The sequence below is a fragment of the Thalassobius sp. Cn5-15 genome, assembly GCF_022347685.1.
Taxonomy (GTDB): Bacteria; Pseudomonadota; Alphaproteobacteria; order Rhodobacterales; family Rhodobacteraceae; genus Thalassobius.
In genome coordinates this window covers 227,164-269,471 of the sequence record NZ_JAKRGF010000005.1, presented here as the reverse complement: position 1 = coordinate 269,471, position 42,308 = coordinate 227,164, and the positions used below count along the sequence as shown (strand labels likewise).

The window sequence follows — 42,308 nt, the reverse complement described above, 5'->3', positions numbered from 1 at the left end:
CACACACATTCTTAGGACTATCGCACACACAATCGCCAACTTTCACGGCGGACTTGATCATTAAGTAGCTGTAATTAAATAAAAAAACAAACCGCGACGACAAGTTTGATATTGTGTGGGGGCACCATTTCACATTTTGATGTGAAATCCGCTAAAAAATCAAAGATTACAGATGGTTGCGGAGTTCGATAACCGTTTTGACGGTCGTATGCCAATGGGGCTTTGAAAGCTGTTTTCAGGATGGTTTTCCTCACTTTCAGCGGCCCCTTTTCGTATATATTACAAGGGCTTGAGAGGAAATATCTCAATAGTTCGATAACTTCGCCGAGTGTGCTCTTGGGCTTGGTGCTTTGGGATAGCTTGTCTGTCAGCAAAAACCTGTCCTCTTCCAGCTTCGCAATCTTGCTTTCGAGCGCCGCTATGACCTTTGGATTCGAGGTTTCGACCATGCGTTCGACAAGCGCATCTTGCTGCTTATCCAACTCTTTGTGCTGGCGTCTGATTGCAGTCTTTGCTTGGTCCTGAGTGTGATTAAAGTTTGGCGGTGACCTACACGTCGTATGATGCTCCAAACTTTATGCTCAATGTAAACCGCATAGATCACGCGGCCCGGCATATCCGTCACCTTCTGTTGGCGGATTTGCCCATTGGGCAAGTCTTTCGGAAACTCTGGTTGCGCTTCCAAGAAACGCTTAATGTCCGCCTGCCCAGAGAAACGGCCAGAAGCATAACCTTCCAGAGCTTCCCTGACGATGGAGGCAATGGGTTCATCTGGCGTGAGCAGTTTCCCATGTCCCTTGGTCTTCTTGTACGTGTACCCCACAGGCGCGAAGAAAACGGAATAGCCATTCATCATCCGCCCCTTCATACGATTTGAGGTTTGCTCAGCGTTTTTCTCGCGTTGGTTTTCTGCGACCGAGGCCAGTATGTGTTCGACAAGGCGGCGACCCTCCGTTTCCAAACTATAGAAGCGGAGCAATTCAATGGGGGGAGGGTCAGGTCATTCAGTCGCCACGTGGCGGGCCAGAACCGTGCCGTCGTGCAGCAATAGATTGGTCCAGCCCTGCCCCAGACCACCTGTGTCATAGGCGCTGACGAACACGGTGTCCCGTTCCAGCATAGCGCGCTTTTCGCCGCAAGGTTCCTTGGCGCGCACGCGGCAGAGGCGTGATTTCAGCGTCTCATAGGCTTTATCTGCGATGGTAAAGGGATGCAGATCCGCAGGCAGGCCGTAGCGCAATTGTTCGTGCATCTCCACGGTGCCGAAAACAACCGCAGTGGCCCGCAGTTGACGCAGGCAACCGTCCTCGAACCCGGTGATATAGAAGGCGCGTGCGCTCTCTTCCTGCGGGGCACTGTCATAGAGGCGGTAGTGCGGCTGGGCCTCTGGGTATTGCGCGGTCAAGACGCCTAAGGCCTGCTTGGAAAAGTCGCAGACCAATCCAACCTCGCCGAAGGCCAGTTTCGATCCTAACGGAATGGCGTCTGGGTTTGGCTCCTGCACTTTCGGCTGGAACATCCCCAATAACCCTCCAGCAGCCTCACGTTCAGGTACGCTGACCTCCGCCGATGTGTCTGGTAACAGGGCCGCGGCAGTATCGCCCTGGGTGGCGTCGGGCGCCACATCCTGCAAACGATCCACCCCATCCAACGGGTCAAGGCAGGCCGACAGGCCAAAGCCCATAGCCAGACACGCCGCAGCCCGCAGGCTGTTTGTAAAACACGATGCCATTGTCCGCTGCCGTCCCACGCCACTATCCCCGGCCGGACGCTACCGTATGGTGCCGTCCGAGGCAACCGTACTCTCCGCAACAGGCCATAGCCAGATCATAGCCGGGCCATAGCCAGATCATCGGCAGGATGCCTATATCTCTTGGACGTCCAGCACGCCGGGCAGTGATTTGATCGCGCTTTTGATCTGTGGGTTCACCGGAAAGTCCTGTTCGGTGTCGATATCAACCTCGCCGGGTAAGTCCGGATTCATCAGGCAAAACTTGATCGGCCCCCGTCCCGCACTGCGCGATTTTTCCCGCGCATCGGCCAGAATTGTCGCTGCAAGCGGGATCGCCGCGGCCTCATCAACAAAGATCTGTAGCCCCATGTTGCCCGCATCAGCAACGAAGTCATCAAGACTGGCGACGCCGCGCCCCATCGGATCAAACTGACCATCGTTAAAACGCGCCTCCAGCGTCATGATCACCTGATTGGTCTGATCAAACACCGCGCGGGTGCGGTCGAAGTCCTCAGGGAACATTACCATGCCCGCCACCTGTCCCGTGGGGTCGGAAATATTCATACGGAAGAACCGCGTGCCGCGTCCTGATTTACGTTCCTGCAGGCCAGACACCAGCACGCCAACCCGTTCAGTGGCCGCGCCGTTTGCCTCTGCTTTCTGTTTCAGACCTTCAAGTGTCAGCAGCTTTTTGCGTTTCAGCGCAGGCAGATAGTCATCCAGCGGGTGACCCGTCAGATAAAAACCAACCGCCTTATGCTCCTCGGCCAGACGATCAGCCGCGGACCAATCTGAGACCTTAGACAAGCGCGGCTCCGGCAGATCCTCGCCTGCCTCACCAAACAGCGAGACCTGAGAGCTTTCGCGCTGTTCATGGATCGCCGCCGAATAACGCACCAGGCTTTCGAGGCTGTCAAAAACGCGGCGGCGGTTTGGGTCCAGATTGTCAAAGGCACCCGCGCGCGCAAGCATTTCCAAGGGGCGTTTGCCGACTCGTTTCAGATCCACACGGCGGGCGAAATCAAACAGCGTGGCGAAGGGTTTCGGTCCTTGATCTGTGTTGAGGCGGGCATCTGAGATCAGCTTCACTGCCTCGATCCCGACGTTTTTCAACGCCCCCATGCCATAGATCAGTTCCCCATCCTCAACATCGAAGGTCGGCAGCGAAGTGTTTACACAGGGCGGCACAATGGTGATGTCGAGGCCACGGCGCACCTCTTCGGCGTAGATCTCCAGCTTGTCGGTCAGATGGATATCGCAGTTCATCACGCCTGCCATAAACTCCGCCGGGTGGTTGGCTTTGAGCCAGCCGGTTTGATAGCTGACCACCGCATAGGCCGCAGCGTGGGATTTGTTGAAGCCGTAGTTCGCAAACTTCTCCAACAGGTCGAAAACCTCGCTGGCCTTTTTTGCCGGCACCCCGTTTTCCGCCGCGCCCTTTTCAAACTTGGGGCGTTCGGCGTCCATCGCCTCTTTGATCTTCTTACCCATCGCGCGACGCAACAGATCCGCACCACCCAGGCTGTAGCCTGCCATGACCTGCGCGATCTGCATCACCTGTTCCTGATAAACAATGATGCCTTGGGTTTCCTCCAGAATATGGTCGATCAGCGGATGTACCGATTCTAGTTCCTGCTGGCCGTTCTTCACCTTGCAGTAGGTGGGGATGTTTTCCATCGGACCCGGACGGTAAAGCGCCACCAGCGCAACGATGTCCTCGATACAGGTGGGTTTCATCTGTTGCAGCGCGCTCATCATGCCGCCGGATTCCACCTGAAATACCGCCACGGTTTTGGCACTGGCGTAGAGTTTATAGGTCGCCTCATCATCCAGCGGGATAGCACCGATATCGTCGACCGCGCCCTCTGGCGGCTCATACAGTTCGGATCCATCTGGCCCGATGTGCAGGTGGCGGCCGTTCTTCTTGATCAGATCGACGGCGTTCTGGATCACCGTCAAGGTTTTCAGACCAAGGAAGTCGAATTTCACCAAACCGGCCTGTTCCACCCATTTCATATTGAACTGGGTGGCAGGCATGTCAGAGCGCGGATCCTGATAGAGCGGCACCAACCGGTCCAGTGGACGATCCCCGATCACCACCCCTGCCGCGTGGGTCGAGGCGTTCCGCAGCAGCCCCTCCACCTGCATGCCGTAGTTCAGCAGGCGGTCTACGACCTCTTCATTGCGGGCCTCTTCGCGCAGGCGCGGCTCTTCTTTCAACGAGTCCGCAATCGACAGCGGTTTGACCCCCTCAACAGGGATCAGCTTCGACAGGCGGTCCACCTGACCGTAAGGCATCTGCAAAACACGACCGATATCGCGCACCGCCGCCTTGGACAAAAGCGCACCAAATGTGATGATCTGCCCCACTTTATCGCGACCATACTTGTCCTGAACGTACCTGATGACCTCTTCACGACGATCCATGCAGAAGTCGATGTCGAAGTCGGGCATCGACACACGTTCCGGATTCAGGAACCGTTCGAACAGCAAGCTGTAGCGCAGCGGATCAAGGTCAGTGACCGTCAACGCATAGGCCACCAATGACCCCGCACCGGACCCCCGCCCCGGCCCCACCGGAATGCCGTTATCCTTGCCCCACTGAATGAAGTCGGCAACGATCAAGAAGTAGCCGGGGAACCCCATGCCTTCGATAATATCCAGCTCAAAATCCAGCCGTTCCTGATATTCTTCCAGCGTCGCGGCATGGGGGATCACCTTCAGGCGGGCCTGCAGGCCCTCATTTGCCTGACGGCGCAGTTCCGCGACCTCGTCATCGGCAAACTTCGGCAGGATCGGGTCACGTCGGTAAGTTGCGAACGCGCAACGGCGAGCGATCTCCACCGTGTTTTCAATCGCCTCTGGCAAATCCGCAAAGAGGGTGATCATCTCCTCTTGGGATTTGAAATAATGCTGCGGCGTCAGGCGGCGCCGCGGCTCTGCCTGATCCACATAGGTGCCCTCAGAAATGCAGATCAGCGCATCATGCGCCTCGTACATATCGGATTTGGGGAAATAAACGTCATTGGTCGCCACCAGTGGCAGACCCATGTCATAGGCCATTTCGACAAAATGACGCTCGCACAGTTTTTCCGCCTGCGGCAGCCCGTCTTCCCCCGGATGGCGCTGCAACTCCACGTACAAACGCTGCGGGTAGATCGCCGCCAACTGGCGCAGCAATGCCTCTGCTTTGTCGCGCGCGCCTTGCTGGATTAACTGGCCCAGCGGTCCGTTCGCAGCGCCAGTCAGACAGATCAGGCCTGCGGAAAACTCCTGCAACTCCTCCATCGAAACCTGCGGCAGCTGACCGCCGTTATCAACGTACAGGCAGGACGACAACCGCATCAGGTTTTCATATCCCGCCTCCGTCTGTGACAACAAAACCACCGGCGCAGGCATTGCCGGTGCCTCGCCCGGGGCGGCGCGCGCGTAGGTCACATCAACCTGACAACCGACGATGGGCTGAATGCCAGCGCCTTGGGCCGACACGGAAAATTCCAGCGCCGCAAATAGCGAATTCGTGTCAGTAACCGCCACTGCTGGCATGCCCATATCGGCACATAACCCTGGCAGTTTCTTCAGGCGCACAGCGCCTTCCAGCAGGGAGTATTCGGTATGGGTGCGCAGGTGGATGAATCGGGGGGCATCAGTCATGATCCTGATAGTAAGTCACCGCCCGGCGCGGGGAAAGCCGTGAATGCGTCGACGATGCCGCGCGGCAATCCAGCCCATGCCGCTGGGTTTCAACATGCCCGATGCCGCGTCGCAGCATGCCCGCCAAACATCTGATCAGTAACGTGGCAAAGTTCAAAAATTGCGCCCAAAATTAAGTCAGTGATACAATCTTAGCCGCGGTGCGGCGTAGATTTTCCTTGAAATCATGTCGCGGCTCGCCTCTGCTAGTTTCAGCAAGCACAAACGCCCGCACGTTTTCTACGCCGCATCGAAGACGCGCCAGAAGGGCCGGACACCTTGGTAAGGCGGCAGGTTTTTCACATGACTGTTCCCTTTCTTCCGACCGGAGAGAGCGAGGAACTGCGCGCGCGGACTGTCACCTTTAGGACGGTCCAGAACCTGCCCATCATTGCCCCCGCCGCGCCTACCCCGCCCAACCGAAAATCAACCGTGCCCATCGCCCAGCGCCGCATCATTCTCGTGCTGCGCGATCGCGCGATGAAAAAAACAGCAAAACAGTCATGTTACCGCACGCTCTGTAGGCGCTCAGCCATTGCCGTTCACGGCGTGCTAGCGTTACTAAGTGCGCAACGCGGCCAGCGGCAAATGTGCCGGTCAGCCAGACAACCGATCCAGCAGGGGGGACATTTCGCGTGACAGGGGCACTCCTTAAACTTAATGGCCTGACCAAGGCCTATCCGGGCGTTGTGGCCAACAACAACGTTTCCTTCGAGATCGGTAAGGGGGAGGTGCATGCCCTCCTTGGCGAAAACGGCGCCGGTAAATCGACGCTGGTGAAAATGATCTACGGCCTGGTGAAACCCGACAATGGCACAATGGTGATGAACGGGCAGGAGTACGTCCCGGTCAAACCCTCCGCCGCACGTCAGGCTGGCGTGGCAATGGTGTTTCAACATTTTTCCCTGTTTGACGCGCTGAATGTGGCGGAAAACATCGCGCTGGGGATGGAAAACCCGCCTAAAATGCGCGATCTGGCGGCGCGGATCAAAGAGGTGTCGGAAACCTATGGTTTACCGCTAGACCCCTACCGCACGGTCGGCGATCTCTCCGCCGGTGAGCGTCAGCGGGTGGAGATTATCCGCTGCCTTTTGCAGGATCCGAGCCTGTTGATCATGGACGAGCCCACCAGCGTGCTGACGCCGCAGGAGGTAGACATTCTGTTTGAAACCCTGCGCAAACTGTCCGCCGAAGGCACCGCGATTCTTTACATCAGCCACAAGCTGGAAGAGATCCGCACGCTCTGTGACAACGCCACCATCTTACGTCTGGGCGAAGTGGTTGGGGATTGTATCCCCCGCGAAACCACCGCGCGGGATATGGCAGAAATGATGGTAGGATCAAAACTGCATGTACCCGAACGCACCGGCGGCGACATCGGGCCCGTTCTGCTGGAACTGAATGACCTTTCGGTTCCCTCCCCCGCTGAGTTTGGCACTGCTTTGAAAGGCATCCGCATGGAGGTCCGCTCTGGCGAAATCCTCGGCATCGGTGGTGTTGCGGGTAACGGTCAAGACGAACTCTTGGGCGCGTTGTCGGGTGAATTGCTGACCAAAGCAGGCACTATTGTTCTGGAAGGCGATGATGTCAGTCAGATGGGGCCAGTGGGGCGCCGCAAGCTGGGGCTGCTCACCGCGCCGGAGGAACGACTGGGCCACGCCGCCGCGCCGGATATGAGTCTGATCGAAAACGCTGTTCTCACCGGATCAGTGCGTGAAGATCTGGAAAAGAACGGTTTCCTCAAGTGGGGCAAGGCGCGTACCTTCGCGGAAACGATCATTGAGAAGTTTGATGTCCGCACCCCCGGCCCAGGCAATGCCGCGCGTTCGCTGTCTGGCGGGAACCTGCAAAAATTTGTCATCGGCCGCGAGGTCTTGCAGCGCCCTGACGTGCTGGTGGTGAACCAGCCCACATGGGGCGTCGACGCAGCCGCTGCCGCTGACATTCGCCAGTCGCTGCTGGATCTGGCTGCTGCAGGCGCTGCGATCATCTGCATCAGTCAGGATCTGGATGAGCTGATGGAAATCTCTGACCACTTTGCGGCGCTGAACGAAGGCCGCCTGTCCGAAATCCGCCCCGCCAAAGGGCTGACGGTGGATGAGATCGGCCTGATGATGGGCGGCGCTCATGGGATGGAGGTGGCCCATGTTTGAGCTCCCCTACCGCGAGTATTTGAAGAACATTGAAAAGGAGGGGCTGTCGTGATCAAGCTGGAAAAACGTCCCCAGCCGTCCAAAGCATGGACCTATCTGACGCCGCTCTTGGCGGTGGCACTGACCATGATCGTCGGCGGCGCCTTGTTTGCCAGCCTTGGCAAAGATCCCGTGGTGGCGATCAAAACCATTTTCTGGGAACCGCTGTTCTCAGAGTTTGCATTCTACTATCGCCCGCAGCTTTTGGTGAAAGGCGCGCCACTTGTGTTGATCGCCATTGGTCTGTCGCTGGGGTTCCGCGCAGGCATCTGGAACATCGGCGCCGAAGGGCAATACATCATGGGTGCCATAGTGGGCGCAGGCGTCGGTCTGGCGTTTTACCCGATGGAGGCCTTTTATATCTTCCCCCTTATGGTCATTGCAGGCGCCCTTGGTGGCTGGATCTGGGCGATGATCCCTGCCTTTCTGAAGGTGCGGTTCGGCACCAATGAAATCCTTGTGTCCTTGATGCTGGTTTATGTGGCCGAGCAACTGTTGGCCTCGGCCTCGCTTGGATTGCTGCGCAACCCCGATGGTCATGGCTTCCCCGGCTCTAGAAACCTGCGCGATTACGCATCGGCCCATAACGGCGACCTGATTGCCAACACCGGTATGCACTGGGGTGTTGTTGCCGCGCTGATCGCGGTGATCTTTGCCTATGTGCTGCTGAACCGTCACATGCTGGGGTTCCACATCCGTCTGACGGGTGAGGCACCGCGCGCGGCGAAGTTTGCTGGTGTGAACCCCAGCCGTCTGATCCTGATCTGTCTGGGCGCATCGGGTGCACTGGCCGGTGTTGCCGGCCTGTTCGAGGTGTCCGGCCCTGCGGGTCAGGTCAGCATTGATTTCAACGTTGGCTATGGGTTTACCGCCATTATCGTGGCCTTCCTTGGTCGTCTGCACCCCGTTGGCATCCTCTTGGCCGGTGCGCTGATGGCGCTGACTTATATTGGGGGGGAGATTGCCCAATCGAAACTGGGTCTGCCTGCGGCCGCGATCCAGCTGTTTCAGGGCATGCTTTTGTTTTTCCTTCTGACGGTGGATGTTCTGACGAACTTCCGCATCCGACTGGCCAAGCGTGAGGTGGCGTGATGGATTTCTCTTCGATTAACCCCGTCCTCCTGCTGGCGTCCTTGATTGTGGCGGCAACGCCGCTGCTGCTGGCCGCGATCGGTGAATTGGTGGTGGAAAAGGCCGGTGTTCTGAACCTAGGTGTTGAGGGCATGATGATCACTGGTGCGATCTGCGGTTTCGCCATTGCCGTGAACACTGGATCGCCCGTTGTCGGCCTGCTGGCGGCGGCCGTGGGCGGTGCGGTCCTCAGCATGCTGTTTGCGCTGCTGACCCAATATGCGCTGGCGAACCAAGTGGCGTCTGGTCTGGCGCTGACACTGTTTGGCCTGGGCCTGTCGTCGCTGATTGGTCAGGGGTATCAGGGAGTCAAACCACCGAGCTTTCCGCGTTTTGACATTCCGGTTCTGTCGGACATCCCTTTCCTCGGACCGGTGCTGTTCACACAGGATTTCATCGTTTATCTGGCATTTTTCCTGACGCTAGGTGTCTGGGCCGTGCTGAAATACAGCCGCGCCGGGCTGATCCTGCGCGCGGTGGGTGAAAGCCATGACGCCGCCCACGCACTGGGATACAAGGTGGTGCGCATCCGCGTGCTGGCGATCCTCTTTGGCGGAGCCTGCGCAGGTATGGGGGGCGCCTACATCAGCCTGATCCGCGTGCCGCAATGGACCGAGGGCATGACCGCCGGTATCGGTTGGATCGCCCTGGCACTGGTGGTCTTTGCCAGTTGGAAACCGTGGCGCGTTCTGCTGGGCGCCTGCCTGTTTGGCGGCATCAACGTATTGCAACTGAACCTGCAGGCCGCAGGCATCGCTATCCCTGTCGAGATCCTCGCCATGTCGCCCTATGTGATCACCATTGTCGTACTGGTCATCATGTCCGCTGATCGCAGCCGCGCTCCTGCCTCGCTGGGCAAAGTGTTCCATGCGGGCAGCTGACCATAGCAATACCGGCAGCGCAGCCCAACGTCGGCTGCGGCAGCTGCTTGACGGTCGCGATGACCGTTTGGGGGCTGCGCCGGTGTTGTTTCTGCATGGGCTTATTCTGGCCTCTGCCATCTCTTATGCGATGCTGACCGTACCCGGCTTGCCGGACTGGTCCTACCGCATCCTTCTCGCCTTTGAGCGCTTTGCGGCGCTGATCTTTGCCTTTGAATATGGGCTGCGCCTTTACGCGGCGCGTCAGCGCATGGGCTACGTGCTGTCAATCTGGGGGATCATCGACCTGCTGGCCTGGCTGCCACTGGTTATTCTGGAACTGAGCGGCGCCGGTGCCCTGCGTCTGCTGCGTCTACTGCTGCTGGCGCGGATGCTGAAACTGCTGGGCCATTCAAAGGCAGTGGACCGTCTGGCGCGCGCTGTACATTCCGTTCGCCATGAGCTGATCCTGTTCTTCGTTGTCGCCGCGCTGATGCTTTATGTCGCCTCCGTCGGGATCTACCTCTTTGAACATGACGCACAGCCAGAGGTGTTCAGTTCCGTGCCCGCCGCCCTGTGGTGGTCGGTGATTACACTGACCACGGTGGGCTACGGCGACGTCACACCGGTCACATTGGGCGGTCGGATTTTCACCGGCAGCATCATCCTGTTGAGCGTCGGTGTCTTTGCCGTACCGGCAGGGGTCATCACTTCGGCACTGATCAGCCCAGACATCGAAGACATTGAAGAAACTCTGGAAAAAATAGAAACGAGCGAGCAAAAGACTCGTAACCAGAGGCGTGCCGTTGCAAAAAGCAACAAACCTCACACAAACTAAGTCCTCAACAAGGAGAGTGGAAATGAAAAGAAGAACCCTGCTTGCAAGCGCAGCCATGACCGCCGGTCTGGCCCTGGGCATGGCAACCACTGGCTTCGCCATGGACAAGACCAAGGTGGGCTTCGTCTACGTTGGCCCCGTCGGCGATGGCGGCTGGACCTATGAACACAACAAAGGCCGTCTGGCCGTCGAAGAGCACTTCGGTGACGCGGTTGAAACCGTGTTTGTTGAATCCGTACCCGAAGGCCCGGATGCAGAACGTGTGATGACCCAGATGGCACTGGAAGGCGCGGATCTGATTTTCACCACCTCGTTTGGCTACATGGACCAGACCATCAACGTGGCGAAGAAATTTCCCAACGTGAAGTTCGAACACGCCACCGGCTACAAACAGGCCGACAACGTATCGGTCTATTCGGCTCGTTTCTACGAGGGTCGCGCCATTCAGGGCCACATCGCGGGCAACATGACTGAATCGAACGTGATCGGTTACATCGCCTCCTTCCCGATCCCCGAGGTTATTCGCGGCATCAACTCCGCCTATATCCATGCCAAGAAGGTAAACCCCGATGTGGAGTTCAAGATCATCTGGGCCTACACTTGGTTTGATCCGGCCAAAGAAGCAGACGCAGCCAAAGCGCTGATCGAACAGGGCGCGGACGTGATCCTGCAGCATACCGACTCCACTGCGCCGCTGGCGGCTGCGGCAGAAGCTGGCAATGTGATCGGCTTTGGTCAGGCATCCGACATGTCTGAATACAAAGACGGCCCGCGCGTATCCTCGATCATCGACGACTGGGCGCCCTACTACATCGCCCGTACCCAAGCGGTCATTGACGGCTCCTGGGAATCGGTATCGACCTGGGATGGCATCGGCGCTGGCATGGTTGGCATCGGTGACATCACCGACAAAGTGCCCGCATCTGTCGCCGCCGAAGCGATGGAGATGAAGGCGAAACTGGCCTCTGGCGAATATCACGCCTTCACCGGTCCGCTGAACAAGCAAGACGGTTCCGTCTGGCTGAAAGAAGGCGAAACCGCTGCGGACTACGGTGACAACGGTCTGGCCGGCATGAACTTCTACGTAGAAGGCATCACAGCCGAGATCCCGAACTAAACCACGGGTTTAGATAAGGTAACGAAGCCCCGACCTTTTGGTCGGGGCTTTTGTTTTGAGTGGGATCAGAGCGAAGCAAAATGTCTTTTACCTCACAATCAGTTTTTCGCGCCGCTCCCGGCGCAAGGCAAACGCATAGCGTCTGACAATCGGGCCTCAGTCAAGCGCCCCCTCGTGCAGCCTTTGCAACGCGGCTTCGCACATGCCGTAGTCCAGCCAACGGCAGCTACCGCAGAGCTTTGACAGATCACCGGGCATGACGTTTTCGCGGATCCGCTCCAGCGCGTCGCCCCATGTCAACTCTTCATGCGGCTCAAACTTCAGCGCCAATGCATGGGCGCGGTCCAGTTGGGAAATACCCTGTTGGTTCGTACACAGCCGTCCGCGCCGTTTGGGACAGGGGGCGCAGATGTCATCGGTCTGCCCGACAACCCGCATCGGCGTTGCCTCACCGCCGTCTGAGCGCAGACGATCCAGCACGATGGCGGTCATGTTTTCGGTGAACTCACCCGAATACCCCTTCCCCTCGAACCCAATCGCACAGAGGAAATGATGCGGGCGGAAGCGGACGACGTCCGGTTTATCGGCTGGCGCGTGGTCAGGCATGAGGTCTGACAACAGGTCTGGCAGGTGCGAGGTCATGGGCCGCACCATAACGCCCCTGCGCCGCGCTGACGATCCCTGAATGCGACGCCTCAGATCACAAAAGGCCGCCCCGCGATGGGACGGCCGTTCTTTGTCTTAACAAACTGGATCAAAAGTCCCAGTCGTCATCCTCTGTCGCGACGGCCTTGCCGATCACATAGGACGAGCCGGAGCCGGAGAAGAAGTCGTGGTTCTCACTGTCAGGGCTGAGCGCTGCGAGGATCGCAGGGTTCACCTCGGACACCTCCGGCGGGAACAGCGCCTCAAACCCGAGGTTTTGCAGCGCCTTGTTGGCGTTGTAGTGCAGGAAGACCTTCACATCTTCAGTCAGGCCAATCTCGTCATACAGCTCTTCGGTGTATTGGTTTTCAATACCGTAGAGTTCGAACATCAGGCCAAAGGCGTAGTCTTTCAACTCCTGCTGGCGCGCCTCGTCCAACTGCTCGTAGCCGCGCTGGAACTTGTAGCCGACGTAGTACCCATGCACGGCCTCATCGCGGATGATCAGACGGATCAGATCGGCGGTGTTGGTCAGCTTGGCGCGCGAGGACCAGTACATCGGCAGATAGAACCCCGAGTAAAACAGGAAGCTTTCCAGGAACACCGACGCGATTTTGCGTTTCAGTGGGTCGTTGCCCGGTGCATAGGTGTCAAGGATCGCCTTCGCCTTGGCTTGCAGATGCGGGTTTTCTTCAGACCAGCGGAAGGCCTCGTCGATTTCCTTGGTCGAACACAGAGTCGAGAAGATCGACGAATAGCTGCGTGCATGCACCGCCTCCATAAAGGCGATGTTGGTCAGCACGGCTTCTTCATGGGGAGTGATCGCATCAGGCATCAAAGCCGGTGCGCCAACAGTGTTCTGGATGGTGTCCAACAGGGTCAGACCGGTGAAGACACGGATGGTCAGCTGTTTTTCGTGATCCGTCAGGGTCGCCCAGCTGGGAATGTCATTGCTGAGCGGCACCTTTTCCGGCAGCCAGAAGTTGACGGTCAGGCGGTTCCAGACCTCCAGGTCCTTTTCGTCATCCAGACGGTTCCAGTTGATCGCGCGGGGGATCACGGTGGGTGCGGTATCTTTCATCACATTACTCTCCGATCACAGGCTACAGGACACACAGCCCTGAACCTCGGTGCCTTCCAGTGCCTCTTGGCGCAGGCGTATGTAGTAGATGGTTTTGATGCCCTTCTTCCACGCGTAGATCTGCGCGCGGTTGATGTCACGGGTCGTTGCCTCAGCCGGGAAGAACAGGGTCAGCGACAGGCCCTGATCCACATGTTCGGTCGCGGCGGCATAGGTGTCAATCAGCGCTTCTGGGCCGATTTCATAGGCATCGCGGTAATATTCCAGATTGTCGTTATCCATGAAGGCGGCAGGGTAATAGACGCGGCCGATTTTGCCTTCTTTGCGGATCTCGATCTTGGACACGATCGGGTGGATCGACGAGGTGGAATTGTTGATGTAGCTGATCGACCCGGTCGGCGGCACCGCCTGCAGGTTGCGGTTATACAAACCGTGCTGCATCACATCTGCCTTCAACGCGGCCCAGTCGTCGCGGGTCGGCAGATTAATGTCAGCAAACAGCGCCTGAACGGCTTCGCTTTCAGGCAGCCAGTCGCGATCAGTATATTTGTCGAAGAAGGTGCCCGACGCGTAATCCGACGCCTCAAAGCCTTTGAACGCTTCACCGCGTTCCTGCGCCAGATCGCAGGAGGTGCGGATCGCATGATAAGCCACAGCGGCAAAGTAGACCGAGGTGAATTCCACCCCATCCTCACTGCCATAGTGGATGCGTTCACGCGCAAGGAAACCGTGCAGGTTCATCTGACCCAGACCAATCGCGCGGCTTTCGTCATTGCCTTTGCGCACCGACGGAACCGAGTCGATGGCAGACATTTCCGCCACGGCTGTCAGAGCACGGATCGCCGCGCCAACGGTCGCCCCCAGATCCTTGCCGTCCATGGTCTTGGCGATATTCAGCGAGCCGAGGTTGCACGAAATATCTGTGCCCATATGGTCATAGCTGAGGTCATCGTTGAAGCTGGACGCGGTGTTCACCTGCAGGATCTCGGAACACAGGTTCGACATGTTGATCCGGCCCTCGATCGGGTTCATCCGGTTCACCGTGTCCTCGAACATCACATAGGGGTAGCCCGATTCAAACTGGATCTCTGCGATGGTCTGGAAGAATTCGCGCGCGTTCACTTTGGATTTGCGAATGCGCTTATCCTCGACCATTTCGTCGTATTTCTCGGTGACCGAGATTTCCGAGAACGGCACGCCATAGACCTTTTCCACGTCATGCGGCGAGAACAGGTACATATCCGCGTTCTTCTTGGCCAGCTCAAAGGTGATGTCAGGGATCACCACGCCAAGCGAGAGGGTTTTGATGCGAATTTTCTCATCCGCGTTTTCCCGTTTGGTGTCAAGGAAACGCATGATGTCGGGGTGGTGGGCGTTCAGATAGACCGCGCCTGCGCCCTGACGTGCGCCGAGCTGGTTGGCGTAAGAGAAGCTGTCCTCCAGCAGTTTCATCACCGGGATGACGCCGGACGACTGGTTCTCAATCCCTTTGATCGGCGCGCCGTGTTCGCGGATGTTGGTCAACAGCAGTGCAACACCGCCACCGCGCTTGGACAGCTGCAAGGCCGAGTTGATGCCACGACCAATGCTTTCCATGTTGTCTTCCAGACGTAGCAGGAAGCAGGAAATCAGCTCGCCCCGCGACGCCTTACCAGCGTTGAGGAAAGTCGGCGTTGCGGGCTGGAAACGGCCGCCCAGAATTTCGTCCATAAAGGACATCGCCAGCTCTTCATCGCCCCGCGCCAGACACAGCGCAGTCATTACCACGCGATCCTCATAGCGTTCCAGATAGCGCTGACCGTCACGGGTCTTCAGCGTGTAGGAGGTATAGTATTTGAATGCACCAAGAAAGGTCGGAAAACGGAATTTACGCGCATAGGCCGCATCCCAGATCTCGCGCATGAAGTTCTTGGAGTATTGGTCCAGAACTGCTTCTTCGTAGTAGCCCTGCTCGACCAGATAGCGCAGCTTTTCGTCGAGCGAGTGAAAGAACACGGTGTTCTGGTTCACATGCTGCAGGAAATACTGGCGTGCTGCCATACGGTCCGCGTCAAAGCGAATATTGCCGTCGCTGTCATACAGATTCAGCATCGCGTTGAGCGCGTGATAATCCAGCGTCGTCAGGTCGCTGTCGAGCATAGTGTTCCCCCCAGGGTGATGAGCCCCGCGCGCACGCGGGAAATGTCGGTTTCCGTACCAGCCAGCTCAAATGAATAGAGCAGCGGCACGTTACATTTGTCAGCGATAATGCGACCTGACAAAGCGTAGGTCGCACCGAAGTTACGATTGCCGGTTGCAATCACCCCCTTGATCAGGGCGCGACGGTCCGGGTCATTCAAGAAGCGGATCACCTGCTTTGGCACCGCGCCGCGACCTTCACCATCGGCATAAGTCGGGCAAATCAGTACATAGGGCCGGATGATCTCTGGCAAGGGGTCCGACGGAGAAATGGGGATACGCAGTGCCTCCCCACCCAGTCGTTCCACAAAGCGCTGCGTGTTCCCGGACGCTGACGAATAATAGATCAGCGTCAGAGGCTGCGCTGCCATCCGATCAGGACAGGCGCGCGATCATGTCGGGACGAAACCCCGACCAGTGATCGCTGCCAGCCACGACAACGGGGACCTGACGGTAGCCAAGGTCAGTGACGCGCGACATGGCGGCATCATCCTGGGTCAGGTCGATGACATCGTAAGAAATACCTTTTGCATCCAGCGCACGGGTGGTGGCGGTGCATTGAACGCATGCGGGTTTGGAATACACGATGATGCTGCTCATCTGTCCTCTTTCTTTGTCTCAATTCAGGGCCTCGACACAGCGGCAGCTGTCTGTCTGAAACACCCCGAACCCTTGGTTCGCGATCTTTAAAACAGGGTTTCTCCCTGTTTTGCTGCAGATGTCGTCACGAGGGTTTCAAACTAACATAGCCGTGAGCGAAAACACTTATGGGTGTGATAACACCCTAAAAACACCACTTAAAACCGCAAAATCACCACGCCGGATGACCCAAGAAATTGTCTGACACCACTCGGATTCGAAACACCCGAAGCAACATCATATTGGGTCCGAACCTCTCTTTCTGTCAACATACAGAGTTTGCTTGCATCACAGACCCAGACGTGGCAGCTGCGACCGAAGCAGTGATTTGCCCTATGACGTGCGCCTCACGTCTCCCCAAGGAAATGTGATGAAAAATCAAAACGGCAAGAAAAATACCCACCTTTTTTCCACAGATTCGACCACAAGCCACTGCGCCAAGACTCCCATGGCGCACGCGTCTGCATAGCTGCCCCCGCTAAAATGCAGGGCACAAAATGTGGTAGTGCCTAATTTTGCATCATGCGCCTACCAGCAACGCGCGAGCAGGCGCAGCACCTCTGCCATTAAAACACGTTCTTGGTCCCGTGCACGCAACACAAAACTCAGCTGTGCTGGCACGGCAACATCGGAGCACAGGGCAATGCCACCAGTTTCCGACTGCCGCAGCGCGATGGCCTCGCGGCACAGGCTAAGACCAAGACCGGAGCGCACCATTTCCAGCATCGACGCCTCCTGATCCACCTGTGCCACAATTTCTGGCTGGCAATCGTGTTCGGCAAAGACCCCCGCCAAGAGCCGATGGTGCACCGACATCTCCGGCGTGCCGATCCACGGCAGTTGCGCCAGATCAGCCCATCCTGCCCCGTTCACCCGCCCCTGCCAACCAGGAGGCGCAATCACCGCATAGCGAAACCCCGCCAACGACACCGATTGCAGCGCCACCTCCCCATCAGGGGTCTGCTGCGGCAGATCGTCCGGCGCACTGAGGTAATAGCCCGCGTCAATCTGCCCGCGCTTGAGCCACTGCAGAACATCACCGCTGACCCCGTGTTTCAGCCGCGTCTCTACCCGTGGGTGATCCTGCCGCAGCGCCGCCAACAAAGGCCCAAGGCGGATGAATTCGGGATCCACAATCGTGCCAAGGGTCAGCTGCCCTGCGATCTGTCCCGCCTGCTGACGGGCGCTGCGCCGAAATTCGCCCAGTGCCTCCAGCACACGTTCTGCCTTGGACAGGATCGCCGCGCCGTCTGCGGTGATCTGCACGCCTGTTGGAATGCGTTCAAACAGGATCAAGCCCGTCTCTTCGGACAGGCGTTTGATCTGATGGCTGATCGCTGGCTGTGTCAGATGCAGCACCTCCGCCGCGCGGGAAACGCTGCCCTCGCGGGCAACAGTGACAAAGGCCAGAAGGGCATTGGGGTTGGACAGTCTCTCCATATAAAAATCTCTAATACAGAACCGAGAGATTTGTCATTAGCAGAACAGTGTTTTCCCCCCTACCCTGCGTGCAACAGAGGGAGGCAAGCTATGGCAACGCAGGAACACACATTCGACTATATCGTTGTCGGCGCCGGATCAGCGGGCTGCCTTCTGGCCAATCGCCTCAGCGCGGATCCCAAAAACCGCGTTCTACTCTTGGAGGCGGGCAAAGCCGACACCTATCCATGGATCCATATTCCAGTGGGCTACCTCTATTGCATCGGCAACCCGCGTGCGGACTGGATGTATAAAACCCAGCCGGACAAGGGGCTGAACGGCCGCAGCCTGCTGTATCCGCGCGGCAAAACGCTGGGCGGCTGTTCATCGATTAACGGCATGATCTACATGCGCGGCCAGGCCCGTGACTATGACAACTGGGCCGCATTGACCGGCGAAGCTGCGTGGGCGTGGGAAAACGCGCTACCTGATTTCATGGCGCATGAAGATCATTACCGGCTGGACAATGGTGCCGATCCCACAACCGGCGACAACAGCCGCTTTTCCGACCTGCATGGGTCGGGCGGTGAGTGGAGGATCGAAAAACAGCGCCTCAACTGGGAAGTGCTGGACAGTTTTGCCAATGCGGCAGTGGAAACCGGCGTCGAGCGGACCGATGATTTCAACAGCGGTGACAACGCAGGGGTTGGCTATTTCGATGTGAACCAACGATCCGGCTGGCGCTGGAATACCTCCAAGGCGTTCCTGCGCCCGGCGAAATCGCGCCCAAACCTGACCATATGGACAGAGGCACAGGCGGAGAAGCTTCTGTTTGACAAAGCATTGATGGGGGAGCTGCGCTGCAGCGGCGTGCGCGTGCACCGCCAAGGCCGCTCTATCGAGGTTGGAGCAAAGAAAGAGGTGGTGCTGTCGGCAGGCGCAATCAATTCGCCGCAGATCCTACAGCTGTCGGGCATCGGTCCGGCAGCCCTGCTGAAACAGCATGGGATCGACGTGGTACTGGATCAGCCCTATGTGGGCGAAAATCTACAGGACCATCTGCAAATCCGCGCCGTGTTCAAAGTGAACGGGACCCGAACCCTGAACACGCTGGCCAATTCGCTGCTGGGCAAGACAAAGATCGGGTTGGAATATCTGTTCAAACGTTCCGGCCCCATGAGCATGTCGCCCAGTCAGCTGGGCGCCTTCACCCGATCCGATCCCGGCCGCAATCACGCCAATCTGGAATATCACGTACAGCCCCTCAGCCTTGAGGCGTTTGGCGAGGATCTGCATGATTTCCCCGCGATGACGGTGAGTGTCTGCAACCTGAACCCTACCAGCCGCGGCCATGTGCGCATAGCCAGCAACAATTTCCGCGACGCGCCCGACATCACGCCGAACTATCTGGACACCAAAGACGACCGCAAGGTCGCCGCCGACAGCCTGCGGCAAGTGCGTCACATCATGGCTCAGCCGGCAATGGCGCAATATCAGCCAGAGGAATTCAAACCGGGCCCGCAATACCAGACGGATGACGAACTGGCCCGCCTGGCTGGCGATATCGCCAGCACCATTTTTCACCCCGTCGGCACGGTGAAAATGGGCCACGACGACGATCCGACCGCCGTTCTGGACCCGCACCTGCGCCTGCGCGGCGTATCGGGCCTGCGCGTGGTGGATGCGTCAATCATGCCAGAGATCACCAGCGGCAACACCAATTCCCCCACCATCATGATCGCGGAGAAGGCAGCGGGCTGGATCCTCGGCGGCCAATAGATCCCTAGAGAACGCCGCAGCGCAGAAATCTGTCGCAAATCATCCCTCAAAGGACGGGCTCAGTGCTTGACACTGTGCTGCGATGCAACGAAAGTCATCACCGATGGTTCACGCTGCTTGGAAAAGTGGCGGGATGAAAAGGGAACACGGTGCGGTGTAGCCATCAGGCGCCAACTCCGTGACTGCCCCCGCAACTGTAAGCGGTGCGCAAACCCCACTAAGCCACTGAGCGCAGGAGACTGCCTCGGGAAGGCGGGGCCAGCCAATCACCGCAAGTCAGGAGACCTGCCATCGAAACCCGATATTCAACCCGGGCGGGGTGCCTGGTGAGAGGTTTTGCTGACACAGATTCGGTCCTCCGTTTCTGGTGTTCCCAACCTTGATCCGCCCTCGCAGAAACGCGGAGGGCGTTATGGACCGGACCCACAAAGTAAGCATTTGCACCCCCTGTGCACACAAGGGTGGCTCGCCCTGTCAGGCCGGATATGACCTGATCCATCGCCTGCGCCGCGCCATCGAGATGACAGGCGACAGCGTGGCAGAGGATTTCGAAATCTCCGGCACGGCCAGCGTCACCGGCTGCGATCGAAACTGTACGCTGGCCTATCACAGCACCCGCGACACGTCTCATGTGTTCGGCGACGTTGCCCCGGATGAGGATGTAGATACGCTACTGGAACTGGCAGCAGAATATGCCGCTGCCGACAGCCCGTGGTCCAAATCCCCCGATCCCGCCGCCCTGCCCGCAGCGACCCATCTCACCCGTTTGCCTGCCGCGATGGTGGCTGTCACCCCAATGATGGAGGCTATCTCATGAGCGCATCCCTTCGCGTCGATCAGGCCGCATGGGGCCCCACCAAACGCAGCCCGCGCGTGCTGCAAGAGGTCAGCTTTGACCTGAACGCCGGTGAGGTGCTGGGCATCGTGGGGCCCAATGGCGCCGGTAAAACCACCCTGTTGCGGATGATCTACGGCTACAACCACCCGCAAACCGGCAAGATTTATATCGACGGCAAACCCACCTCGAAAATGCCGCCCCGTGCGCTTGCACGCAAAGTCGCGGCCGTGCTGCAGGAACAGCCCACCGATTTCGCCCTGTCTGTGCGTGAAATTGTAGCGCTGGGTCGGGTGCCGCACCGTCTGGGATTTTCCACGCCCGGTCGGCGCGACGAAGAGGTGATCGAGGCCGCGATGGAGCGCATGGGCCTGCACGGCTTCTCTGACCGCACGCTGTCGACACTGTCGGGCGGGGAACGCCAGCGCGTCATGGTCGCCCGCGCCCTTGCGCAGGAACCGGAAATTCTGGTGCTGGATGAACCGACGAACCATCTGGACATCCGCCACCAACTGGAGGTGCTGCAGTTGATCCGCGAATTGGATCTGACCATCGTCACGTCGCTGCATGATCTGAACCTAACCGCGTCGGTTTGTGACAAGGTTCTGGTGCTCAAAGGTGGCAGCATGCAAAGCTTTGGCACCCCAGACACAGCGCTGGAGGCACAGTTGATTTCACACACCTTCGGCGTTGAGGCGCTGCGCGAGGAGTTGAGCATCAGCCGCCAGTCGCATCTTTCTTTCAACCTACCCACAACACATTAACTTCAGGGAAAACCAATGAAAAAAATCTCTCTCGCCTTCGGCCTGATGGCCGTGGCCTCCCCCGCTTTTGCCGCGACGACCGTGGACAGCTGCAACCGCCAAGTGACCTTTGAAGAGGCGCCGAAGGCCGCCATTTCCCACGACGTCAACCTGACCGAAATGATGTTGGTTCTGGGTCTGGCAGATCGCATGGTTGGCTACACCGGCATTTCCGGCTGGAAAACGCTGGACGAAGAAATGCGCGCAGGCGTCGAAGAACTGCCTGAGCTGTCCGAAAAATACCCTACCAAAGAGGTTCTGGTCGGTGCTGACGCGGACTTCTTCTTTGCCGGCTGGAACTACGGCATGAAGGTTGGCGGCGAAGTGACCCCCGAAACCCTCGCTCCTTTTGGCATCAACGTTTATGAACTGACCGAAAGCTGCATCCACATCGGTGACAAGCCGAAAGTCAGCATCGACGACATGTACAACGACATCCTGAACCTCGGCAAAATCTTCCACGTTGAAGACAAAGCCGAAGAACTGGTTGCAGGCTACAAGGCCGAACTGGACGCCTTCACCGCGAACCTTGAAACCGGCGATCCGCTGCGCGTGTTCGTTTACGACAGCGGCGAAGACAGCCCCTTCACCGCCGGTCGCTACGCCATGCCCACCGCCCTGATCGAGGCCGCAGGCGGCACCAACATCATGGACGATTTTGAAAAAAGCTGGGGCAAAGTGAACTGGGAAGCCGTGGTCGAGCGCAACCCAGAGGTCGTGGTTATCGTGAACTACGGCAATGTCACCGCCGAAGAAAAGCGCGATTTCATGATGAAGAACCCCGCCTTCGCCGAGCTGGACGCGGTGAAAAACGACCGTTTCGTTGTGCTGGAATACGTCGAGGCAACCCCCGGCCCGCGCAACATCAAAGCGGTTCAGAAGCTGGCCACCGGTTTCTGGGGTAAATAAGTGATGAAGGGACATTCCTTGCGCCAGCTGCCGTTTTGGGCCGTCAGCCTCATCAGCCTGTTGTTGCTGGGGGTGTCCCTGTCCTCTGCCATTTCACTGGGCGCCATTTCGGTGCCCTTTGAAACCGTTTGGGGCGTGTTTTTTGACCGTATTGGCATGCCGTTGGGTGAGCCAAATTGGTCCAAAGGACGCGCCGCGATTGTCTGGGACATCCGCTTTCCGCGTGCGCTGCTGGCCGTTATGGTTGGCGCCGGTCTGGGTATGGTGGGCGCCGCACTGCAAGCGGTGACGCGCAACCCGCTGGCGGATCCGCATCTGCTGGGCATTTCCTCTGGTGGGGCGTTTGGGGCCATTCTGGCGCTGCTTCATACCGGATTGTTTCTGGGCATGTTGACCGTACCCCTGCTGGCGTTTTTCGGCGCGCTCGGCGCGACTGTTCTGGTGCTGGGCGTTGCGCAGATGGCCAAGGCCACCAGCGCCGACCGGCTGGTTCTGGCCGGTGTGGCCGTGTCCTTCGTCATCATGGCGGCGGCGAATGTGCTGATCTTCCTCGGCGACCCACGCGCGACGCATACGGTGGTCTTCTGGATGCTGGGCGGTCTGGGTCTGGCGCAGTGGTCGCATCTGATCTACCCGCTGGCGATCCTCATTCCCTGCGCAATTTGGCTGTGGCTGCAATCGCCACGCCTGAACGCGATGACCATCGGCGATGAAACCGCCGCAACCCTTGGCATTAACGTGCCGCAGTTCCGTTTGGCGGTGTTTTCCGTTGGCGCGTTGATCACTGGTGTGATGGTGGCCTTTTCCGGTTTGATCGGGTTTGTCGGGTTGATGGTGCCGCATATCGTGCGGATGTTTGTCGGCGGCAACTACACGCGCGTGTTGCCAGCCTCGGCCATTGTCGGCGGTATCTTCCTTTTGTGGGCAGACATCACCGCCCGCACCGTTATGGCGCCCGAGGATATGCCGATCGGCATTGTCACCGGTCTGGTCGGCGGTGTGTTCTTTATCCTGATGCTGCGGAAGTAATAATCTGACCAGAGCGCTAAACGCACTGCGCAGGACCTTGATGAAGGTCCGGCGCACGGCCGACCCGGGGCGGGGTCGATACAAAGACAAACGTTCATGTGGATTGAGACATCAGAAAGACAGAGCAAGCTCTGTCGGTCGCGACCGACCTTGGGGCGGGTCGGTCGCGAGCCGGACCGCTACGCGATCCGGCAAGTTAATCAGGCTTTGGGCGCATAATCGGCCGGATTGACCGCCTTGGGCCTTCCCGGCAGGTCCAGAACCGACGCAACTGGCGCTGTACGGGAAATCACCCGACCTTTGCGGATGACCGCCAAACGGTTGGCGCGCAGGCGCACCGCCTCTATCTTGTCCTTGGCCTGCAACAACACCATATTCGCCGCGCACCCCTTTTCCAGACCGTAGCCCTGCAGCCCCATGATCGCGGCAGAGTTTGCCGTCACCGCATCAAAGCACCACGCCATATCCTCACGGCTGGACAGCTGCCCCACATGCAACCCCATGAAGGCCACATCCAGCATGTCCGCCTTGCCCAGCGAATACCACGGGTCCATCACACAGTCAGAACCAAAGCCAACCGTGATCCCCGCGTCGCGCAATTCACGCACACGGGTCTGGCCGCGACGTTTGGGATAACTGTCATGACGCCCCTGCAGCATAATGTTGATCAGCGGGTTGGGAATGGCATGCACCCCCGCCTCCACCATCAGCGGGATCAGTTTTGAGACATAGTAGTTGTCCATCGAATGCATCGAGGTCAGATGCGAGCCCGCCACGCGGCCCTGTAACCCCAAGCGCTGGGTTTCATAGGCCAGTGTTTCGATGTGACGGCTGTGGGGATCATCGCTTTCATCGCAATGCATATCCACCATCAGGCCACGATCCGCTGCGATCTGGCACAGTTGGCGCACGCTTTCGGCACCATCGGCCATAGTGCGTTCAAAATGCGGGATGCCGCCCACCACATCGACGCCCATATCCAGCGCTTTTATTGTATTTGCCATCGCGGTTGAATCACGCAGCACACCATCCTGGGGAAAGGCGACCAGTTGCAGATCAAGGTAATCCTTCACCTGTTCGCGCACCTCAAGCAGAGCCTCAACGCCCTTCAACTCGTCATCGCAGGTGTCCACATGACTACGGATCGCGCCGATCCCCATGCTGACCGCCAGATCACAATAGCGCAGGGCGCGCGCCACAATCTCCTCCACGCTTTGTAGTGGTTTGAGTTCCCCCCACAGCGCAATGCCTTCCAGCAGGGTGCCAGAGGTGTTCATGCGCGGATTACCCAAGGACAGCGTTGCGTCCATATGGAAATGCGGATCGACGAAGGGCGGGCTAACCAGATAGCCGCCTGCGTCGATGACCTCTGCCGCCTCTGTGGTCATCCCTGCCTCAACAGCGGCAATCACACCGTCCTTCACCGCGATATCCAAACCGCTGCGCCCATCGGGCAGGGTCGCGTTCTTTATGATCAGATCAAACATCTCTCTTCCCTCTTACCGCTGGCCCTTGAACCACGGTGTCAGCAATGCGCGCGGATAGTCTGCACGGCGCGCCGCAATAACAAGTGCCACGATCGACAACACATAAGGCCCCGCCAGAAACACTTGGCTGGGCACCACAGCGCCCACTTCGGTCTGCAAACGCACCTGCAATGCATCAAATGCGCCAAACAGCAGGGCCCCAAACAGTGCCTTGCCCGGTCGCCAACTGGCAAAGATCACCAGTGCAATACAGATCCAGCCGCGTCCGTTGACCATGCCGAAAAAGAAACTGTCAAAGGCCGACATGGTCAAAAACGCCCCGCCCAGCGCCATCAACGCAGAACCAGCAACCACCGCGCCAATGCGCAGCCCATAGACAGACAGACCCTGCGCATCAACGCTATCGGGATTGTCACCCACCGCCTGTAGCGCCACGCCCAGCGGCGTGCGGTTCAAAACATACCACACCAGCAGAACCATCAGCAGCGCAAGCCATGTGAACGCCGTTTGTTGAAACAAAACCGGCCCAAGGAAAGGCAGATCCGACAGCACCGGAATATCCAGCGCACGGAACGGTTCAATCTTCGGCGGCGAGCTGACAGCGGGCAGCGCAGTACGGTAGGTGAAGTAGCTGAGTGAGGTGGCAAACATCGTCACCCCCAACCCTGACACATGTTGTGACAGCCCCAGCGGCACAGTGAGAATTGCGTGCAACAGACCAAAGGCTGCGCCAGCCACAGCCGCCGCCAGCACCCCGCCCCACAGGCCAAGGCCCAGCCAGACAGCCATCCAGCCGACCATCGCGCCGGTGACAAAGATCCCCTCGATCCCAAGGTTCAGCACGCCGGATTTCTCACACAGTAGCGCGCCAAGGACGCCGAAGATCAGCGGCGTCGCAATACGCAGCGACGCGGCCCAGAAGCTATCGGACAGGAGAATGTTGAGGATATCCAGCATCACGCCTCTCCTGTCTTGCTGGCTGAGGATCCGGTGCGGGTGATGCGGAAACGGGCAAAGAACCCACCGACCAGCACACAGAGCAGCGACATCGACACAATCAGATCCGCCAGATAGGACGACACGCCCATTGACCGGCTCATACTGTCGGCGCCGACAAAGACGCTGGCAATGAACAGCGCGGCCACCACTACCCCCATCGGCGACAGACCCGCCAGCATCGCGACCACGATGCCGGTGTAGCCAAATCCGGGCGACAGATCAGCGGTCAGGTAGCCCTTCAGCCCCGCGACCTCGCTCACACCTGCCAGACCTGCCAGACCGCCCGACACGATCGCCACGCTGAGAAGCGAGCGGTTCACACCGATGCCCGCATGACGCGCCGCAGGGGCGTTTTCACCCACCGCGCGCAGTTTGAAACCCCAGACCGAATGCGACAGCATCACCTGCGCCACTGCGGCGGCAACCAGTGCGATGATCAGCCCCGAATGCACCCGCATCCGCGCCATCAAGGTTGGCAACACGCCCTCATCCAAAATCGGCGCACTTTGCGGCCAGCCGAGGCCATAGGGATCCTTCAGCGGACCCTCCAGCATATATTGCAGGAAAATCAGGATGATGAAGTTCAACAATAGCGTCGTCACCACCTCATCCGCGCCGAAACGTGTTTTCAGCATTGTCGGCACCACCATGCCCGCCGCGCCCGCCGCGCAGCCCAGCATAATGATCAGCGGCAACAGAATATAACCCGGCGCCTCAATCGCACCGGCCCCGATGGCAACTGCCGCCATCGCGCCAAGGTACAGCTGCCCCTCGGCCCCGATATTCCACAGACGTGCCCGAAACGCCAAAGCCGCCGCCAGACCGGTGAAGATCAAAGGGGTTGCCCGCGTCAGCATTTCCGAAAAAGCAAAGAGCGATCCAAAGACGCCTTTCACCATCTCGCCGTAAGCGGTCAAAATATCCGCACCGGCAAAGGCCAGCGGGATCGCCGCGCCCAGAATGGCAATCACGGCCGATAGGATCGGCAGCCCCAGTTTAAACGCCGTCGAAGTCGCGGGGCGTGGTTCAATCCGTATCATTTTGTTCCTGCTCCGCTTTGCTGCGGTTCATGCGGGGTTGCTTCGCCCGCCATCATCAGACCAATAACCTCGCGGTCACGGGTGCCTGCCTCCACCATTTCGCCGTCGTGGATCACCACCACCCGATCAGCAAGGCTGAGGATTTCATCCAGATCCTCGGAAATCAGCACGATGCCTGCGCCAGTTTCGCGCGCTTCCAGCAGGCGGCGTGCCACCTCGGAGGCGGCCAGCATGTCCAGACCACGGGTCGGCTGGTTCGCTAGGATCAGTTGCGGGGTCTGTTCAAAGACGCGGGCAAGGATCAGCTTCTGGATATTGCCCCCAGACAGTAGCCGCGCACGGGCGTCAACACCGGGACCGCGCACGTCATAATTCCGGCTCAGCGTCTCAGCATTGGCCTTGATCGCGTCTTTTTTCAGAAAACCAGCCCGGCTGACCTCCGCACTGTTCAGTCGTTCGATGACCATGTTTTCGGCAACCGACATGGCACCGACGATGCCGTCGTGATGGCGATCCTCTGGGATGCGCCCAACGCCTGCCTTGATCATATTGGCGGGCGTCACGGTGGCAATGTCTGCCCCGCCGATTCGGATCGTGCCCGCGCTGGGTTTGGTCAGGCCAGAAATCAGACCTGCCAAAGCGCTCTGCCCGTTGCCGGAAACCCCAGCGATGCCAAGAATTTCATGCGCGTTCAAAGTAAGAGAGGCACCGACCAGGCTGTCGCGTTTGGATCGTCCTGTGACTGACACGCCTTCCAACTCCAGTACCGGCGCACCAGCGGTCATGTCTGTGCGCGGGGTTTCGGGCGTGTCGGCCCCCACCATCATGCGGGCGATGATGCGTTCGTCGGCGTCAGCGGTTGCAATCTCCCCCACCTTTTTGCCGTGCCGCAACACCGCGATGCGTTGGGAAAATGCCAGCACTTCGCGCAGCTTGTGAGAAATGAAGATCACCGACAGACCTTCGCGCGTCATTGCGCCAATGTTGTCAAACAGCGTATCTGCCTCTTGTGGCGTTAGCACCGCGGTAGGTTCGTCCAGCACCAGAATGCGCACGTCGCGGTACAGCGCCTTCAGAATCTCAACCCGCTGGCGTTCGCCGACAGACAGGCGGCCAACCGGCGTATCCAGCGTCACAACCAAACCGGTGCGCTGCATGATCTGCTCAATTTTGGCCCGTGCAGCGCGCAGATCACGGCGCCAGCGGCCCAGGCGTTCGGAGCCTAATACGATGTTATTTAGCGCCGACAGGTTCTCCGCCAGCGCGAAATGTTGATGCACCATACCGATGCCCGCCGCCAATGCCGCCTGCGGATGGCCAAGGGACAGCGCCTGCATCTGTCCGCCCTCATCCGCAACCTCTACCGTGCCCGCATCAGGCAGGTAGTGGCCGAAAAGCATATTCATCAGCGTGGTCTTACCCGCGCCGTTTTCCCCCAAAAGCGCCAGCACCTCACCCTGATGCAAGTCCAGATCAATGACGTCATTTGCGATGACGCTGCCGAACCGCTTGGACAGGCCGCTTAGGGAAAGCACCTTGGTTTGTGTTGTCTGTGTCACCGTCAGGTCCACCGTCATTTTCGAAGACAGAAGAAAGGCCGGCGCGTCGGGTGGACGCACCGGCCTGCATGGCATCAGCGCCTTAGTTGTCCGAAACCGGACGCGCGTCGTTCACGTTCACACGGAACAGACCGTCCAGAATGTCGGCCTCTTTGGAGCGGACCTGTTCAACGATCTCAGTGGAGACCAACGCCTCATCCAGTACCAGCGACCCACCACCATAGGACATGAAGCTGTACTGACCGTAGTCCGCCGCCTCAAAACTGCCTGCTTTGACGTTGGCGATGGCTTTGTCGATCGTCGCCTCCATATGCCACAGGGCGGATGCCAGAATGGTGCCCGGATAATCGCCCGATGTGTCGATCACGTTGCCCACAGCCTTCACGCCACGCTCAACAGCGGCGTCCGATACGCCAAAGCGTTCCGCGTACATAATGTCTGCACCAGCATCCATCATCGCAAAAGCGCTTTCTTTAGCTTTGGGCGGATCGTACCAGCTGTCGATGAAGTTCACGATAAACTTGACTTCAGGATTCACTTCGCGCGCACCGTCCATAAAGGCGTGCATCAGGCGGTTCACCTCAGGAATGGCGTAGCCGCCGACCATACCGATCACGTTGCTTTCGGTGGTGGCACCAGCGATCATGCCCGACAGGTAGCTGGGTTCATGGATCCAGTTATCAAAGACCGAGAAGTTCGGTGCAACCGCCCCAAAGGACGACCCCATCAGGAAGGCAGTTTCAGGATAGTCTTTCGCCACCTTGCGGGCAGCGCGTTCCAGACCGAACACCTCACCGACAATCAGCCCCTTGCCCTGTTCGGCATACTCGCGCATCACCCGTTCGTAGTCAGTATTGGCGACATTTTCCGAAAACACATATTCGATGTCGCCACGTTCAGCAGCCGCATTCAGTGCCTTGTGAATACGGCTGATCCATTGCTGTTCAACTGGCAGCGTATAGATCGCGGCAACCTTCAGTGCCTCTGCCGCCGCCATGCTGGTCGATGCCATCAGGCCGAAACCCACTGTCATTGCACCTGCCGCCAGCGTCAACGCCGCGCGGCGTGTCACGTTTTTGATAGTCTTCATGATAGACCCCCATGTTGCAGTTTTATTGCCACAAGGGTCGTGCGGTTTGACCAACCGGTCAACAAAAGCACTTCGCCAACACGCGCCATCCCCTGCGCCCCTTGCGTCTACGCGGCAGGGTGCACGATTTTCGGGCGAAAAGCTACATATTTAGGCGCAATTCACCCGAGGAAACACGCCCCTCAACACGCTGTTTTTAAAAGAAATTCACAACATAAAAGCGAAAGGCCGTATAACTACGGCGCGATTATGCACATTCCACAGGCAGTGCCTTCGCAGCCCACCGCGCTCATTCCGCGCAGTCATAAACACGGATCTCCCGCTCCAGAAACAGCGGCTTCATCGCCTCAAAACTGCGCACATTCTTACAGACAAGCGCCAGTTCTTGCAGGAAGGACTGCCGGATCTCCGGCTCTGAATGGTAGGCGAACCATTCAAAGTTGCGCACCAGAAACAGATCAAAACCCTGGCTGAACCAATAGTCCAACTGCCACTCTTCGTTCTGCAGCGGCCATGTGTGGGCCTTCACCTCATAGTCTTCGTCGCCTTCATCCACATCTTCCAGACCGAACATAACCACCGGCATGTGCACATAAAAGACAGAGTTCACTGCGTTTAACTGAATGATACGCTCCGGCGCCACATCGGGTGCCTCGGTGTTGTATTTTTCGGCCAATCGCTCGATGCGCTGGAACTCCATCGCCTGCGCTTCTTTCTGCTGCGGCAGCGTCAAAGGCGTCGCGGTGACGATCCGACGCTCCGCATGGTTCTGCGCAATATAGCGGTCCAGCAAATCCTGATTGCTCATCGCGGTGGCCTGCCCCAGAACGCCGGCAGTCCCCATCCCAGCCGTGATCAGTCCCGCCCCGATCCAAACCACAGTGCCCCAACGCATCGCGTCCAGAGTGTTCTGCGCATAGGTCAGCAGCACAATCGACGAAATCAGCAAATAGCCGGAGAAGTTGGCGATCCACAGATGTTCCGGCTGACGCGCGCCGGTGATGGCGGCAGTGAACAGTGTGCCCAGCGTCAGCGCGATCCAGATCATCATCAACAGGCCCCGATGTGACAGAGCCGGTGCGCGCCAGATTAAAACAGGGCTAACCACCGCTGCGACCGCCATCGGCAGCGACATGCCAAAGCTAAGTTCAAGGCTACGTGTCCACAGCATCTGCAGCCCCGCCAGCCAACCGTCATCCTGCACCGACATCACAGACTGGATTTTCTGATAGTCGAGGAAATTTTTGAAATCCAACAGGATACCGATATTCCAGACCGGCCACAGCGCCAATGCGATCCCAACCGCACGGGCGAAAGAGGCCAGCGCCACACGCCAGCCCGCTTGCTGTGACAACAGTAGAATCCAGCCAAGGCCAAGCGGCAACAAGACAAAGATCGCAGAATGCTTGAAGCTCAGCGCCAATGTTACACAAACGCCCAGAATGATGTCCCAACGACGCGACTGGTCGTGTTGCATTCGCATCACCAGCGCACCGATCGTGGCAATCACTGCCGTGGCCTGTGCTGCATCTCCCTTAGCGATATGAGACATAAAGACCGCCAGTGGAAACAGCGCCGCCACCCCGCCGGCCACTGCCGACAGCGGCCTTGACAGTGAAAACTGCCGTGCAATCAGGAAAAACAACGGCGCCATCAGCGCACCACAAATGGCCGTCATCGTGCGCGCGGCCAGATAGAACGGGGTGGGATCAATAAAATACGCGGCACGAAAATCGCCTGCGCCTTCCCACCAGCCAGAAAGCAACCCAACCGGAAACAGCGCCACCAGTGCCACCGCGTTCAGGTAGTTGATGAAAGGCGGGTAAAAATGCTGTCCTGGCACCAATTGCCCTGCCAGCACCTTCGCCGCATCGTTGACCCGTTCATCACCGTGAAAGTAGCCGTAATCTAATCCTATCAACCGTAGCCCCAGCGCGACGGCAAACAAAGCTAAGAAAATCCACGCCTCAGTTTTGACAAATCTATGCATTATACCCTCGGAATAATTGGGGGACGCTCTCCAAAAACACACACCACCTACCTCTGGTAAACCCAAACCGTCGCCAAGCGCAAAGAAAAGTCGCATAATAGCTTCGGCATTTGCGCCGTTGTCTTGATTAATCTCATTGCCGGAACGCCCCTTTGTTATGACACGTCCCATTGAAACCGACCCGACTGCCCCGCGACCTGCCGAGGCCGACAAAATGCCGCTATACGTGGATCTGGACCACACCTTGGTAAAAACCGATGTGGCGCAGGAGATGCTGATCCGATCCGCGCGAACCCCTGCAGCGCTGATGGCAGCGATCGGTGCAGGGCTGCGCCAAGGACCTGCAACACGCGCCAGCGCGATCAAGGCAGAGCTGGCGCGCCGCATCTACCTGCAGGCCGATCTGTTGCCCTATAACGATGCGGTGCTCCTCCATATAAAAGCAGCCCGCGCTGCGGGACGACGGGTGGTATTGGCCACAGCCGCCGATCAACAGGTCGCGCAGGCGGTGGCGGATCATCTGGGCCTGTTTGACGCCATCATCGCCTCGACACAGGCGCAGAACATGAAGGGCCGGGCAAAACTGGCAGCGATCCAGAACGACTGTCACAATGGCCCGTTTGAATATCTGGGCGACAGCCGAGCTGATCTGCCAATCTGGCAAGCGGCGACGAAACGCGGTTTTGCCAAGATCCCAAAAGGCGCCGAAGCGATGGCACAGGATGCCAGCCTGCGCCCTGAGGCAACAAGATCTGACGCGTCCGCTTTGGTAAAGCCATTGCTGAAGGCGATGCGTCCGCACCAATGGGCGAAGAACGCGCTGCTGTTTGTCGCGCTATTGTTTGCGCATCTTTACAATGATGCCAGCGCGGTGTTGCTGGCATGTGTGGGTTTCGTGTCCTACTCACTCTGTGCATCAAGCGTATATCTGATCAACGACCTTTTGGATGTGGAGGCGGACCGCGCCCACGCGACCAAGCGCAACCGCCCCTTTGCCGCCGGAACATTACCACCTGATATCGGCGCTCTGGCCGCGGTGGGATTGCTGGCCCTGTCGCTTGCACTGGCAGCTCTGATATCCGGTGCCTTCCTGATTGTACTGTTGATCTATATCGCCTTGACCAAGGCATATTCCCTCTGGCTGAAACGGTTTTCCACCGTTGATGTGGTCATTCTGGCGCTGCTCTATACGCTTCGGATCATTGCAGGCGCGGCTGCGATCGGGGTGATGCCCAGCCCGTGGATCCTGACCTTCTCGCTCTTCTTCTTCCTCAGCCTTGCCTACATGAAACGCTATATCGAACTGTCCCGTTTGGTGGCCAAAGCTGCAGAGGACACCGCGCAACTGCCGGTCCGCAACTACTATGCTGGCGACCTGACTGTGGTGCAGACCTTTGGCATCGCCAATGGCGCGCTATCGCTGTTGACGATGGCCAATTACATCAACAGCGATATGGTCAAACATCACTACCGCACGCCAGAATTCCTGTGGCTGATGCTGCCGATCATGATGTTCTGGACCTACCGCGCATGGATGTGGGCCAATCGGGACAAGATCGGCGATGATCCCGTGGCCTTTGCCCTGCGCGATCAGTTGAGCCGACTGTCGGTGTTGCTGCTGCTGCTGTCGGTGGCGCTGGCCCGATATGTGGATCTGGGATTTGGCCAGACGGGGGGCTTGGGATGACGATTAGCGGCTTCCTGCTGGTTTTGGTCAGCGTCAGCCTGTCGGCAGTGGCGCAGACTGCGTTCAAACTGGGCGTATCGCGGGTGGAACTGGCAGAGGGCGCCGCACTGTGGCTGAAGGCGCTGAGCTTCCTTCTATCGCCTCTGGTGCTGGCGGGGCTGGCGCTTTACGGCGTGGGTACGGTTTTGTGGCTCTTTGCCCTGCGGCAGATGGACCTGTCGCTGGCCTATCCCTTTGTCGCGATGAGCTTTGTCATGGTGGCCGGTTCTGGCATCTTGTTGCTGGGCGAGCCTGTCAGCCCCACGCGACTGACCGGTCTGGCACTGATCATCCTCGGGCTGCTGGTGATGTCCCGAGGGTAATGGCAGTGAGTTAAATGTCTGACTGCAGATTTCGCAACGCATAGAAAAGGGCGGCCCGATGAGGGCCGCCCTTCGATGTTCATTGTACCGCGTTGAGATCAGATAAACCCAAGGTGCAGGTTCAGCGCGATCAGGATCAGCATCAGTCCACCGATCCAGCCCATCGCCTCACGCAAGTGACGGCGCTCATTCAGTTTACCGGTCAGGCCCGCCCCCATAAACACCACCACCATATCCGACGGGATCGCCGTCAGTGGCACCAGTGCGCCAAGGATCAGGAACTGCAACTCCACGCTGCCGTTGCCTTCGCCCATGCTGACGAAAGGCGGTAGAAACAGCGCAAAGAACAGTACCGTCTTGGGGTTCATCAGTTCCACCAGAACCCCCTGCCAGACAATCTGGCCGGTGGATCTGCGCGTTACCTTCGACACCTCAAGGTCAGTCTGAGAGGCGGCGCGCGCCTCCCAGATCATGCCAAGGCCCAACCAGATCAGATAGGCCGATCCGACATAGCGCAGGGTCGGAACAATCCACGTAAACCGTTCAAACACCGCCGCCAGACCCAGGGCCGTGGCAACCGCCAGCGCCATCCCCCCCAGTGCCAACCCGAAGGCCGAGGCAAAGCCCGCCATCCGGTCCTGCCCCACCGTGCGCGACAACACATAGAGCATTGACGGACCCGGCGTCGCGCTAAGGGCAAGCCCCGCCAACAGTACAGCGAGGATTGTGTCGAAATGGGGCATCTTTAATGTTCCTTGGACTGCAGGTGGTTTTCAAATGGATTTGTGACCGGCGCCTGATCCTGCTGTTCCCCCATTTCTTTGCGCAAATATGGGAAATCACGCATCAACATGGTTTCCAGATGCTCCCCCGCCATAAACGGCTTATAGGCCGCCGGACGATCGGCATCGCAAAGTTCAGAGAAAGGTTCGATCATTGTGTCATGGTTCGCCGCAACAAAGTAAGGCATGGAAAACCGCTCGTCGCTAGAATTCAAGACCCTATGTAGGGTTGAACGCAAAATTCCATTGCTCCACGCCTCAAGCATGTCGCCGATATTGCAGACGAAAACCGAATGATCGACGGGTACATCGATCCATTTGCCCTTGGTAGACAGGACCTGCAGGCCGGGATTACGGGTGTGCAGCAAGGTCAGACACTCGTAATCCGTATGCGCACCCATATTGACAGATTTTTGATCAGTTTTTGCCGAGGCACGCAGATAGTGCAGCAGACGCAGCTGTGAAATCGGCTTGTCCATCTTCGAGGACATTGCCCCTTCGGGCAGTCGCAGATGCATTTCCAGTGCTTTGGTCACCAGCCGGCCTAGGGCCGAGATCTGTTGGTAGTAAGCGCTGATCACAGGCTGGAAACCGGGGCTGTCGGGCCAGACATTCGGCCCAAGCAAGCGGTTGCCCGCCAGATAATCCGGATCATCCATCGGCAGGTCGAGGCCAAGGTCAAAGGCCTCGTACTGGCGATGTTTTTCATCCTCATAATCACCCTTTTCGGTGAAAGGGACATAGCCACGGTGATTGCTGCTGTTTGCAATGTAATGGCGCATTTTATGGCGGTCAGGCTGGGCAAAGAACAGGGCCGCGACAGAATACGCCGCCTCGATCAATACCGGGCTGATGCCGTGGTCCGAAATACGGAAAAACCCGAACTGACGCGCTGCGCGCCCGATCTGATCTGCCACTTTCTGGCGTTCCCCGGCATCCTCACTGGCCAGACCCTTCAGGCTGATCAGCGGCAAAGTCCCATCTTCGTAGTGTGTGTAGTTCGAAGTCTTAACAGTCATTTTTCGCTCCAGTTGAGTATGAGTGAGCGAAGTATGTACAAACTTTTAGTTAAATTGATGAATTTTCAAAGTCTTATAAAAGATTTTAACCATACTAAAGTTTACATCCTAAAGTCTATAAAAGTAACAGCTCACGCTTAACGCGTATCGATAAAACTTTGGCCCAAAAACTGCATCCCATGGCCCTCTTTTGAAATCGGTGCTGCGGCTGCAAAAACGGCCCGCGCTACCGCTGTCAAAATGCGCGACAAGGCGCGACAAAATTTTGACGCGCGGCAACCGGGCCAAAAATCATAAATTTCCCGTCGAATGGCAGTACGAGTGTCAAGACACCGGCTTTAAGCTGACACCCACCTGGCGCCAGTCTCAGATGCTATGCCCCTGCGCGGACCGCAGTGCAGCATTTACCACCTATGCGAAACGAGAGCGGATTGACCGGACAACAAAGACAATGCGTGCGCATTTCCGGACGCCTTACCTGCCCCAAGATTGCCACAAACGGCCACATCCAACGCAGCGGCGCTTGCAAGGCAGAGAATCGCAGGCAACACATATGCACTTTGCGGCGCATCACGTTGGGGCTACGCGTCTTCCGCCCAGCCCAGCAGCTGATTTATCAGCACCAGAAACAACTCTGTGCCAACAGGCAGCAACGTATCGGGAAAATCGAAATCAGGGTTGTGCAGCTGCGGCTGATCCACGCCCGATCCAAGGAATATCATCGCCGTCTCAACCCCATCCAGCCCGTAGCAGGCGAAATCCTCGGAAAAGCGCTGCGGTCCAGCGGCAGCGCGCAGCGGGATGCTCTGCCGTTTGGTGGCGCGCATCACCTCCACATTGGCCGCAGCGCTGTTCACAGTCGCGGAAAACACATCGTGCCAGCTGATATTAACCTCTAGACTATGACGGGCGGCGATTGCGCGCACCTCTGCCTCCGCCCTTTCGATCAAATCGGCCATATCGGCGTCTGTCACCGCGCGCAGCGTACAACGCAACTCACCCACACCGGGGGCGATTCCAAAGGTCGCTTCGCCGAGTTGCGCATGGGTGAGCGTGGCCAGTTTGAACCCCGCCTGCAACGCCCCGCCGCTGCTAAGCGCTGGCAGGGATGTCATCAATGTGGCCATCGCAGCGGCAGGCGACACCCCGTCCTCTGGCGCAGCCGCATGAGAGCTTTTGCCAGTGAGCCGGACCTGCATCCCACGCGAGGCACAGCAGGCCACGCCGTCGCACAGCTGCACGGCCCCCAGCGCGAGGCCCGGCAGATTGTGTATCGCAAAGGCGTAGTCCGGTCGCAATTCGACCCAACGGGGGTCTGCCACCACCGCAGGTGCGCCCTGCCCCGTTTCCTCTGCCGGTTGGAACAGCACGACCACCCGCCCCCGCTGCGGGCGCTTGTCGCATAGCGCCATCGCGACACCGATCACCATGCTCATATGGCCATCATGACCGCAGGTATGGCTGTTGTCTGCAATCTCTGACCGGTACTGCAAATCAGACTGCTCTGGGATCGGCAGACCGTCCAGCTCGCAACGGATCATCACGGTTGGGCCGGGGGCAGCACCGTCAAACGCTGCCGCCACGCCGTGGCCGCCAAGATCCTGCCAGATCTGATCCGCATCCAGATCACGCAGGCGTTCTACAATATGCGCGGCTGTTTCCACCTCTTGCCCCGACACTTCAGGGCGGCGGTGCAGCGCATGGCGCACGTCTGTCAGCGTGGCGATCTGTTCGGGTGACAGGGTGACGGGCGTGTTCATGTCATCTCCAGCGGTGGCGAATTTTGCCCTGTAACAGGCCGCAAAACCGCTGCGAGAACAAGCAAAAACTGTGGTCAGAAACGCACAGGGACTGTGAAGCGATAACTGGATTTATTCAGTTGTTTCGGCGCCTTGGCAAAGCGCCCTGCCCGTTTCACCGCAGCGATTGCAGCTGTATCAATCGCCTCAACGCCCGAAGATTTTGCGATCCCGACCGACAGCAGCTGCCCAGTTGGCGCGACCTTCAGCCGGATCAGGGCGGTGCCGTGTTTGCTGCCGCCACGGATCGGTTTTTTGCGCCGCTCAATACGGGTGCGGATCTTGGCGCCCCAGACATTTACCAGCTTGGCCTCTTTGCCTTTGCCCAGCGTTTTGACCTTGGCGTTTCCACTGTTGCCCGCTTGACTAGACCCACCACTGCCAGCCGCTTTCTGGTTGGCGGACCCTGCCTTGGCGGCATTGTTGCGGTTAGACGATTTCGCCTTTTCCTTTGGCTTCGGCTTTGGCTTGGCCTTCGGTTTGGGCTTTGGTTTCGGCTTTGGTTTCGGTTCTGGCTTCACCTCGGGCTTCGGCGGCGGTGGCGCTTTGCTCGCATCAACCTGCGGCTTTACCTCCTGCAGGGATTTCGGCATCTGCGAAGGCTGATCCATCTTCGGCGGCGCGGTGGTCAGTGCTGCGACCTTGAACTGGGCCGAAGGGGCCTCTGCCACATGCAGCGCCATTTCGATCACCGGCTGATCCTGCACCTCGGGCGGGCGGGTCCAATCCTCAATCACCTCGGCGATGTTGCCGGGGGCGCCGTGCAGCGTCACCACTGCGTCGCCGCCAATACCACCGGCCTGCTGCCCGCTGCCTGTATCGGGAAACTGCACAAATAACAGCAGATGCGCCGCAAGTGCCGCAAGCGTAAAACCGGTAAATTCCCCCCAGACCCTCATGATGGTTCCACAACCAATTCAACCGCGCCCACGCCGGCAGCCCGCAATTGCGCCATCACCTGCGCCAGACGTTTGCCCGGTGCGCGCGCATCCGCGTTAAGCACCACTTTGTCCAGCGGGACACCTTCGCCTTTCAAGGCTGCAATCACCGCATCCCCGCGATGATCCTGATACGCCAACTCACCACTTTGGCTGAGGTAGATCGACAGATCCGCCTGCGGATCCGCGGCGGCAACGGCCTGCGGCACCTCTACCTCAAACGGATCAGGCGGTGCGATCTGTGCGGTCATAAGAAAAAAGATCAACAGCAAGAACACCACATTGATCATCGGCACGATAGATTCCGCCTTCTCCGGACGGCCGGGGGGTTGGAAGTTCATCATCGTCTCACTCCACCAGAACCAGCGCGGTGAACCCGGCGGCTTTCAGTGCGTCAGAAATCCGCACCACCTGCTGTACTGATGCCTCTTCCTGACTGCGCAGCACGATGACATCCTGCGGCGTTTCCACCAGCACCTGCAGATCCCGCACCACGGTTTCCAACGGCATATCAATCCCGTTAAGGCGCACGCCTTGGGGCAGGATATCTACCAGTTTAGGTGCGCCAGACGGCACTCCACCACCAGAGGCCATCGGCATTTCGATCACTTGTGGCATACCAAAGCGCGACGCCAGCATGAAGAACACCAGCAACAGGAAAACCACGTCGATCATCGGCGTCAGCGATGGCTTGCGCCTTGGTTTTGACCTCAGCCCCAGATCCATGCTCTTACTCCGCTGCAAGGCTCTTGATTGGGGCGGCGTTGATCTGAAGAGCCGCAGCTTCGGATGCATTTGCCATCGGCACCACGAATACACGAGCGCACATGTCTTCGCTGTCGCGGCGCAGGCGGTCAACCACCGCCTCAAACCATGTCAACGCTGCAGAGGCAGGGATCGCCACCGCCATACCTGCGGCAGTGGTCAAAAGCGCCTCCCAGATACCACCGGCCAGCATCGAAGGATCGGCGCGGCTGCCACTGTCCTGCAGCGCCTGAAATGCGGCGATCATACCCAGAACCGTTCCCAGCAGACCGAGGAGCGGCGCGATGGTTGCGATCAGTTCCAGCGCGCGCAGGCCAGTGCTGGCTTCGGCCAGACGCTGTTTGGCGATGCGGCCGGTTTCTTCACGGGCGGCCTCATCTGTGCGATTCAGGCGCGCCGCGATCGCAGCCGCCACAACGCGCGAGCGCAGGCCGACGCGCCCATCCACAATCGCCTGAGCGGCAGTTGCATCGCCTGCTTCAAAGGCGGCAACCGCCTTGTAGGCGCGCCCTTTAGACCATGCGCCCAGCAGGACGAACCGCCAGATCTTCCACAAGATCAACGCCAATGTCAGCACCGACAGAGCCGCAATGGCCCAAATCGAGGGGCCACCATCGTTAAGGAATTTCAACGCTGAATTCATCGCATCCATCGGCACCTTGGGCGCGACGTCCGCACCGTCAGCGTCAACGTCAGACACGGCGATTTCTGCGGCTGTCGTCGGCGCGGCTGTCACGGTATTTGGTGTGTTGTCTATGCGGGTCACGGCAGCTGCGTCAGCGCTTGTGGGGGCATCCAGCGCGGGCGCGGCGATCTCGGGTGCGACCATCATCGGAATGGCGGGCGCGGCAGACTGATCTGCCACCATTGGCGCCGCCGTCGCATCAGGGGCTACGGTTGTTGCCGCCTCTTGCCCAAAGCCAAGCGAGGGCGTCACAAGCAATGCTGTCAGGGCCAAAGATCCAATACTGGAGCGAACGAAGGTGATATCAGACATGATGAATCCCCACTGCTGGTAAACCACGCAGACTGTCCCGCGCACCGGCATACGGCGCGCGACAAAAAGATCCTGCGGATGATGTGTTGGCTTACCTGTCGCAAAAGCGAAATGCGTATCGAACGCTCTGTCCCCCAGGCGGCTGTCTGACGAGTAGCATTAACCCATTAATTCTGTCAAGAATAGGTGACCCACTGTCGTGAGACCGCAGCGGCTGACACACCCAAAGCCCTCTTTGGCCAAAGTCGCAGCACGTATCATCTGCCCCGCATGGGCCGATGATACTTCATATGTAAAATTTCTTCGTATTCAAAATATCAACGCGCCGGGCGATAAAAATAAGTCTCGAAACAAAAAAAGGCCCGCCAGATGGCGGGCCAGTTCTGCCTTAGGGAGGCTTAGTCGTAAAGGACGGCCGCAACTTTGGGGTCGTCGATGTTGCTGGCGTCATAGTAGTAGAAGCCAGTGTCGATCAAGGCTGGTACCGCCTCACCCTTCTGCGCCATCACAGCCGCCTTCACGGTTTCATAACCGATGCCGACAGGGTTTTGAGTGATCGCACCTGCCATCAGGCCACTGCGGATCGCATCCTGTTGCGCCTTGCCGCTGTCGTAACCGATGATCACCAGACCTTCGGCGCCCAGTTCCTGCACACCGTTGACCACACCGATGGCAGACCCTTCGTTGGTGCCGAAGATGCCATTCAGGTCAGGGTTTGCCGTCAGGATCGCCTTGGTAACCTCAGTGGATTTCAGGTGATCGCCCTGACCGTATTGCACGGTCACCACTTCAATGCCGGGATAGTTCGCTTCGATGCGGCTCACGAAACCATCACGACGGTCGATGCCGGTGCGGCTGGTCTGGTCGTGGGCCACAACCGCAACCTTACCTTTGCCACCGATCAGCTCGGCCATTTTGTCAGCCGCCATGCCTGCGGCCAGCGCATTATCGGTGGTGGCAGTCGCCAGCGGGATGTCACTGTCGACGCCGCTGTCAAAGGCGATCACAGGAATGCCTGCCTCATTGGCCTGACGCAGCAGCGGAATGGCCGCCTGACTGTCCAGCGCGGCAAACCCGATGGCTGCCGGTTTGTTAGCAAGAGCAGCAGCCAGCATATCGATCTGGCGATCCACCATGGTTTCGTTATCCGGCCCCTCAAAGGTGATGCGGACACCATATTCCTCTGCCGCCTGTTCAGCGCCAGATTTCACCGCCTGCCAGAACTGGTGCTGGAATCCTTTGGAAACCAGCGGGATATAAAGCTCATCCGCCGCAGTCGCCACAGAGGCCGGGACAGAAAGGGCGGCAGCACTCAGCGCCCCCAGAATAAAACGACGTGTAAACATGTTACTCCTCCTATTGATGTCTTTGTCGTTGGTTAGATCTTGGTCGTTTGTATGGCGGCGCGACGGACGCGCCTGCCCTTGTTCAATTGGCCGCAACTGGGCTCAGTGGGCCACCTCGGGCTTCACCCCGATTTCTTGCGCCGCACCATGTCAGCGTAGACGGCCAGAATGATGATCGCGCCGGTCACCACAGTCTGCCATTCCTGCGCCACCGACAAAACGCGCAGCCCGTTGGTCAACACAGCCATAATCAAGGCGCCAATGATGGTGCCAAGGATCGTACCGCGACCGCCCGAGAGCGAGGTGCCGCCGATAACCACTGCGGCGATTGCCTCCAGCTCATAGCCCAGGCCCAGTGCAGGCTGCGCCGAGTTCAGACGCGAGGCGATCAAAATGCCGCCGATACCACAGATGCCACCGGCCAGCGCATAGATACGCATCTTCCACGCGTCGGTGTTGACCCCGGACAGGCGGACCGCTTCTTCGTTAGAGCCCAGTGCAAAGGTGTAGCGGCCCAGAACGGTACGGCTCAGGATATAGGCTGCGGCAATGGCCACGATGAACAGGATCAGCACGCCATTGGGGATCGGCAGCGACGGGATCACCTTGCCAATCAGCGACCCGCGCGAGATCTGGTCGAAACCGGGCGTGTCGTTGAAATAGATCGGGCGCGTGCCGGAGATGACCAGCGACAGGCCTTTCAGGATCAGCATCATACCGAGTGTGGCAATAAATGGCGGGATCTTCATCTTGGCCACGAAAGTGCCCGAAACCAGCCCGCAAAGCGCGCCCGCCCCAATCGCCGCCGCAACCCCCAGCAACAGGGGCATACCCATGTAGGTCAGCACAACACCGGCAATCACCGCGCAAAAGGTCATCAGCGTGCCAACCGACAAATCAATGCCGCCAGTGATGATCACCAAAGTTGCCGCAACCGCCAGCACACCGTTAACAGATGTGGCCTGCAGGATAGCGATCATATTCGATGTCTGCATGAAGTTCGGCGAGGCAATCGAAAAGCCGATCAACAGCGCGATCAAACTGGCGAATGCCAACAGCTTCTGATACGCGCCGCTGTCGCCCAGGTTGGTCAGTGGGGATTTCTCTGTCACGCCAGCGTCCTTCGATTTAACGTCTTTCACATCAGGTACGGTGCTCATTGGGCTGTCTCCGCGACACGCATGGCCGGCTCTCTTTGGGTGGCCAACTGCATGATGTCTTCTTGAGTGGTTTCTTTGCCGCCGGGCAGGATGCCCGTCAGCCGGCCTTCGCACATCACCGCGATGCGGTGGCTCAGGCGCATAATTTCGGGCAGTTCGGACGAGATCACGATGATCGTCTTGCCGTCTGCTGCCAACTCTTCCAGGAGTTTGTAAATCTCAGACTTCGCGCCCACATCAATGCCGCGTGTGGGTTCATCAAAGATCAAGATATCACAATCGCGCAGCAGCCATTTGGCGATGACGACCTTTTGCTGGTTTCCGCCAGAGAGCAGCCGCACTTCCTGACTGTCTGACGGTGTGCGAATGCCCAGCTGTCGGATAAAGTCCTGCGCGGTCGCGGCCATC

At 58.5% G+C, this 42,308-nt stretch carries 38 protein-coding genes and 1 riboswitch (1 of these 39 running past the window's edge); of the genes, 13 read left to right on the top strand and 25 right to left on the bottom strand.

Annotated features, from left to right (window positions below; translation table 11 throughout):
- Positions 1–74: 74 nt before the first annotated feature.
- The 3 genes from MHM86_RS13045 to dnaE all read right to left on the bottom strand — a co-directional run bounded on the left by MHM86_RS13045 (position 75) and on the right by dnaE (position 5,386).
- Entirely contained in the window at positions 75–482 is a 408-nt protein-coding gene (locus MHM86_RS13045; RefSeq protein ID WP_239200352.1) for a hypothetical protein, read from the bottom strand.
- A 518-nt stretch (positions 483–1,000) separates the two neighbouring features.
- Complete coding sequence (locus MHM86_RS13040; protein WP_239200350.1) at positions 1,001–1,732, bottom strand: hypothetical protein; 732 nt, start codon at positions 1,730–1,732, stop codon at positions 1,001–1,003.
- Between the two features lie 132 nt (positions 1,733–1,864).
- Positions 1,865–5,386 carry a DNA polymerase III subunit alpha gene (gene dnaE / locus MHM86_RS13035; RefSeq protein WP_239200347.1) on the bottom strand — a complete coding sequence of 1,174 codons (3,522 nt, stop codon included), beginning with the start codon at positions 5,384–5,386 and terminating at the stop codon, positions 1,865–1,867.
- A 342-nt stretch (positions 5,387–5,728) separates the two neighbouring features.
- Between dnaE and MHM86_RS13030 the strand changes: the two genes are divergently transcribed.
- From MHM86_RS13030 to MHM86_RS13005, 6 genes are read left to right on the top strand one after another with little or no spacing between them, the layout of a single operon-like run.
- Positions 5,729–6,064 carry a hypothetical protein gene (locus tag MHM86_RS13030; protein WP_239200344.1) on the top strand — a complete coding sequence of 112 codons (336 nt, stop codon included), beginning with the start codon at positions 5,729–5,731 and terminating at the stop codon, positions 6,062–6,064.
- Positions 6,061–7,578 carry an ABC transporter ATP-binding protein gene (locus tag MHM86_RS13025; RefSeq protein ID WP_239200341.1) on the top strand — a complete coding sequence of 506 codons (1,518 nt, stop codon included), beginning with the start codon at positions 6,061–6,063 and terminating at the stop codon, positions 7,576–7,578. The genes MHM86_RS13030 and MHM86_RS13025 overlap by 4 nt, the downstream gene beginning before the upstream one ends.
- Positions 7,579–7,626: 48 nt before the next feature.
- Positions 7,627–8,709, top strand: a complete 1,083-nt coding sequence (locus tag MHM86_RS13020; protein WP_239200339.1) for an ABC transporter permease — start codon at positions 7,627–7,629, stop codon at positions 8,707–8,709.
- On the top strand, positions 8,709–9,629 hold the full coding sequence (locus MHM86_RS13015) for an ABC transporter permease (RefSeq protein ID WP_239200337.1): 921 nt from the start codon (positions 8,709–8,711) through the stop codon (positions 9,627–9,629). Before MHM86_RS13020 ends, MHM86_RS13015 begins: the two co-directional genes overlap by 1 nt.
- Entirely contained in the window at positions 9,616–10,446 is an 831-nt protein-coding gene (locus tag MHM86_RS13010; protein WP_239200335.1) for an ion transporter, read from the top strand. Before MHM86_RS13015 ends, MHM86_RS13010 begins: the two co-directional genes overlap by 14 nt.
- A gap of 22 nt (positions 10,447–10,468) precedes the next feature.
- A complete protein-coding gene (locus MHM86_RS13005; protein ID WP_239200333.1) occupies positions 10,469–11,563 on the top strand; it encodes a BMP family ABC transporter substrate-binding protein in 1,095 nt (364 codons plus the stop codon).
- 156 nt (positions 11,564–11,719) lie between these two features.
- On the opposite strand, the gene MHM86_RS13000 is transcribed toward MHM86_RS13005, so the two are convergent.
- The 6 genes from MHM86_RS13000 to MHM86_RS12975 form a co-directional block, all read right to left on the bottom strand.
- Positions 11,720–12,205, bottom strand: a complete 486-nt coding sequence (locus MHM86_RS13000) for a DUF1284 domain-containing protein (RefSeq protein WP_239200331.1) — start codon at positions 12,203–12,205, stop codon at positions 11,720–11,722.
- Positions 12,206–12,317: 112 nt separating this feature from the next.
- A complete protein-coding gene (gene nrdF, locus MHM86_RS12995; RefSeq protein ID WP_239200329.1) occupies positions 12,318–13,289 on the bottom strand; it encodes a class 1b ribonucleoside-diphosphate reductase subunit beta in 972 nt (323 codons plus the stop codon).
- Between the two features lie 15 nt (positions 13,290–13,304).
- Positions 13,305–15,428, bottom strand: a complete 2,124-nt coding sequence (gene nrdE / locus MHM86_RS12990) for a class 1b ribonucleoside-diphosphate reductase subunit alpha (RefSeq protein WP_239200327.1) — start codon at positions 15,426–15,428, stop codon at positions 13,305–13,307.
- A complete protein-coding gene (nrdI, locus tag MHM86_RS12985) occupies positions 15,410–15,838 on the bottom strand; it encodes a class Ib ribonucleoside-diphosphate reductase assembly flavoprotein NrdI (RefSeq protein ID WP_239200325.1) in 429 nt (142 codons plus the stop codon). Before nrdI ends, nrdE begins: the two co-directional genes overlap by 19 nt.
- Positions 15,839–15,842: 4 nt before the next feature.
- On the bottom strand, positions 15,843–16,067 hold the full coding sequence (nrdH, locus tag MHM86_RS12980) for a glutaredoxin-like protein NrdH (protein WP_239200323.1): 225 nt from the start codon (positions 16,065–16,067) through the stop codon (positions 15,843–15,845).
- 567 nt (positions 16,068–16,634) lie between these two features.
- Positions 16,635–17,546 carry a LysR family transcriptional regulator gene (locus MHM86_RS12975; protein ID WP_239200320.1) on the bottom strand — a complete coding sequence of 304 codons (912 nt, stop codon included), beginning with the start codon at positions 17,544–17,546 and terminating at the stop codon, positions 16,635–16,637.
- A gap of 90 nt (positions 17,547–17,636) precedes the next feature.
- Between MHM86_RS12975 and MHM86_RS12970 the strand changes: the two genes are divergently transcribed.
- The 5 genes from MHM86_RS12970 to MHM86_RS12950 all read left to right on the top strand — a co-directional run bounded on the left by MHM86_RS12970 (position 17,637) and on the right by MHM86_RS12950 (position 22,880).
- Positions 17,637–19,304 carry a GMC family oxidoreductase gene (locus tag MHM86_RS12970; protein ID WP_239200317.1) on the top strand — a complete coding sequence of 556 codons (1,668 nt, stop codon included), beginning with the start codon at positions 17,637–17,639 and terminating at the stop codon, positions 19,302–19,304.
- A gap of 87 nt (positions 19,305–19,391) precedes the next feature.
- Positions 19,392–19,612, top strand: a riboswitch (cobalamin riboswitch).
- 104 nt (positions 19,613–19,716) lie between these two features.
- Positions 19,717–20,121 carry a DUF1636 family protein gene (locus MHM86_RS12965; protein WP_239200314.1) on the top strand — a complete coding sequence of 135 codons (405 nt, stop codon included), beginning with the start codon at positions 19,717–19,719 and terminating at the stop codon, positions 20,119–20,121.
- On the top strand, positions 20,118–20,903 hold the full coding sequence (locus tag MHM86_RS12960; RefSeq protein ID WP_239200311.1) for an ABC transporter ATP-binding protein: 786 nt from the start codon (positions 20,118–20,120) through the stop codon (positions 20,901–20,903). Before MHM86_RS12965 ends, MHM86_RS12960 begins: the two co-directional genes overlap by 4 nt.
- A 15-nt stretch (positions 20,904–20,918) precedes the next feature.
- Positions 20,919–21,851, top strand: a complete 933-nt coding sequence (locus tag MHM86_RS12955) for an ABC transporter substrate-binding protein (RefSeq protein WP_239200309.1) — start codon at positions 20,919–20,921, stop codon at positions 21,849–21,851.
- A 3-nt stretch (positions 21,852–21,854) separates the two neighbouring features.
- A complete protein-coding gene (locus MHM86_RS12950) occupies positions 21,855–22,880 on the top strand; it encodes an iron ABC transporter permease (protein ID WP_239200307.1) in 1,026 nt (341 codons plus the stop codon).
- A gap of 200 nt (positions 22,881–23,080) precedes the next feature.
- Here MHM86_RS12950 and MHM86_RS12945 read toward each other — a convergent pair whose 3' ends face one another.
- The 6 genes from MHM86_RS12945 to MHM86_RS12920 form a co-directional block, all read right to left on the bottom strand.
- Complete coding sequence (locus tag MHM86_RS12945) at positions 23,081–24,367, bottom strand: amidohydrolase family protein (protein ID WP_239200305.1); 1,287 nt, start codon at positions 24,365–24,367, stop codon at positions 23,081–23,083.
- A 12-nt stretch (positions 24,368–24,379) separates the two neighbouring features.
- Entirely contained in the window at positions 24,380–25,321 is a 942-nt protein-coding gene (locus tag MHM86_RS12940) for an ABC transporter permease (protein WP_304651015.1), read from the bottom strand.
- Between the two features lie 2 nt (positions 25,322–25,323).
- The gene (locus MHM86_RS12935) at positions 25,324–26,403 is read right to left on the bottom strand and encodes an ABC transporter permease (protein WP_370644144.1); all 1,080 of its coding nucleotides are present in this window, start codon (positions 26,401–26,403) and stop codon (positions 25,324–25,326) included.
- The gene (locus MHM86_RS12930) at positions 26,403–27,983 is read right to left on the bottom strand and encodes an ABC transporter ATP-binding protein (RefSeq protein WP_370644143.1); all 1,581 of its coding nucleotides are present in this window, start codon (positions 27,981–27,983) and stop codon (positions 26,403–26,405) included. Before MHM86_RS12930 ends, MHM86_RS12935 begins: the two co-directional genes overlap by 1 nt.
- 64 nt (positions 27,984–28,047) lie before the next feature.
- Positions 28,048–29,055, bottom strand: a complete 1,008-nt coding sequence (locus MHM86_RS12925) for a BMP family protein (RefSeq protein WP_370644142.1) — start codon at positions 29,053–29,055, stop codon at positions 28,048–28,050.
- 289 nt (positions 29,056–29,344) lie between these two features.
- Positions 29,345–31,045: a phospholipid carrier-dependent glycosyltransferase gene (locus MHM86_RS12920; protein ID WP_239200297.1), complete on the bottom strand. Its 1,701-nt coding sequence runs from the start codon at positions 31,043–31,045 to the stop codon at positions 29,345–29,347.
- Positions 31,046–31,202: 157 nt separating this feature from the next.
- Here MHM86_RS12920 and MHM86_RS12915 point away from each other — a divergent pair, with 157 nt between their 5' ends.
- Entirely contained in the window at positions 31,203–32,732 is a 1,530-nt protein-coding gene (locus tag MHM86_RS12915; protein WP_239200295.1) for a UbiA family prenyltransferase, read from the top strand.
- Positions 32,729–33,094 (top strand): EamA family transporter, encoded by a 366-nt coding sequence (locus tag MHM86_RS12910; RefSeq protein ID WP_239200293.1) that lies wholly within the window; start codon positions 32,729–32,731, stop codon positions 33,092–33,094. The genes MHM86_RS12915 and MHM86_RS12910 overlap by 4 nt, the downstream gene beginning before the upstream one ends.
- Positions 33,095–33,192: 98 nt before the next feature.
- Here MHM86_RS12910 and MHM86_RS12905 read toward each other — a convergent pair whose 3' ends face one another.
- From MHM86_RS12905 to MHM86_RS12860, 10 genes are all read right to left on the bottom strand, one after another.
- A complete protein-coding gene (locus MHM86_RS12905; protein WP_239200290.1) occupies positions 33,193–33,837 on the bottom strand; it encodes a LysE family translocator in 645 nt (214 codons plus the stop codon).
- A gap of 2 nt (positions 33,838–33,839) precedes the next feature.
- Complete coding sequence (locus tag MHM86_RS12900) at positions 33,840–34,895, bottom strand: isopenicillin N synthase family oxygenase (protein WP_239200287.1); 1,056 nt, start codon at positions 34,893–34,895, stop codon at positions 33,840–33,842.
- A 581-nt stretch (positions 34,896–35,476) separates the two neighbouring features.
- Positions 35,477–36,655 carry an amidohydrolase gene (locus tag MHM86_RS12895; RefSeq protein WP_370644141.1) on the bottom strand — a complete coding sequence of 393 codons (1,179 nt, stop codon included), beginning with the start codon at positions 36,653–36,655 and terminating at the stop codon, positions 35,477–35,479.
- 74 nt (positions 36,656–36,729) lie between these two features.
- Positions 36,730–37,593, bottom strand: coding sequence for a cell envelope integrity protein TolA (locus tag MHM86_RS12890; RefSeq protein ID WP_239200283.1), 864 nt, complete (start codon positions 37,591–37,593; stop codon positions 36,730–36,732).
- Positions 37,590–37,973 (bottom strand): biopolymer transporter ExbD, encoded by a 384-nt coding sequence (locus tag MHM86_RS12885; protein ID WP_239200280.1) that lies wholly within the window; start codon positions 37,971–37,973, stop codon positions 37,590–37,592. Before MHM86_RS12885 ends, MHM86_RS12890 begins: the two co-directional genes overlap by 4 nt.
- Positions 37,974–37,980: 7 nt before the next feature.
- A complete protein-coding gene (locus tag MHM86_RS12880; RefSeq protein ID WP_239200277.1) occupies positions 37,981–38,358 on the bottom strand; it encodes a biopolymer transporter ExbD in 378 nt (125 codons plus the stop codon).
- Positions 38,359–38,362: 4 nt separating this feature from the next.
- On the bottom strand, positions 38,363–39,394 hold the full coding sequence (locus tag MHM86_RS12875) for a MotA/TolQ/ExbB proton channel family protein (protein ID WP_239200274.1): 1,032 nt from the start codon (positions 39,392–39,394) through the stop codon (positions 38,363–38,365).
- Between the two features lie 398 nt (positions 39,395–39,792).
- Entirely contained in the window at positions 39,793–40,740 is a 948-nt protein-coding gene (locus MHM86_RS12870; protein ID WP_239200271.1) for an ABC transporter substrate-binding protein, read from the bottom strand.
- 122 nt (positions 40,741–40,862) lie between these two features.
- Positions 40,863–41,900 carry an ABC transporter permease gene (locus tag MHM86_RS12865; protein ID WP_239200268.1) on the bottom strand — a complete coding sequence of 346 codons (1,038 nt, stop codon included), beginning with the start codon at positions 41,898–41,900 and terminating at the stop codon, positions 40,863–40,865.
- On the bottom strand, positions 41,897–42,308 hold the 3' portion of the coding sequence (locus tag MHM86_RS12860; RefSeq protein ID WP_239200265.1) for a sugar ABC transporter ATP-binding protein. The gene runs 1,115 nt beyond the window's last position; the window shows 412 of its 1,527 coding nt (coding positions 1,116–1,527); the start codon falls outside the window, past its right edge; it ends in the stop codon at positions 41,897–41,899. The genes MHM86_RS12865 and MHM86_RS12860 overlap by 4 nt, the downstream gene beginning before the upstream one ends.

Coding starts and splice junctions, on each gene's coding strand:
- MHM86_RS13040 (WP_239200350.1), bottom strand. CDS start 1,732: ATGGCATCGTGTTTTACAAACAGCCTGCGGGCTGCGGCGTGTCTGGCT.
- dnaE (WP_239200347.1), bottom strand. CDS start 5,386: ATGACTGATGCCCCCCGATTCATCCACCTGCGCACCCATACCGAATAC.
- MHM86_RS13030 (WP_239200344.1), top strand. CDS start 5,729: ATGACTGTTCCCTTTCTTCCGACCGGAGAGAGCGAGGAACTGCGCGCG.
- MHM86_RS13015 (WP_239200337.1), top strand. CDS start 8,709: ATGGATTTCTCTTCGATTAACCCCGTCCTCCTGCTGGCGTCCTTGATT.
- MHM86_RS13010 (WP_239200335.1), top strand. CDS start 9,616: ATGCGGGCAGCTGACCATAGCAATACCGGCAGCGCAGCCCAACGTCGG.
- MHM86_RS13005 (WP_239200333.1), top strand. CDS start 10,469: ATGAAAAGAAGAACCCTGCTTGCAAGCGCAGCCATGACCGCCGGTCTG.
- MHM86_RS13000 (WP_239200331.1), bottom strand. CDS start 12,205: ATGACCTCGCACCTGCCAGACCTGTTGTCAGACCTCATGCCTGACCAC.
- nrdF (WP_239200329.1), bottom strand. CDS start 13,289: ATGAAAGATACCGCACCCACCGTGATCCCCCGCGCGATCAACTGGAAC.
- nrdE (WP_239200327.1), bottom strand. CDS start 15,428: ATGCTCGACAGCGACCTGACGACGCTGGATTATCACGCGCTCAACGCG.
- nrdI (WP_239200325.1), bottom strand. CDS start 15,838: ATGGCAGCGCAGCCTCTGACGCTGATCTATTATTCGTCAGCGTCCGGG.
- nrdH (WP_239200323.1), bottom strand. CDS start 16,067: ATGAGCAGCATCATCGTGTATTCCAAACCCGCATGCGTTCAATGCACC.
- MHM86_RS12975 (WP_239200320.1), bottom strand. CDS start 17,546: ATGGAGAGACTGTCCAACCCCAATGCCCTTCTGGCCTTTGTCACTGTT.
- MHM86_RS12970 (WP_239200317.1), top strand. CDS start 17,637: ATGGCAACGCAGGAACACACATTCGACTATATCGTTGTCGGCGCCGGA.
- MHM86_RS12965 (WP_239200314.1), top strand. CDS start 19,717: ATGGACCGGACCCACAAAGTAAGCATTTGCACCCCCTGTGCACACAAG.
- MHM86_RS12960 (WP_239200311.1), top strand. CDS start 20,118: ATGAGCGCATCCCTTCGCGTCGATCAGGCCGCATGGGGCCCCACCAAA.
- MHM86_RS12955 (WP_239200309.1), top strand. CDS start 20,919: ATGAAAAAAATCTCTCTCGCCTTCGGCCTGATGGCCGTGGCCTCCCCC.
- MHM86_RS12950 (WP_239200307.1), top strand. CDS start 21,855: ATGAAGGGACATTCCTTGCGCCAGCTGCCGTTTTGGGCCGTCAGCCTC.
- MHM86_RS12945 (WP_239200305.1), bottom strand. CDS start 24,367: ATGTTTGATCTGATCATAAAGAACGCGACCCTGCCCGATGGGCGCAGC.
- MHM86_RS12930 (WP_370644143.1), bottom strand. CDS start 27,983: ATGACGGTGGACCTGACGGTGACACAGACAACACAAACCAAGGTGCTT.
- MHM86_RS12925 (WP_370644142.1), bottom strand. CDS start 29,055: ATGAAGACTATCAAAAACGTGACACGCCGCGCGGCGTTGACGCTGGCG.
- MHM86_RS12920 (WP_239200297.1), bottom strand. CDS start 31,045: ATGCATAGATTTGTCAAAACTGAGGCGTGGATTTTCTTAGCTTTGTTT.
- MHM86_RS12915 (WP_239200295.1), top strand. CDS start 31,203: ATGACACGTCCCATTGAAACCGACCCGACTGCCCCGCGACCTGCCGAG.
- MHM86_RS12910 (WP_239200293.1), top strand. CDS start 32,729: ATGACGATTAGCGGCTTCCTGCTGGTTTTGGTCAGCGTCAGCCTGTCG.
- MHM86_RS12905 (WP_239200290.1), bottom strand. CDS start 33,837: ATGCCCCATTTCGACACAATCCTCGCTGTACTGTTGGCGGGGCTTGCC.
- MHM86_RS12900 (WP_239200287.1), bottom strand. CDS start 34,895: ATGACTGTTAAGACTTCGAACTACACACACTACGAAGATGGGACTTTG.
- MHM86_RS12895 (WP_370644141.1), bottom strand. CDS start 36,655: ATGAACACGCCCGTCACCCTGTCACCCGAACAGATCGCCACGCTGACA.
- MHM86_RS12890 (WP_239200283.1), bottom strand. CDS start 37,593: ATGAGGGTCTGGGGGGAATTTACCGGTTTTACGCTTGCGGCACTTGCG.
- MHM86_RS12885 (WP_239200280.1), bottom strand. CDS start 37,973: ATGAACTTCCAACCCCCCGGCCGTCCGGAGAAGGCGGAATCTATCGTG.
- MHM86_RS12880 (WP_239200277.1), bottom strand. CDS start 38,358: ATGGATCTGGGGCTGAGGTCAAAACCAAGGCGCAAGCCATCGCTGACG.
- MHM86_RS12875 (WP_239200274.1), bottom strand. CDS start 39,394: ATGTCTGATATCACCTTCGTTCGCTCCAGTATTGGATCTTTGGCCCTG.
- MHM86_RS12870 (WP_239200271.1), bottom strand. CDS start 40,740: ATGTTTACACGTCGTTTTATTCTGGGGGCGCTGAGTGCTGCCGCCCTT.
- MHM86_RS12865 (WP_239200268.1), bottom strand. CDS start 41,900: ATGAGCACCGTACCTGATGTGAAAGACGTTAAATCGAAGGACGCTGGC.